General features: G+C 60.4%; 43 protein-coding genes and 1 pseudogene. 17 read left to right on the top strand and 27 right to left on the bottom strand.

Annotated elements, in window-relative coordinates:
* Positions 1 to 37 precede the first annotated feature (37 nt).
* A complete protein-coding gene (locus M0808_RS27630) occupies positions 38 to 934 on the bottom strand; it encodes a LysR family transcriptional regulator (protein WP_247843111.1) in 897 nt (298 codons plus the stop codon).
* A gap of 120 nt (positions 935 to 1,054) precedes the next feature.
* On the opposite strand from M0808_RS27630, the gene M0808_RS27625 reads away from it, so the two are divergent.
* Positions 1,055 to 1,810: an SDR family oxidoreductase gene (locus M0808_RS27625; RefSeq protein ID WP_103519776.1), complete on the top strand. Its 756-nt coding sequence runs from the start codon at positions 1,055 to 1,057 to the stop codon at positions 1,808 to 1,810.
* A gap of 170 nt (positions 1,811 to 1,980) precedes the next feature.
* Here M0808_RS27625 and M0808_RS27620 read toward each other — a convergent pair whose 3' ends face one another.
* Positions 1,981 to 2,418 carry a multidrug/biocide efflux PACE transporter gene (locus M0808_RS27620; RefSeq protein WP_027612600.1) on the bottom strand — a complete coding sequence of 146 codons (438 nt, stop codon included), beginning with the start codon at positions 2,416 to 2,418 and terminating at the stop codon, positions 1,981 to 1,983.
* Positions 2,419 to 2,507: 89 nt separating this feature from the next.
* Between M0808_RS27620 and M0808_RS27615 the strand changes: the two genes are divergently transcribed.
* Positions 2,508 to 3,362, top strand: a complete 855-nt coding sequence (locus M0808_RS27615; RefSeq protein ID WP_247843110.1) for a LysR family transcriptional regulator — start codon at positions 2,508 to 2,510, stop codon at positions 3,360 to 3,362.
* Between the two features lie 106 nt (positions 3,363 to 3,468).
* Here the strand turns inward: M0808_RS27615 and M0808_RS27610 are convergent, their stop codons facing one another.
* The 3 genes from M0808_RS27610 to M0808_RS27600 are packed head-to-tail and all read right to left on the bottom strand — an operon-like array spanning position 3,469 to position 5,501.
* Positions 3,469 to 4,698, bottom strand: a complete 1,230-nt coding sequence (locus M0808_RS27610) for an RNA polymerase sigma factor (RefSeq protein WP_097085875.1) — start codon at positions 4,696 to 4,698, stop codon at positions 3,469 to 3,471.
* Positions 4,691 to 5,035, bottom strand: a complete 345-nt coding sequence (locus M0808_RS27605) for a YciI family protein (RefSeq protein ID WP_134787154.1) — start codon at positions 5,033 to 5,035, stop codon at positions 4,691 to 4,693. The genes M0808_RS27610 and M0808_RS27605 overlap by 8 nt, the downstream gene beginning before the upstream one ends.
* 40 nt (positions 5,036 to 5,075) lie before the next feature.
* On the bottom strand, positions 5,076 to 5,501 hold the full coding sequence (locus M0808_RS27600; protein WP_247843109.1) for a nuclear transport factor 2 family protein: 426 nt from the start codon (positions 5,499 to 5,501) through the stop codon (positions 5,076 to 5,078).
* A 141-nt stretch (positions 5,502 to 5,642) separates the two neighbouring features.
* Between M0808_RS27600 and M0808_RS27595 the strand changes: the two genes are divergently transcribed.
* Together M0808_RS27595 and M0808_RS27590 are read left to right on the top strand one after the other, a co-directional pair.
* Complete coding sequence (locus M0808_RS27595) at positions 5,643 to 6,128, top strand: GNAT family N-acetyltransferase (protein ID WP_098965211.1); 486 nt, start codon at positions 5,643 to 5,645, stop codon at positions 6,126 to 6,128.
* A gap of 18 nt (positions 6,129 to 6,146) precedes the next feature.
* The gene (locus M0808_RS27590; RefSeq protein ID WP_115989062.1) at positions 6,147 to 6,752 is read left to right on the top strand and encodes a pyridoxamine 5'-phosphate oxidase family protein; all 606 of its coding nucleotides are present in this window, start codon (positions 6,147 to 6,149) and stop codon (positions 6,750 to 6,752) included.
* 137 nt (positions 6,753 to 6,889) lie between these two features.
* On the opposite strand, the gene M0808_RS27585 is transcribed toward M0808_RS27590, so the two are convergent.
* From M0808_RS27585 to M0808_RS27575, 3 genes are all read right to left on the bottom strand, one after another.
* Positions 6,890 to 7,378: an N-acetyltransferase gene (locus M0808_RS27585; RefSeq protein WP_098965213.1), complete on the bottom strand. Its 489-nt coding sequence runs from the start codon at positions 7,376 to 7,378 to the stop codon at positions 6,890 to 6,892.
* A 324-nt stretch (positions 7,379 to 7,702) separates the two neighbouring features.
* Complete coding sequence (locus M0808_RS27580) at positions 7,703 to 8,197, bottom strand: GyrI-like domain-containing protein (RefSeq protein WP_247843108.1); 495 nt, start codon at positions 8,195 to 8,197, stop codon at positions 7,703 to 7,705.
* A gap of 68 nt (positions 8,198 to 8,265) precedes the next feature.
* Positions 8,266 to 8,928 (bottom strand): LysE family transporter, encoded by a 663-nt coding sequence (locus M0808_RS27575; protein WP_007969355.1) that lies wholly within the window; start codon positions 8,926 to 8,928, stop codon positions 8,266 to 8,268.
* 137 nt (positions 8,929 to 9,065) lie between these two features.
* Here M0808_RS27575 and alaC point away from each other — a divergent pair, with 137 nt between their 5' ends.
* Positions 9,066 to 10,283, top strand: a complete 1,218-nt coding sequence (gene alaC / locus M0808_RS27570; protein WP_247843107.1) for an alanine transaminase — start codon at positions 9,066 to 9,068, stop codon at positions 10,281 to 10,283.
* A gap of 183 nt (positions 10,284 to 10,466) precedes the next feature.
* On the opposite strand, the gene M0808_RS27560 is transcribed toward alaC, so the two are convergent.
* Entirely contained in the window at positions 10,467 to 11,822 is a 1,356-nt protein-coding gene (locus tag M0808_RS27560) for a GntP family permease (protein WP_097085886.1), read from the bottom strand.
* Positions 11,823 to 11,904: 82 nt separating this feature from the next.
* Positions 11,905 to 12,438: a gluconokinase gene (locus M0808_RS27555; RefSeq protein ID WP_027612589.1), complete on the bottom strand. Its 534-nt coding sequence runs from the start codon at positions 12,436 to 12,438 to the stop codon at positions 11,905 to 11,907.
* Between the two features lie 216 nt (positions 12,439 to 12,654).
* On the opposite strand from M0808_RS27555, the gene M0808_RS27550 reads away from it, so the two are divergent.
* On the top strand, positions 12,655 to 13,686 hold the full coding sequence (locus M0808_RS27550; RefSeq protein ID WP_210558845.1) for a LacI family DNA-binding transcriptional regulator: 1,032 nt from the start codon (positions 12,655 to 12,657) through the stop codon (positions 13,684 to 13,686).
* 143 nt (positions 13,687 to 13,829) lie between these two features.
* On the opposite strand, the gene M0808_RS27545 is transcribed toward M0808_RS27550, so the two are convergent.
* On the bottom strand, positions 13,830 to 14,702 hold the full coding sequence (locus tag M0808_RS27545; RefSeq protein WP_247843106.1) for a LysR family transcriptional regulator: 873 nt from the start codon (positions 14,700 to 14,702) through the stop codon (positions 13,830 to 13,832).
* A gap of 122 nt (positions 14,703 to 14,824) precedes the next feature.
* Here M0808_RS27545 and M0808_RS27540 point away from each other — a divergent pair, with 122 nt between their 5' ends.
* From M0808_RS27540 to M0808_RS27530, 3 genes are all read left to right on the top strand, one after another.
* Positions 14,825 to 15,265, top strand: a complete 441-nt coding sequence (locus M0808_RS27540) for a PACE efflux transporter (RefSeq protein WP_096795052.1) — start codon at positions 14,825 to 14,827, stop codon at positions 15,263 to 15,265.
* Between the two features lie 125 nt (positions 15,266 to 15,390).
* Positions 15,391 to 16,815 (top strand): MFS transporter, encoded by a 1,425-nt coding sequence (locus M0808_RS27535; RefSeq protein WP_247843105.1) that lies wholly within the window; start codon positions 15,391 to 15,393, stop codon positions 16,813 to 16,815.
* A 156-nt stretch (positions 16,816 to 16,971) separates the two neighbouring features.
* Entirely contained in the window at positions 16,972 to 17,532 is a 561-nt protein-coding gene (locus M0808_RS27530; RefSeq protein ID WP_097086278.1) for a hypothetical protein, read from the top strand.
* A 126-nt stretch (positions 17,533 to 17,658) separates the two neighbouring features.
* On the opposite strand, the gene M0808_RS27525 is transcribed toward M0808_RS27530, so the two are convergent.
* Entirely contained in the window at positions 17,659 to 18,978 is a 1,320-nt protein-coding gene (locus M0808_RS27525; RefSeq protein WP_098968445.1) for a PAS domain-containing methyl-accepting chemotaxis protein, read from the bottom strand.
* A 406-nt stretch (positions 18,979 to 19,384) separates the two neighbouring features.
* Positions 19,385 to 20,275 carry a LysR family transcriptional regulator gene (locus M0808_RS27520; protein ID WP_247843104.1) on the bottom strand — a complete coding sequence of 297 codons (891 nt, stop codon included), beginning with the start codon at positions 20,273 to 20,275 and terminating at the stop codon, positions 19,385 to 19,387.
* A 99-nt stretch (positions 20,276 to 20,374) separates the two neighbouring features.
* Here M0808_RS27520 and M0808_RS27515 point away from each other — a divergent pair.
* Positions 20,375 to 20,979 (top strand): annotated as a pseudogene (locus M0808_RS27515) (glutathione binding-like protein).
* A 125-nt stretch (positions 20,980 to 21,104) separates the two neighbouring features.
* On the opposite strand, the gene M0808_RS27510 reads toward M0808_RS27515, so the two are convergent.
* The 4 genes from M0808_RS27510 to M0808_RS27495 form a co-directional block, all read right to left on the bottom strand.
* A complete protein-coding gene (locus M0808_RS27510; protein WP_247843103.1) occupies positions 21,105 to 22,118 on the bottom strand; it encodes an ABC transporter substrate-binding protein in 1,014 nt (337 codons plus the stop codon).
* On the bottom strand, positions 22,115 to 22,642 hold the full coding sequence (locus tag M0808_RS27505) for a sigma-70 family RNA polymerase sigma factor (protein WP_247843102.1): 528 nt from the start codon (positions 22,640 to 22,642) through the stop codon (positions 22,115 to 22,117). Before M0808_RS27505 ends, M0808_RS27510 begins: the two co-directional genes overlap by 4 nt.
* A gap of 124 nt (positions 22,643 to 22,766) precedes the next feature.
* Complete coding sequence (locus tag M0808_RS27500) at positions 22,767 to 23,558, bottom strand: PhnD/SsuA/transferrin family substrate-binding protein (RefSeq protein ID WP_247843101.1); 792 nt, start codon at positions 23,556 to 23,558, stop codon at positions 22,767 to 22,769.
* A gap of 157 nt (positions 23,559 to 23,715) precedes the next feature.
* Positions 23,716 to 24,657, bottom strand: coding sequence for a fatty acid desaturase (locus M0808_RS27495; RefSeq protein WP_247843100.1), 942 nt, complete (start codon positions 24,655 to 24,657; stop codon positions 23,716 to 23,718).
* Between the two features lie 324 nt (positions 24,658 to 24,981).
* Here M0808_RS27495 and M0808_RS27490 point away from each other — a divergent pair, with 324 nt between their 5' ends.
* Entirely contained in the window at positions 24,982 to 25,392 is a 411-nt protein-coding gene (locus tag M0808_RS27490; RefSeq protein ID WP_134787165.1) for a GNAT family N-acetyltransferase, read from the top strand.
* Positions 25,393 to 25,513: 121 nt separating this feature from the next.
* Here the strand turns inward: M0808_RS27490 and def are convergent, their stop codons facing one another.
* From def to M0808_RS27475, 3 genes are all read right to left on the bottom strand, one after another.
* Complete coding sequence (gene def, locus M0808_RS27485) at positions 25,514 to 26,053, bottom strand: peptide deformylase (RefSeq protein ID WP_003227403.1); 540 nt, start codon at positions 26,051 to 26,053, stop codon at positions 25,514 to 25,516.
* A 2-nt stretch (positions 26,054 to 26,055) separates the two neighbouring features.
* Entirely contained in the window at positions 26,056 to 27,006 is a 951-nt protein-coding gene (locus M0808_RS27480; RefSeq protein WP_098965233.1) for a YihY/virulence factor BrkB family protein, read from the bottom strand.
* 163 nt (positions 27,007 to 27,169) lie between these two features.
* A complete protein-coding gene (locus tag M0808_RS27475; RefSeq protein ID WP_027612573.1) occupies positions 27,170 to 27,361 on the bottom strand; it encodes a CsbD family protein in 192 nt (63 codons plus the stop codon).
* A gap of 196 nt (positions 27,362 to 27,557) precedes the next feature.
* On the opposite strand from M0808_RS27475, the gene M0808_RS27470 reads away from it, so the two are divergent.
* Complete coding sequence (locus tag M0808_RS27470) at positions 27,558 to 27,935, top strand: hypothetical protein (RefSeq protein ID WP_007969330.1); 378 nt, start codon at positions 27,558 to 27,560, stop codon at positions 27,933 to 27,935.
* Positions 27,936 to 28,099: 164 nt separating this feature from the next.
* Here M0808_RS27470 and fadD1 read toward each other — a convergent pair whose 3' ends face one another.
* Both fadD1 and fadD2 read right to left on the bottom strand, forming a co-directional pair.
* The gene (gene fadD1, locus M0808_RS27465; protein ID WP_003227414.1) at positions 28,100 to 29,797 is read right to left on the bottom strand and encodes a long-chain-fatty-acid--CoA ligase FadD1; all 1,698 of its coding nucleotides are present in this window, start codon (positions 29,795 to 29,797) and stop codon (positions 28,100 to 28,102) included.
* A gap of 361 nt (positions 29,798 to 30,158) precedes the next feature.
* Positions 30,159 to 31,847, bottom strand: coding sequence for a long-chain-fatty-acid--CoA ligase FadD2 (gene fadD2, locus M0808_RS27460; RefSeq protein WP_247843099.1), 1,689 nt, complete (start codon positions 31,845 to 31,847; stop codon positions 30,159 to 30,161).
* Between the two features lie 243 nt (positions 31,848 to 32,090).
* Here fadD2 and M0808_RS27455 point away from each other — a divergent pair, with 243 nt between their 5' ends.
* Together M0808_RS27455 and M0808_RS27450 are read left to right on the top strand one after the other, a co-directional pair.
* Complete coding sequence (locus tag M0808_RS27455) at positions 32,091 to 33,035, top strand: alpha/beta hydrolase (RefSeq protein ID WP_247843098.1); 945 nt, start codon at positions 32,091 to 32,093, stop codon at positions 33,033 to 33,035.
* A gap of 43 nt (positions 33,036 to 33,078) precedes the next feature.
* Positions 33,079 to 33,549 (top strand): MaoC family dehydratase, encoded by a 471-nt coding sequence (locus M0808_RS27450; RefSeq protein ID WP_003227420.1) that lies wholly within the window; start codon positions 33,079 to 33,081, stop codon positions 33,547 to 33,549.
* 124 nt (positions 33,550 to 33,673) lie between these two features.
* Here the strand turns inward: M0808_RS27450 and M0808_RS27445 are convergent, their stop codons facing one another.
* Positions 33,674 to 34,141, bottom strand: a complete 468-nt coding sequence (locus tag M0808_RS27445; RefSeq protein ID WP_003227422.1) for a PA2169 family four-helix-bundle protein — start codon at positions 34,139 to 34,141, stop codon at positions 33,674 to 33,676.
* Positions 34,142 to 34,346: 205 nt separating this feature from the next.
* Between M0808_RS27445 and M0808_RS27440 the strand changes: the two genes are divergently transcribed.
* Positions 34,347 to 34,583: a DUF3820 family protein gene (locus tag M0808_RS27440; protein ID WP_003227425.1), complete on the top strand. Its 237-nt coding sequence runs from the start codon at positions 34,347 to 34,349 to the stop codon at positions 34,581 to 34,583.
* A gap of 27 nt (positions 34,584 to 34,610) precedes the next feature.
* A complete protein-coding gene (locus M0808_RS27435) occupies positions 34,611 to 35,792 on the top strand; it encodes an aminotransferase class V-fold PLP-dependent enzyme (protein WP_247843097.1) in 1,182 nt (393 codons plus the stop codon).
* 5 nt (positions 35,793 to 35,797) lie between these two features.
* Here the strand turns inward: M0808_RS27435 and M0808_RS27430 are convergent, their stop codons facing one another.
* The 4 genes from M0808_RS27430 to zwf all read right to left on the bottom strand — a co-directional run bounded on the left by M0808_RS27430 (position 35,798) and on the right by zwf (position 39,548).
* Entirely contained in the window at positions 35,798 to 36,523 is a 726-nt protein-coding gene (locus tag M0808_RS27430) for an intradiol ring-cleavage dioxygenase (protein WP_247843096.1), read from the bottom strand.
* A gap of 175 nt (positions 36,524 to 36,698) precedes the next feature.
* Positions 36,699 to 37,364 (bottom strand): bifunctional 4-hydroxy-2-oxoglutarate aldolase/2-dehydro-3-deoxy-phosphogluconate aldolase, encoded by a 666-nt coding sequence (locus M0808_RS27425; RefSeq protein ID WP_003227433.1) that lies wholly within the window; start codon positions 37,362 to 37,364, stop codon positions 36,699 to 36,701.
* A gap of 17 nt (positions 37,365 to 37,381) precedes the next feature.
* A complete protein-coding gene (gene pgl / locus M0808_RS27420; RefSeq protein ID WP_095137060.1) occupies positions 37,382 to 38,095 on the bottom strand; it encodes a 6-phosphogluconolactonase in 714 nt (237 codons plus the stop codon).
* A complete protein-coding gene (zwf, locus tag M0808_RS27415) occupies positions 38,082 to 39,548 on the bottom strand; it encodes a glucose-6-phosphate dehydrogenase (RefSeq protein WP_027612566.1) in 1,467 nt (488 codons plus the stop codon). Before zwf ends, pgl begins: the two co-directional genes overlap by 14 nt.
* Positions 39,549 to 39,774: 226 nt before the next feature.
* On the opposite strand from zwf, the gene M0808_RS27410 reads away from it, so the two are divergent.
* Positions 39,775 to 40,635, top strand: a complete 861-nt coding sequence (locus tag M0808_RS27410) for a MurR/RpiR family transcriptional regulator (RefSeq protein ID WP_169842436.1) — start codon at positions 39,775 to 39,777, stop codon at positions 40,633 to 40,635.
* The last annotated feature ends 156 nt before the right edge of the window (positions 40,636 to 40,791 follow it).

Below are 40,791 nucleotides of genomic sequence, written 5' to 3'. Positions count from 1 at the left end.
GGCAAGCCCACTCCCACAGTTTGATTTGTGTCAGGCATTAGAGAGTGGAACGGATGACATCGCCCAACCACTCCATGAACACCCGCACCCGCAGCGGCAAATGCCGTTGCCGTGCATACAGGATTGAAATCGCCATCGCCGGCGCGGTGAACTTCGGCAGCACAGTCAGCAGCTCACCGGTGTCCAGATGGGGCTGCATGCCGGTGCGCGGCACCTGGATCAGGCCGAAGCCGCCCAGGCACGCCGACTCGTAAGCATCGGTGCTGTTGACCGTGACGCTGCCAGCCATCGGCAGGCGTCGCACCTGTCCGTCCTGTTCAAACACAAACCCTTCCGAGCGCGAACCGAGCACACCGACGTAATGCACCAGCCGATGCTGCGCCAGATCCTCCAGCGTCTGCGGCACGCCGTAGCGTTCGAGGTACGCGGGGCTGGCGCAGTTGATCATCGGAAAGTCGCCCAGATGCCGCGCCACCACCGATTGATCCGGCTGCGCGCCGATGCGCACCACGCAATCGAAACCCTCGCTGAGCAGATCGACACGGCGGTCGGTGCTGCTGATTTCCAGTTCCAGACTCGGGTGCCGCGCCATGAACTCCGGCAGCAGCGGCATGATCAGGCGTCGCGCCAGAATGTTCGGCATGTCGACGCGAATCCGCCCGCTCAACGAGGCCGGATCCTGCCGAAACAGCCCCTCGATCTCGTCCATGTGCGACAGCAGATCCTTGCTGCGTTCATACAGCACCAGACCGTCCTGAGTCGCCTGCACCTTGCGCGTGGTGCGTTGCAGCAGGCGGGTGCCGAGCAGGGTTTCCAGGGCCTGCACATGTTCGGAAACCGTCGAGCGCGGCAACCCGAGACTCTCGCCGGCCAGGGTGAAACTCGACAGTTCGCTGACCCGGACGAAGGTGCGCAGCAGTTCCAGTTTGTTCATGAGGACACCCGTTGATTGTTCGGCTGAGTCGATCAGTGATTCCGGTTTCAGTCTGTTTATCACCCCATGGCGGATAAATAAACTTTGCTCATCACCACTCAACGCAATCGAGGATTTCACATGAGCCGCAAAATCGCATTGATCACCGGTGCCAGCCGTGGCCTGGGCAAGAACGCCGCCCTGCACCTCGCCGCCGAAGGCGTGGACATCATCGGCACCTACAACAGCCGAGCCGATGAAGCCCAGGCGCTGGTGGCTGAACTGGAACAACGCGGCGCCAAAGCCGTGATGCTGCAACTGGACGTCGGTCGCAGCGAAACCTTTGCCGATTTCGCCTCGCGGGTTGCGCAAGCGCTGCAGCAACTGGAGCGTCCGCGTTTCGACTTCCTGATCAACAACGCCGGGATCGGTGTTCACGCGGCGTTCGCCGAGACCACCCCGGAACAGTTCGACCTGCTGATGAATATCCAGCTCAAAGGGCCGTTCTTCCTGACTCAGCAACTGCTGCCGCTGATCAATGACGGCGGGCGCATCATCAACATCTCCAGCGGCCTGACCCGCTTCAGCCTGCCGGGTTATGCCGCCTATGCGGCAATGAAAGGCGCGATGGAAGTGCTGACCCGCTATCAGGCCAAGGAGCTGGGTGCGCGGCAGATCGGCGTGAACATACTGGCGCCGGGCGCCATCGAGACCGACTTTGGCGGCGGCGCGGTGCGCGACAACGCGGCGTTGAACGCGATGGTCGCGAGCAATACCGCACTGGGTCGCGCCGGGCAGCCGGATGATATTGGGGGTGCGCTGTCGATGCTGCTGGCGCCGGGTGCGCAGTGGATCAACGGGCAGCGGGTCGAGGCATCGGGAGGAATGTTCCTCTAAACCCCCCATTCACTAAAAACTTTCTTGGTGAGAGCCTCTGTGGCGAGGGGATTTATCCCCGATGGACTGCGCAGCAGGCCCTTCTTTTCTGGATAAAAAGAGGGGCCGCTACGCGCCCCATCGGGGATAAATCCCCTCGCCACAGGTTTTGCATTCGCCACAGGTTGTGCTTATCCCGCGCATACCCGGCGGGTCACGAGGCGCTCGCGCACCACGTCATAACCCCAGTGATACACATAGGTGTACGGCAGGAAGAACAGCAACACGCCGATGTCGAGCAAGAACGCCTGCCACAGGCTGACCGACAACCACCAGGCAATCAGCGGCACGCCCATCACGATCAATCCGCCCTCAAACAGCAACGCATGGACCACCCGCGTCCAGGCGTTGTGCGCGATGTTCAGGCGCTTGAGCATGCGGTCGAAAAAGCCGTTGAACAGCACGTTCCACGCCAGCGCCAGCAGAGCGATCAGCACGGTCACCGCGCCCATGTCCAGCAGCGGTTTGTCCATGATCCACGCCAGTAACGGGGTACAGATCAGGATCGCCAGACACTCGAAACCGATGGCCTGGAAGATACGTTCAGTGATGGATTTGTTGGCAGTCATGGCCTGACTCCTTGAGTGAAGAGGGTTGCCATGATCGGCCACCACGCCGATACTTCATAACCAATAACCATCGATCAAGGCGATAGTTCATGGCTTCGCAAGAAGTGCTATTGGCGTTCGTGCAAGCGGCCACTCAGGGTTCGTTTTCGGCAGCGGCGCGCAAACTGGGGCGCAGTCAGTCAACCATCAGTGCCGCAGTGGCCAGCCTGGAGATCGACCTGGATCTGATTCTGTTCGACCGCAGCAGCCGCAAACCGACCCTGACCCCGGCCGGGCACGTGATGCTGCAACGGGCCGAGGCGATTCTGGCGGCCACCAGTCATCTGCAAATGACCGCCCGGCAACTGGCCGAAGGCGTCGAACCGAAGCTGACCGTGGCGATTTCCGACACCTATCAATCGGCGCGTTTCGAAGCGGCGCTGGTCGGCTTCGAGCAGCGCTACCCGGACCTGGAACTGGAATGCCTGATCGCCGAGTGTGACGACCTGATCGAGTTGGTCCAGCGTGGCCGCGCACACTTGGCGTTTGCCGAAATGCAGGACACCTATCCACCGGATCTGGTGACCTCGACCGTCGCCGAGCGCACTGACCTGGCGCTGTTCGTCAAAGATGATCATGTGCTGACCCGTGTCGAACGGGTCGACCAGCAGGTGCTGGAGCAGCATCGCGAGTTGCGCCTGGCGACCATCGTCAATCCCTACGACAGCCGGGCGAAGGGCCGGGTGTGGTCGGCGCCGAGTTACCTGATGCTGATGGAAATGGCGGAGATGGGCTTTGGCTGGGCGGCGCTGCCGCGCTGGCTGGTGGCGCGTTTCGGGAATGGCTCGCTGGTGGAACTGACGGTGCGCGGCTGGCCGCGGCCGGTGTATGTCGATGCGTTGTGGTCGCGGCTGTATCCGCCGGGGCCGGCGGGGAGCTGGCTGTTGAGCAAGATGCTGGAATAGCGGCGCGCCCATTCGCGAGCAAGCTCGCTCCCACAGTTGGAATGCGATCGCCTGTGGGAGCGAGCTTGCTCGCGAAGGGGCCGGCACTGCCAATGAATTCCTCGGTTCAATCCAGTTCGCTCAGCCGCCCCTCGATAAATCGCCGCTCCGGCTCCTGCCGGGTCAGTTCCAGTGCTCGCCGATACGCCGCCCGCGCCTGCTCCACCCGGCCCAACTGCCGACAAAACTCCGCCCGCGCCGAATGCGCCAGGTGGTAATCCTGCAACTCGCCGCGATCCAGAATTCCCTCGATCAGCGTCAGCCCGGCCAGCGCCCCATCGCGCTTGGCCACTGCCACCGCGCGGTTCAACTCGATCACCGGCGACGGCACCGCCCGCAACAGCACGTCATACAGCCCGACGATCTGCTGCCAATCGGTTTCTGCCGCTGACGGCGCTTCGGCATGCACCGCGGCAATCGCCGCTTGCAGGCAATACGGCCCGAACCTTCGGGTGGTCAGCGCCCGCTCCACCAGCGCACAACCTTCAGCAATCAACCCGGCATCCCAGCGCGAGCGATCCTGATCGTCCAGCAGGATCAACTCTCCGCTGGGTGACGTGCGCGCCGGCCGCCGCGATTCATGCAACAACATCAACGCCAGCAGGCCCATGACCTCCGGTTCCGGCAGCAACTCCATCAGCAGCCGCCCCAGCCGAATCGCTTCGCGAGTCAGATCTTCGCGGGTCAGCTCGGCGCCCATCGACGCCGAATAACCTTCGTTGAACACCAGATAAATCACCCGCAACACGCTGTCGAGGCGCTCGGGCAGTTCGCTCAGGCTGGGAACTTGATAAGGGATTTTGGCGTCGCGAATCTTCGCCTTGGCACGGACGATGCGCTGGGCAATCGCCGCCGGCGCCGAGAGAAACGCGCGGGCGATTTCCTCGGTGGTCAAGTCGCAGACTTCCCGCAGGGTCAGCGGCACTTGCGCATCCGCCGCCAGCGCCGGGTGACAGCAGGTGAAGATCAGCCGCAGGCGGTCGTCTTCCACGTCTTCGCCACTCCAGTCGGCCTGTTCCAACTCTTCGAGCTGCGCCAGCAACAGCGGCTGCGAGGCCTTGAAGCGGGCGCGGCGGCGCAATACATCGATGGCCTTGAAGCGCCCGGTGGACACCAGCCAGGTACGCGGATTGTCCGGCACACCGTCGCGCTGCCAGCGCTCGACCGCCACGAAGAACGCCTCGTGCAAGGCTTCTTCGGCGAGGTCGAAATCCCCGAGCAGACGAATCAGGGTCGCCAGAATCCGCCGCGAGTCTTCGCGATAGACCTGCTCGACCCGCGCCCGGACTTCAGACATTCAACTGCCGCACCGGACGCACTTCAACGCTGCCGACCCGGGCCGCCGGAATGTTACCGGCGACCTGAATCGCTTCGTTGAGATCCTTGGCATCGATCAGGTAGAAACCGGCCAGTTGCTCCTTGGTTTCAGCGAACGGGCCATCGGTGATCGACAGCTTGCCGTTGCGCATGCGCACGGTGGTCGCGGTCTGCACCGACTCCAGCGCTTCGGCCGCGACCATCCGCCCGCTGCCCTGAATCGACTCGGCGTAGGCCCAGCACTCGGCGTCTTCCGGGCTGTCGGGCGAGTTGTGCAGCAGGCGCTCATCGCTGTAGACCAGGCATAAATACTTCATGGTTTTCTCCTGATTCGAACGGATCAACTATGGCTGAAGATCAGGGTTGCACATCGAACAGCGTGCTGCCGCTCATCGGATCGAACGGTGCCGACCAGTGCTCGTGAGCGATCTTCCACGTCCCGCCGACCTGCCGATAGCACGCGGTGGCGCGCATCCAGCAGCTCTGGGTTTCGCCCTTGTCGTTGGTGCCGCCGCAATGCGTTACCCAATGGGCGAAGGCGAGGTTGTCGCCGGTCTCGATGGCGATCTCGTGAAACTCGAAAACGTGCGGGCCGGAACACATTTCCATGCAGGCTTCCCAATGTGCACGGTAGGCCGCTTTGCCCTTGAATTGCAGGGCCTTGATCGCATCGAAGGAGACGATGTCGTCGGTGTACAACGTCATGACCTTGTCGACGTTCTTGGTCATTACCGCGTCGCGGTAGGTATTGATCAGGGTCTGGATTTCAGTCTGTGCGCTCATGGTGTTCTCCGTGGTTTTTGTGCTGAAGACACCCTTAGTCGTTCGGCCATCGTGCGGATCGACAGACGAAACAAAAAATTTCCGCCGAACACAAAATCGCTAGAATCCGAGGCTCATCTTTGTAGGAAAAAGGAAATTCCCGTGTCAGCCCAACTCGTGCCGTACGACAGCCTGAACGCGTTGCAGCGTCAGCAGGTCGAGGCGATTGAAATCCATCCCGAGCAGATCAAATTTTCCGGCGACATTCACGGCGCGTTGCACACGCTGCTGTCCAGACCCGGCCCCGGCGTCAAAGGTTTCGCGCTGCTGGCCGATCAGGTACCGGTGGCTTTTCTGCTGCTCAAGCGCCCACCGGTGTTGCCGGACTGGGCCGATGAACACAGCGCCACCCTGCACGCCTTGCAGGTCGATCACCGGGCACAGGGCAAAGGTTACGGCAAGGCTTGCCTGCAGGCGCTGCCCGAGGTGGCGCGTGAAGCATGGCCGGAGATCAAGGGGCTGGAACTGTCGGTGGATGCCGATAACGATGCCGCCATCGCGCTGTACGCCAAACACGGTTTCGTCGACAGCGGCGAAGCGTACAAGGGCCGGGTCGGTTACGAACGGCGTATGGGACTGTTTTTCTAAATCATCGAGGGATGCACGATGATCGATTCAATCGAAGCACTGGAAGCTATTTACGGCCTGCCCCACGACCGCGCGGTGCGCAAGCAGATCGGTTTTCTCAACGAGGATTATCAGGCGATGGTGCGCCTGTCGCCGCTGGTGATCATCAGCTCGGTGGGCGCCGACGGTCTCGACAATTCGCCACGGGGTGATGCGCCGGGGTTCGTGCGGATCATCGACCGCAACACCCTGGCCCTGCCGGATCGCCCGGGCAACAACCGCATCGATACCCTGCGCAATGTGCTGCACGATCCTCGGGTGTCGCTGCTGTTCATCATTCCGGGCATTGGCGAGACGTTGCGGGTCAATGGCACCGCGACCATCAGCGCCGATCCTGAGCTGCTGGAAAGCTTTGCGGTGAACGGCAAACCGGCGAAAACCGTGTTGCTGGTGACGGTAGAGGCGGCGTTTTTCCACTGCTCGAAAGCCTTTGTGCGCTCTGACGCCTGGAACCCCGAAACCCACCTGCCGCGCTCGGCCCTGCCCTCTGCCGGCGCCTTCCACAAGCGCCTGAATGACGGGCAGTTTGACGCCGAGACCTACGACCGCGAAGCACCGAAAAGAGTAAGCGACACTCTCTACTGACACCTATCAACGAGTCACCACTGCTCCCCTGTGGGAGCGGGCTTGCCCGCGAAGGCGTCGTTTCAGATAAATCATTGGCAACTGACACACCGCCTTCGCGAGCAAGCCCGCTCCCACATTTGGGCTTGCAGCGATTTTCAGAGGGTCAGAATCATCTCGTGCCACGCCATCCCGCCATGGTCGGACTCCGACGGCTTGATGTAGGCAAAGCCGAACCCGGCATACAGCGCAATGTGCTTCTCCTTGCACATCAGATGAATCGTCGCCTTGTCCATCCCGCGCATGCGCTCGATGAACTCGGCCATCAGTCGCTTGGCCAAACCCTGGCCCTGATAGTCCGGGTGCACCACCACCGACATGATCACCACGTTCGGCCCTTGCGGGTCGTGACCGATCAGCTCCTTGAACGCCTCGTCGGACATCTGCACATCAAACGCCGCGCCCGAGTTGATGAACCCGGCGACTACGCCGTCTACTTCGGCGACGATGAAACCCTCAGGCCAGGTGGCAATGCGCGTGGCGATCTTCTCGCGAGTGGCGGCTTCATCGCCTTCGTAGGCAACGGTTTCGATGGCGTAGCAGCGGTCCAGGTCGGCGGCGGTGACGTTGCGGATGACGGTGTTCATGGCAGCTCGAAAATCAGCGGAGAAAAGTGCGCAAAGCATAAAGGAATAAGGTGTTCATATCGATCCGCGCGGGGGGCGTAAAGCCTGCGTATAAGCGCTTTTCTTCGTGCCGCTGACGGGCTATTCCTGCGCTGTGTCTCTGATCACCCTTGGGGGTAACCGCTTATGAGCAGCGTTGAAATCGGCTTGTTGATGGTGTTGGGCATCAGTACGTTCGGCTTTATCACCTTGGGTATCGACCTGTTGCGGGCGCGACGGCTGGGCAAGGGCAAGCGCGGTTGAACAACATGAGGCGGATCAGTGATCCGCCTCATCGTCATGGACTCAGGCTTTGCTGTCGACCGGTACGCAGATTTCCAGTTTGCCGGTGTGCTGTCGCGGATTGAAATCGGCGCTGTAGCGCTCCAGCTCCGGTGCATTCAGGTCCACGTAGTGAGAGGTCGGCAGCCAGGTCTTGTAGATGTATTGCAGGGTTTGCGGCAACTGGTCGAGCGGGCCCTTGTGCTCGAACACCGCGTACTGCCGGGGCAGCACTTCGACCCACTGGTAGACCTTCTGGTCGAGGTCATCGAGCTTGCTGATTTCCACCCCGGCGATGTAATCGAAGCCACCCTGACCGTCGAAATTGCTGCAGACACCGTAGGTCACTTCGTTTTTTTGTCCCTGTATCTTTCCCAGGTGCGGCAAGAACTTTTCCCACAGCGCGGGGATGTCCTTGGCAGTGTCCTGGGTAAATCGTCCACGAAATCCCGCGATCAGCAGGAAGTGTCCATGTTCGAAGCGAGGTTCCGCCACTTCGACGCGTTTTTGCTCATCCATGACTCGACTCCTGGAACAAAATTAGGGGTTCGGCTGCTGAGTATAGAAGCCAAACCCGATTCGCAATGTCACAAGGCGTGCAACTGGTCGGCAGCGCCGGAGCCAACGAACTCGTTATAACCGGATACGATCACGTAAACCGCGAAATAGCAGAAGATCGCCGCCGATGCCATGTAGGAGTAGCGCAACAGCTTGTCGCCGAGCAACTTGCCGCCGTGGCTGGCGGCAAAGCACAGACCGGCCGACCACAGCAGCCCGGCGCAGAGAAAACCGCCGAGAAACAGCGCCGAGCTGAGCGGGCCGCCGCCACCGGAACGGGCGATCAGGGTGCCGCCAACCGCGGCGAACCAGAGGATCGCGCTGGGCGAGGACATGGCGAGGAAGATCCCTCGGAAGAATTCCTTGCGATGGGAGTTCTGCCCCACCTCCGCCGTCGCCGCCAACTGCGCCTCATGGTGAATCGCCGAATAGATCATCTTCGCCGCAAAGTAGATCAGCAGCGCCGAGCCGCCGATCCACAGCACCCAGCGCACGCTTTCGTACTGCAGCAACACGGTCATCCCGGCCAGCGCCAGCACTGCGTAGATCAGGTCGCCGACGCAAGTGCCGAGGCCCAGCGCGAAGCCCTGAAAATAACCGCGCTGCATCGCCAGGGTGATCATCGCGATGTTGGCTACGCCGATGTCCAGGCACAGCGAAAGGCTCAGCAAGAAGCCGCTGGTGAATTCCATTAAGCATTTCCTTGGAAAAAATTATTGTCGTGCACGCTGGACAGTCTGCCACCGCTGCCCTTATCTTCCGCCACAGGTCACCGCAGTGACCAGCGTCGCTCGGACGGTTCCGGGCGCTTACGTTATCCGAGGCAACAATGGCTGAACAAGGTTCGCCGCGCCGCTTTGCGCGCATAGATCGACTCCCCCCTTACGTTTTCAACATCACCGCCGAGCTGAAGATGGCCGCGCGGCGTCGTGGTGAAGACATCATCGACTTGAGCATGGGCAACCCCGACGGCGCCACACCGTCGCACATCGTCGAAAAACTCGTACAAGTTGCCCAACGTGAAGACACCCACGGGTACTCCACGTCCAAGGGCATTCCGCGCCTGCGCCGGGCGATTTCCAACTGGTACAAGCAACGCTACGCGGTCGATATCGACCCGGAAAGCGAAGCCATCGTCACCATCGGTTCCAAAGAAGGCCTGGCGCACTTGATGCTGGCGACCCTGGATCAGGGCGACACGGTACTGGTGCCGAACCCGAGCTACCCGATTCACATCTATGGTGCGGTGATTGCCGGCGCTCAGGTGCGTTCGGTGCCGCTGGTGCCCGGCGTGGACTTCTTCGATGAGCTGGAGCGGGCAATTCGCGGTTCGATCCCCAAGCCGAAGATGATGATCCTCGGCTTCCCGTCCAACCCCACCGCACAGTGCGTGGAGCTGGATTTCTTCGAACGGGTGATCGCCCTCGCCAAACAGTACGACGTGCTGGTGATTCATGACCTGGCGTACGCCGATATCGTCTACGACGGCTGGAAAGCCCCGTCGATCATGCAGGTACCCGGCGCCAAGGACATCGCAGTGGAGTTTTTCACCCTGTCCAAGAGCTACAACATGGCGGGCTGGCGCATCGGTTTCATGGTCGGCAACCCGGAGCTGGTCAACGCCCTGGCCCGGATCAAGAGCTACCACGACTACGGCACCTTCACTCCGCTGCAAGTGGCGGCGATTGCCGCGCTGGAAGGCGATCAGCAATGCGTGCGCGACATCGCCGAGCAGTATCGCCAGCGCCGCAACGTGCTGGTCAAAGGCCTGCATGAACTGGGTTGGATGGTCGAGAATCCGAAGGCTTCGATGTACGTCTGGGCGAAGATTCCCGAGGCTTATGCGCATCTGGGTTCGCTGGAATTCGCCAAGAAGCTGCTGGCCGAGGCCAAGGTCTGCGTCTCGCCGGGGGTTGGCTTTGGTGAGTATGGCGATGATCACGTGCGCTTTGCGCTGATTGAAAACCAGGACCGGATTCGTCAGGCGGTGCGCGGGATTCGCGGGATGTTCCGGGCGGATGGCCTGGCCCCGAAAACCACTGCCTGACACCTACCCCCCCTGTGGGAGCGGGCTTGCTCGCGAAGACGTCGTGTCAGTCAACATTTTCAGCGACTGATACACCGCTTTCGCGAGCAAGCCCGCTCCCACAGGGGTAATGCATTCATCCTGATATCGTCGTGCACAAAAAAACCGCATCGCTGCGGTTTTTTTGTGTCTGCAAGAAGCTGCTTAGACGAACAGCGACAACAGCAGGATAAAGCCCAGGCCCACCACCGACAGGATGGTTTCCATCGCGGTCCAGGTCTTGAAGGTTTCGGCCACGGTCATGTTGAAGTACTGCTTCACCAGCCAGAAACCGGCGTCGTTCACGTGGGACAGAATCAAAGAACCAGCACCGGTGGCCAGCACCAGCAGCTCACGGTTGACGCCCGGAATCATCCCCACCACCGGCACCACGATGCCGGCGCCCGTGATGGTCGCCACGGTGGCCGAACCGGTGGCGATACGAATCACCGCCGCCACCAGCCATGCCAGCAGGATCGGCGAGATCTGCGCGCTGACTGCCATGTGGCCGATCACGTCGCCCACACCACTGGTCACCAGCATCTGCTTGAAGCCACCACCGGCACCGATGATCAGAATGATCGCGGCGGTCGGCGCCAGGCTCGCGTCCAGCCACTTGAGCATCTGCTGCGAACCGATGCCCTGCTTGTGACCGAAGGTGTACAGCGACAGCAGCAAGGCCAGCAGCAGGGCCGAGATCGGGTGACCGATCATGTCCATCCAGGTGCGGAAGAAGTGACCGTCCGGCAGCGCCACGTCAGCGAAGGTTTTCAGCAGCATCAGGAACACCGGCAGCAGCACGGTGATCAGGGTGATGCTGAAGCTCGGCAACTTGGTTGAGTCGTCGCTTTCACGGGCCAGTTGATCGACCAGCTCCTGATTCGGCGTGCCGGGAATGTGCTTGGCGATGAAGGTACCGAAGATCGGACCGGCAATGATGGCGGTCGGCAGCGCAACGATCAGACCGTAGAGGATGGTCTTGCCGATGTCGGCGCCGAACACGCCGATCGCCAGCAGCGGACCCGGGTGCGGTGGCACCAGACCGTGTACCGCGGACAGACCGGCGAGCAGCGGGATACCGATCTTGATGATCGACACACCGGTGCGGCGGGCAACGATGAACACCAGCGGAATCAGCAGCACGAAGCCGATTTCGAAGAACAGCGGGATACCGACCAGGAACGCGGCGAACATCATCGCCCACTGCACTTTGTCCTTGCCGAACGCGCGGATCAGGGTCTGGGCGATCTGATCCGCCCCGCCCGACTCGGCCATCATTTTGCCGAGCATGGTGCCCAGCGCGAGGATGATGCCGACGAAACCGAGCACGCCACCGAAGCCGTCCTGGAACGCCTTGATGATGGTGCCGATCGGCATGCCGGACGTCAGGCCGAGGAACGCGGCCGCGATGGTCAGCGAGATAAAGGGGTGAATCTTGAATTTGGTGATCAGGATAATCAGGCCGATTACCGTGACCACTGCATCGAGCAGCAGGTAGGCGTCGTGGGACATGCCAAACATTGGGGGTGTCTCCTGGCTTGTTGTTGTTATTAAAGCGGGTTAAACAGAATTCGTGAGGACAGCGCTAGCTCTTTCAACACACTCATACCGCCTGTTTCAAACCGTGGGCCTGCCACCAGACGTGCGCCTGGGCAGCCAATTCTTCAACGCTGTGGATCGAAGCATTCAGCGCCAGGGTCAACGGCTCGCCGACTGGTGATTCGAGGGTGGCGAACTGGCTTTCGATCAGCGTCGCCGGCATGAAGTGGCCCGGGCGATGCGATACGCGGTCGGCGGCCACTTCAGGGGTCAGCTCAAGAAACACGAAGCCCAGGCCCGGCAAGGCACTGCGCAGCACTTCGCGATAACTGTGTTTAAGGGCCGAGCAGGTCAGCACCGGGCGTTTACCCGATGCATCGACGCGACGCAGTTCATCGCACAGGCTGTCGAGCCAGCCGGCACGGTCGTCGTCGTTCAGGGGGATCCCCGCGCTCATCTTTTCGATGTTGGCGGCCGGATGAAAAGTATCGCCTTCAATGGCAGTGGCGCCGCTCAATTGGCACAGGGCCTCGCTGACGCACGTCTTGCCGCAACCGGCAACGCCCATGATGACCAGGGCGGTGATGGGATGACTCATATAACACCTCAGCGCGCAGACAGCGCTACCTTTGCTAGCTATGACTCTAGTGCACAGGCAGAAGTTGCCGACGCCTTCTTGTCGTTTTTTTGGGTTGCAGCAGGTTTGTTCCCAACGCCAAAAAGCGAAGATCAGGCAGGACCTCGCTTACGCATTTGCAGCTGCATCAGGACAGCGCTACCTTAGTGCCTTGATTTTTGTTTGGCAAGCCGCCCGATGACCACCCCTAAAAACGATAAAAACACTCGCACCACCGGCCGTCCCACCCTTAATGAAGTTGCCCGCCTCGCCGGCGTGAGCCCGATTACCGCCTCCCGCGCCTTGCGCGGGGTCAGCACGGTGGCCACGGAGCTGGTGGAAAAAGTGCAGAAAGCAGCCAGTGAACTCAACTACGTGGTCAACCCTGCCGCCCGCGCCCTGGCCTCGGCGCAAAGCCATTCGGTGGTGGTGCTGGTGCCATCGCTGTCCAACCTGCTGTTCATCGATACGCTGGAAGCCATTCATCGGGTGCTGACACCCAAGGGCTTCGAAGTGCTGATCGGCAACTTCCACTATTCGCGCGATGAAGAAGAGAACCTGCTGCGCAACTACATGGCTTATCAGCCGCGTGGTTTGCTGCTGACCGGGTTTGATCGCACGGAAAGTTCGCGGCGGATGATCGAGGCCAGCAATATTCCCTGCGTGTACATGATGGAACTCGACAGCGCCGCCGGCGTGAATTGCGTGGGTTTCTCGCAGCTCAGCGCCGGCGAAACCGCGGCCGAACATTTGCTCTCGCGCGGTCGCAAGCGTCTGGCCTACATCGGTGCGCAACTCGATCAGCGCACCTTGTTGCGCGGTGAAGGTTTCCGCAAAGCCCTGCAGAAGGCCGGGCGCTACGACCCGGATCTGGAAGTGCTGACGCCGCGCTCCTCGTCCGTGGGCCTGGGCGGTGAACTGTTTCTGCAATTGCTGGCGGCGCATCCGGATGTCGATGCGATCTTCTTCGGCAACGACGACCTGGCGCAGGGTGCGCTGCTGGAGGCGCTGCGCAACGGGATCAAGATCCCCGAGCAGGTGGCGATTCTCGGCTTCAACGACTTGCCGATGTCCGAACACATGGTGCCGCGCCTGAGCAGCATCAACACCCCACGCGAGGCGATCGGCCGGCGTGCGGCGGAGCAAATGTTGACGTTGATGGCGGGCAACAGCGTGACGCGACCGGTTGAGGATATGGGTTTTGAATTGAAGATTCGCGAGAGTACCTGAAACCTCCTACAAGGATCGCCTGCACACTGCAAAATCCTGTGGGAGCGGGCTTGCTCGCGAAAGCGGTGGATCAGTCAGCACATACTTTTCTGACACACCGCCTTCGCGAGCAAGCCCGCTCCCACAGGAGATCTGTGTCGGGTTCAGTGGCTGAGCAGTTCGACGAGGGCCAACGCGCCCTTCTGCAACGGCTGGCTCTTGAGCCACACCGCGTGCACCGGCAGCACCAGGCCATTCTCGATATTGCGGAAATTCAGCCGCTTCAAGCGCCCGCTGTCCAGCCACGGCTGCACCACCGACAACGGGAAATTGCCCCAGCCCAGCCCTGCCTCGACCATCTCCAGCGCCGCCTCCAGGGTGTCGGTGCGCCAGTGCGATTCGGCCACCAGCGGCCGGGTTTCGCTGATCGGCAAGTCGCGACTGGCGACGAAGATCTGCCGCACATGCACCAGGTCTTCGAGAAACAGATCCTGCCCCTGCAACAACGGACTGTCCGCCGCCAGCGTGGCGATCATCCGTTCGCTGCCGACAAACTGAAAACGCTCCAGCACGTTCATGCTCAACCCGGCGAACGCCAGGCACACGCTGACGCGGCCACTGTGCAGCATCGCCAGCACATCGTCCTGCGGCGCGGTCAGTACCTCAATGTCGAGCAGCGGATGACGCTCGGCAATCACCTTGATCGCGGCGAGCAAACGCCGACGGTCGATGTCCGCGACCACGCCAATCGACAGCTTGCTCTCCAGCCCCAGGGACAACTCCACCGCGTGCACTTGCAGTTGCTTGAGCTGCTCGGCGATCAGCCGTGCATGGGGCACCAGTGACAGCGCCATGGCCGTCGGCTGCGGTTCGCGGTGGCTGCGATCGAACAAGGCATAGCCAAGCTCCGCCTCCAGATTGCCGATAGCCATGCTCACCGCCGACGGCACCCGCCCCAAAGCGCGGGCAGCAGCGGAAAACGAGCCACGCTCGATCACTGCGAGGAACAGTTCGATGCTGTCGCTGTTGAAATTCACTTCATCTACCTATCACCAAAACTGAAAGCTACTGACTTTTTCTGTCACGCCTATTGAAGCTATCTTTTGCCGTCTCCGCCAGTCTCGCTGGCCAACACGTTGCAAGAAAGAGGCAAATCTCCATGCAAGGCGTCAAACGCAAACTGGTCTACGTGTCGCTCTACGAAGTGATCGGCATGACCTTCTCCGCCCTCGGCCTGGCGCTGTTGTCCGGCACGTCGCCCGGCAGCACCGGCCCACTGGCGGTGATCATTACTACCATCGCGGTGACCTGGAACTTCATCTACACCTCGCTGTTCGAGCACTGGGAAAGCCGCCAGCAGTCACGCACCCGCACGGTCAAGCGGCGCATCGCTCATGCAGTGGGTTTTCAACTGACGCTGATCGTGTTCCTGATTCCGCTGATCGCCTGGTGGATGAACATCAGTCTGGTGCAGGCGTTCCTGTTGGATCTGGCGCTGATCATCTTCATCCCGTGCTACACGTTTGCCTTCAACTGGCTGTTCGATCGCGTCTTCGGCTTGCCGGCCTCGGCGCTGCCCGATTCGACCGCTGCGGCATAAATCGTTAATTGGTAAGCAGTTATTGCAAGAAATCGGCGGTTCTCCGGGGCTAACCGCCGAAATTCACAATCCGCGAACTCCGATAGCAGGCTAAGCTTTTCCATCAATAAAAAATGGATCCGCAGATGACTGCTCATGCCCCCGCCGCCGCGCAACGCGACGGCATCGACCCGATACGCGCCGCCGAGATTTCCGCCCGCATCGACCGCCTGCCCTCCGTCGCCACCATCTGGCGACTGGTGGCGCTGTTGTCGATTGGTGGTTTCTTCGAACTCTACGATTTGTTCCAGACCGCCTACATCAGTCCGGGGCTGATCCGTGACGGGATATTCGCCACCGGCAATCAGGGCGTGTTCGGCTTCTCCGATCAGGCAGCGTTCGCGTCGGCGACCTTCCTCGGCCTGTTCCTCGGCGCGAGCCTGCTCAGCCCGTTGGCCGATCGATTCGGCCGTCGCGCGATCTTCACCTTTGCGCTGGTCTGGTACACCGTGGCCACGGTGCTGATGGGCATTCAAAGCTCGGCGTTGGGCATCATCTGCATGCGCTTTCTGGTGGGCATCGGCCTCGGTATCGAGCTGGTGACCATCGACGCCTACCTCTCGGAACTGGTGCCCAAACGCATGCGCAGTTCGGCGTTTGCCTTCGCGTTTTTCGTACAGTTTCTCTCGGTGCCGGCAGTGGCACTCATGTCCTGGTGGCTGGTGCCGCAGGCGCCGTTCGGTGTGTCCGGCTGGCGTTGGGTGGTGTTGGCGAGCGCGGTGTTTGCACTGTTCATCTGGTGGCTGCGCAAGCGTCTTCCCGAGTCGCCACGCTGGCTGGCGCAACATGGGCGTTTCGATGAAGCGAACAGGATTCTCGACGACATCGAAGCCCGCTGCGAGAAGGATCACCGCCAACCGCTGGACGCTCCAGAAACGGTGCCCGTCGATGTCGAGGGCAAGGGTCGCTTCGCCGACATCTGGCAGCCGCCATATCGGCGTCGCGCATTGATGCTGATCGTGTTTCACGTGTTCCAGGCGATCGGTTTCTTCGGTTTTGGTAACTGGCTGCCGGCGTTGCTTTCCGGCCAGGGTGTGAGCGTCACCCACAGCCTGATGTACGCGTTTATCATTACCCTCGCCTACCCGCTCGGGCCGTTGCTGTTCGTGAAGTTTGCCAACCGTTTCGAGAACAAATGGCAGATCGTCGGCTCAGCCCTCGGCGCGATGACCTTCGGCACTCTGTTCGCGTTGCAGACCAGCGCCTTCGGCCTGATCGTCTGCGGAGTGATGATCACCTTTTGCAATGCGTGGCTGAGCTTCAGTTATCACTCGTACCAGAGCGAACTGTTCCCGACCAACATCCGCGCCCGGGCGGTGGGTTTCTGCTATTCGTTCAGCCGTTTGTCGACGGTGTTCAGCAGCCTGTTGATCGGGCTGTTCCTCGACCACTTCGGCACGCCCGGGGTGCTCGCGTTCATCGTCAGCAGCATGCTGATCGTGATGCTGACCATCGGCTGGTTCGGCCCGCGCACGCGCAATCTGGCGCTGGAAAACATTGCCCACCGCTGAAGGCCACACGGTCATCCTCTGCCGCCTGACGGCAAGGGATGACCGCTTTGCTGCGCATGCCACAACAGCAACGCGTTGCAATTGCGGGATTTGCCGCAAAGGCACGCTAATTGCTGCGACAGGCCTGTCAGCAATAACTCAAAGGTCTCCATCATGATGTTGGTCAGTGCCAAACAGCAGCAGCTCATCCACCTGCCCAAGCGGCTGGCGGATGACGCGACCACAACCGCCGCTGCCGGTCTGCAGAGCGGCCTGCACGGCGCCATGCTGCAATCGCTGCAGAACCAGGCCCAGTCGCAGGCGACCGACGCGACCTCCAAGGTTGAGGATTCGGCCACGCAGATCGCCACCCAGCAAGTGGCCGCCGCCACGCGCATCAGCGATAACGTCGACGAAGCCTTCGCCAAGACCCGTGTCGGCCTGCAAACCACCGACGCCACGGCGGCCGGCACCACCACCGGGACCTCGGCCACTGACGCGTTCAAGGACTACATGAGCAAGTCGCCGGAACAGCGCCTGCGCGACAGTATCCTTCAGAGCATGGGCATCACCGAAGACGACATCAAAGCCATGCCGCCGGAGAAACAACTGGCCATCGGCAAAGAGATCGCCGAGCGTCTGCAGGACAAGATGAAGCTGGCGCAAGCGGAAAAAGACAACGTCAATGACGTCAAGGACAGCGACAAACTGGCGGACAAGTTTCTCGCGGCGCTGTGATCTGAAAGTTGCTTAGAAACCAATGTAGGAGTGAGCCTGCTCGCGAATGCGGTGTGTCAGTCACTGGATCAGTAACTGATGTACCGCAATCGCGAGCAGGCTCACTCCTACCGTTGTTGATGGGTGTCAGTTTAGTTGCAACGTCGCATTGAACTGCCCGATCGCATCCACCACATGCCGTGATCCCTGCTGAATCTCCAGAATCACCTCCCCCGCCTCGTTCGCCAGTTCCACACCCAGCCCGGTGCGGCTTAGGCTCGACTGCATGCTCGACACCGCGCTCAGTGACAGGTCATGGTTTTTGCGTACCACTTCGACAATCTCCAGGGTCGCCTGACTGGTGCGCGCCGCGAGGCTGCGCACCTCATCCGCGACCACGGCAAATCCGCGTCCGTGTTCACCGGCTCGCGCCGCTTCGATGGCCGCGTTGAGCGCCAGCAGGTTGGTCTGGTCGGCGATGCCGCGGATGGTCTGGACGATGGTGCCGATGATGTCCGACTGCTTGCTGACCGCATCGATGCTCAGCGCCGCTTCGTTGAGGTCGCGGGAAATGTCCTGAATGATCTGCACCGTCTGCTGCACCACCTGTGAGCCCTTTTGCGCGCAGGCGTCGTTTTGTACCGAGGTGCTGTGGGCCGATTCCGCGGCGTTCTGCAAGGTAGTCATCTGCTGGGTGATGTCGCTGGCGAACTTCACCACTTTGTACAAACGGCCCTTGGTGTCGAACAGCGGGTTGTACGAGGCTTCGAGATAAACCATCTGTCCGGACTTGTTCTTGCGCTCGAAACGGTGCGAGTGATATTCGCCGCGATTGAGCGATGCCCAGAATGCCTTGTATTGCGCCGACTCGGATTCGGAACGGTGACAGAACATGCTGTGGTGATGGCCAACGATTTCGTTGAGCGAGTACTGCATGGTTTTCAGAAAGTTGTCGTTGGCGGTAATCACGTTGCCGTCCGGGGTGAACTCGATCACCGCCATCGAACGGCTGATCGCCGCCAGCATGCTTTCTTCTTCGTGCTCTTTGTTGACCCGGGCGGTGATATCCGACGCGACCTTGATGACACTTTTGACTTGTTTGTCCGGGCCGTACACCGGCATGTAACTGGCTTCGAGCCAGATCTCCTTGCCGGACTTGTTCAAGCGCAGAAACGTGCCACTGATCGGCTCACCCCGGGCCAGGTCGCGCCACAATCTGGCGTACTCCTCGCTGCGGTAAAACGCTTCTTCGCAAAACACCCGGTGATGTTTTCCCCGCACTTCCTCAGCGCTGTAACCCATGGTCTTGCAGAAGTTTTCGTTGGCATCCAGAACAATGCCTTCGGGGGTAAATTCGATCATCGCCATCGAACGGCTGATCGCTTCGAGCTTGGCGTTGGCTTCGGTCAAGGCGCAGCTGAAACGCTCGATTTCCTGCAGGTCAGCCTTGTGATGTAGGTTGAACATGGTTGTATCACCTTCCGCGCGGTCTTTTGATTTGATGAAAGTCAGGTCTTTCAGCATCCACCACTACGTTCCACAGAACAGGCACACGCATTCCTCCACGGGAGGAAGTTGTCAGGTGATAAATGATGTTTTAATCCGAGGGTCCATGCAGCAACGCTCTAATCAAGACATCCTTCTCTTGATAGCCCAGCAGCGGGCCAGCCCTAACGTGCAGAAAACTTCCATGTACAACTTGCTCCTTGTTGGTTCAGTGTCCGGTGCCTTGGGTTGCGCACTCTGGCAGCGTTGAAATCACGGCTAACAGATGACGGTCGACATAGTTAGTTACAGCTAGCATAGCCAGCGCCATGCCGTGCGCAAGGCCACTAGTCGGCCAGTATCTGGCACTTTTTGCACAAGAAACGGTTCAGCGAGCTGTCGCGACTGCCGTCTCCGCCACCAGATCCAGCAACGCCTGCACCGTCGCTGACGGCGTCTGCCCCGAAGGCAGCACCAGCGAAAACACCCGTTCGATACGTGGCTGCAAGGCAATCACGCGCAAGCCCTGACGCTCGGCCGGCAAGGTCATTTCCGGCACCAGGGTCACGCCGAGATTTTCCCGCACCAACGTGAAGGCGCTGCTCCATTCGCGCACCTCGACCCGCACGTCCTGCAACTGCAACCCGGCTTCAGCGGCGAGGCTGCGGGCGTTGGTCGAGCAACCGCCGGTGGCCAGCACAAAGGGCAGCGCCGTCAGTTCTTGCAGGCTGACGCCCTGCTCGATCCCCCGCAGCGCCAAAGGGTGCCCTGCCGGCACGACCGCCACCCATTCATCACGGCCCAACGGCCCGGCATTGCGCTCGGGCGCCGGGTTGAGCACCACACCAACATCCACCAGACCGGCCGCCAGCAAGGTTTCCACCTCGTCGTCGCTGACCTCCAGCGCCACCACTTCGATCCCCGGATACAGCCGATTGAACTGGCGCAACAGCGGCGGCAGAAAACTCGCCAACACCATGGGGAAACTCGCCAGACGAATTGTCCCGCGCAGCATCGGGCGCACGCTGTCGACGGTCTGGCGAATGGCCTCCAGTGCGCCGAGCATCAGCCGCGCCTGCTCGATCACCGGCAGGCCGATGGCGGTGGGCAAGGTCTGTCGGCTTTCGCGGCTGAACAGTTGCACGCCGAGGGTTTCTTCCATCAGCGCCAAGGCTTGGCTCGCGCCGGACTGGGTCATGCCGACCCGCTCGGCCGCGCGGGTGATGTTGCCGTGATCGGCGACGGCGACCACCAGCCGCCAATGCATCAGGTTCATCATGGCAGTAGCTGTCCTTATGGCTGCTTTCTGAAAGATTAATTTTACCGAGGGTGCGGCGCACTATGACACTGGCGCCAATTCCTCACCAGAGAGCTGCCGATGAAGCTGTATTACGCCCCGCAAGCCTGTTCACTGGCGCCGCACATTGTGTTGCGCGAACTGAAGCTGCCCTTCGTGCTGATCCGCGTCGACAACCGCAGCAAGCGCACCGCCAGCGCACCGCCAGCGGCGAAGACTTTCTCGCGATCAACCCCAAGGGCTACGTCGCGGCCCTGCAACTGGACGACGGCGCGGTACTGACCGAAGGCCCGGTGATCCTGCAATATCTGGCGGATCTTCAACCACAGTCAGGGCTGGCGCCGGCGCCCGGCAGTTTCGAACGGCTGCGTTTGCAGGAGTGGCTGAATTTCATTTCGAGCGAGATCCACGGCAGCCTCGGCGCGCTGTTCGATGAGCGGTTGCCGGCCGAGGTGATCAAGGAGAAGTTGTTCAAGCGTTTTGCGGTGTTGGTCAGGGTGCTGGAGCAGCAGGAGTATCTGTTGCCGAGCGGCTTCAGCGTGGCGGATGTGTTGCTGTTTGTGGTGTTGCGTTGGGCCGGGTTGTTCGGGATCGAACTGGCGCAGTGGCCGGCACTGGCGCGGTTTCAGGCGCGCGTCGAGCAGCGGCCGACCGTGATCGCGGCGTTGGCGGCGGAAGCGGCGTAAGTCTTTAGATCATTCGCGAGCAAGCCCGCTCCCACACTGGATTTGTGGCGTGCACGATCCCCCTGTGGGAGCGGGCTTGCTCGCGAAGGCGTCCGTTCAAACAACGCAGATCAACCGGGAGAAACTCAAAGCCCCGCCGTCACCTTGCTCGCCACCTCCCCCGGTACCCACGCCTGCCACACCTGCGGCTGATCGCGTAAAAACGCTTCGGCTACCTGCCGTGGCGGCTGGCGTTTTTCGCTCATCCCGGCCAGCGTCTGGTTCAGCAGATCAATCGGCAAATCGACTTTCTCGAAGAACGACACCAGCTCCGGGTATTGCGCCTTGAACGGCGCCGACACGCCAATCGCCAGGCTGGCCGGCATCGAGCGGGTGCCCTTGGGATTCGGGTTGTTGGCATCGGCCAGGGTTTTCCAGGCTTCAGCATCGAACGGCGGCTCTTCGAGCTTCACCAGTTTGAAGCGCCCGAGCAGCGGCGTCGGCGACCAGTAATAGAACAGCACCGGTTTGCCGCGTTTGATCGACGACGCCACCTCGGCATCCAGCGCCGCGCCGGAGCCGGTGCGGAAGTTGACGTAGCTGTCGGTCAGCGCATAGGCCTTGAGCTTCTGGCTGTTGACGATCTCCGAAGTCCAGCCGGTCGGGCTGTTGAGGAAGCGTCCACGGCGCGGGTCTTCCGGGTCGCGGAACACGTCCTTGTAGCGCGGCAGGTCGGCCACCGATTTCAGCTCCGGGGCCAGCGGTTTGATCCCGCGTTCGGGGTCGCCCTTGATCACGTATTCCGGCACCCACCAGCCCTCGGTCGCGCCCTTGACCGTATCGCCAAGGCCGAACACCTTGCCTTCATTGGCCGCCTTGACCCACGCCGGACTGCGCCCGGCCCATTCCTCGCCGATCACCTGAATATCGTTTTTCGCCAGCGCCGCTTCCAGGCTGACGGTGCTGCCCGGCAGCGTGTCGGTCGGGTACCCGTAACCTTTTTCGACGATCAGGCGCAGCACTTCGGTGATGAAACTGCCGCTTTCCCAGGTGATGTCACCGAAGTGGATCGGTGCGGTTTTTTCCGCCGCCGAAACAGCGCCGAGGCTCAGGCTCAGCGCCAGCAACGAACGGCCAAGCAGGGTTTTGATCGATCTCATGCGGACCTCTTGTCTGTCAGGATTTGGTTGGCGCTGTGGCGATCGCACAGGGCTTGGGAGCGGCTCATGTAAACGCTGACCGAACGCTGGGAGATGCCCAGTTCGGCGGCGATTTGCGGATAGGTCAGGCCATCGATCCGTGCCAGCAGGAAGGTCGAACGGACCTTGCCCGGCAGGCGTTGCAGGCTGTGATCGAGGCGTTTGAGGGTCTGGCTCAGTTGCGCGAGGTCTTCAGGCGAGATAGCGACCTCGACGTCGATCTGCTGCGCATGCCGGCGCTCCAGATCCGCCCGGCGCCAGCGCTGATAAAGCAAGCGCTGAGCAATCGTGGTGAGCATCGCGCGGGGTTCGCGAATCGCCGTGATACTGGGCGCCTGAAGCAATTGCGCGAAGGTTTCGGCGGCTATGTCTTCCGCGCCTGCGGACTCGTGCAGATGTCGGCTCAGGTAAGTGCACAGCCAGCGGTAGTGGGCGCGGAACAGAGCGTCGAGATGATTGCGGTGAGCGGTGTCGGCGCCGGACATGAGGGCTCCTGGGTAAGGGTCGCTGAATGTCCGGTGATCCGGTGGCGCGATCGTAGCAAGGCGCCTTATGCATTAATAATATTTATATTTCATTTTTATATTCTTTTTTGAGATATAACGCTGTTCAGCGCAAGCGGCCGTAGCCCAACTCTTCAGCCTCACGTTGATAGTCGAGCAAGATCTGATAATCGCTTTCGCTGGCGGGCAACACTTCAGGCAAGCCGAGGATCTGCGCCACATCAGGCAATTCACGCAACGCCTGATTCATTACCCGGCGCAACTGTTCGATCTGCTCATTCGTGGCAGTCGCGGCGGTGATAAACGGCAACGTCGGGCTAAACGCACTACGCGCCACAACCCGCAATCCGTTGACCTCCTCAGGTGCGTATTGAGCAAGGCAGGCATAGGTCACGCTGTCGATCGCCGCCAGATCGGCGCGCGCTTCACGCAGCCAGCGCAGACTTTCGCGGTGCGCCCCACTGATGCCGACCGTGGCGAAGAACTGCCCGTCGCGGTGTAAGGGCGCCAGACGCTGGCGCAACAGGTTCATGCCGCTGTTGGAATCTTCACTGTTGATCACCCCGCGACTGCCGCGAAAATCCGCCAGGTTTTTGCGCGCATCATCGGCACGGCTGAGAATCAGGCTGCAGTGCTTGCCGGCAGTGGCATCGGGCAGTTCGTAGCGCGGGCGACCGACGATGCGTACCTGATCGCGCAGCAAGGTCATCAAGGGATAGCCGCAGGTCTGGGTCAGCAGCAGATCCGGGGATAACCAAAGCTCGGGGAGCGACATGCTTGCGGCGTTCAGGCGGGAGTGGCCGAGATGTTCGAGAATGCGAGAGATCCAGCGTTCGTTGGCCAAGCGGATGGGCTCGGGGGCGGTGTACATCAGCAGTTCGAGATGGTGTTGGGTCATACACGTTATTTCCCTGCAAATACTTCCCCCTGTGGGAGCGGCGGTGCGACGATTCGACTTGCTCGCGAAAGCGGTGTGTCAGACACCAGACATGTCACTGTTCTACCGCATTCGCGAGCAAGCTCGCTCCCACAGGGGTTTTGTGGTGTTTTTGAAGTCAGTGGAAAGGATGTTGCGGACTGTCGATCGGCCTGAATCCATGCTGCCGCCACAACTGCCCATAACCCTGCACCAGAAACCCGCCACTGCGCGCTACCCATTGTTCGCGGCGCATCCGGTAGGCCGCCGGCAAGTCGTACCACGCCAGCCCCGGCAGGTCGTGATGCACCAGATGAAAATTCAGATTCAGAAACAGCCAGCGCCACGGCCAACCGGCCTCGTTGAGCACGGTGCGCTGCTCCGATTGAGCGTGCGGGCGGTGTTCATAGTAGGAGCGGATCATCGCGATCGACAGTGCCGGCACACTGATCAGCAGCAGGTAATGCCAGACCGGCAACACGCTGAAGCGCGCGATAAACCACAGCATCAACACGCTGAACGCACCATGGGTCAGCCACATCAGCCAGGCCTGACGCTCGCGGTTTTTCAGGCGTTGCAGTTCTTCGGCAGCCAGCGCGATCAATCCCAGCGGCGCACCAATGATGAAGCGGCCGATTACGGTTTTATTCAGCCAGTGCAGGCTGCGTTCGAACAAGGAACTGCCCTGCCAACGCACGGCCGTCAGATAACGGCTTTCCGGATCGATGCCGGGCACAGTCAGGTGTTCATCGCGGTGATGCAGCAGATGGCTGTCGCGATACAAGGTATACGGGTACCACACCGCAAAAGGTGCGTAGCCGAGGATTTTATTGAAAAGCACCGAGCGGGTCGGGTGCCCATGCAGCAATTCATGCTGCACTGACAACCACAGCACCAGCAGCGGAATCAGCAGCAATGTGCTCAAGCCGCGACCGAGCCACTGACTGTTAATGATGATCGAGAACCAGCCGCCATACACGCCGATCAGCAGCAGCCAGGTCGGCCACTCGGTGCGGGCAGTGAAGCGCTGGCGCAGGGTTTCGATCTGCTGGCGATGGTCGGCGTCGAAGTAATTCGGCATGGCGTGGCTCGGAACGGGAATCTTCCCCTTCTGTGCAACGAAGCCGAGCAATCTTGCAGATTATTTTTGCGCTGAAACGGGAGCCCGGGGGACGGGCTCCCGAAGGACGTGATCAATGACCGAAAATATCGACCTTCTTGGCTTTCTTCTCTGCACGCTTTTCAATCGCCGTCTTCACCGGTTTCTTCTTCGCGGCTTTCTTTGAATCCATACCTTTGGACATGATGCGTACTCCACTCACAGGGATGTAGGCTCAGGTATACACCTATCGCGCGGCGCGCGTTCTTTTATAATCGGCGCTTTGCCCGCCGCCAGTCCGATCCCATGCCCGATACCCGATACGTCCTGCTCGACGAGCCTTTGTGGCCGTTGATGAACAAGTTTTACCGCAGCCACCAATCGTCGATGAAGGCGGTGCGCGATGCGCAGTTATGGGTGGCCCGTCGAGAGGACATCGTTGCCGCATTGTGCTTGCGGCCGGTGGCGGGCGGGTACTGGTTGACCGGATTGTTTGTTGATCCGGGTTGCCGTGAGCAAGGGATCGCCGGAGAGTTGATCACGGCGGCGGTGAAGGATTTGCAGGAGCCGGTGTGGCTGTTCTGTCATCCGGACTTGCGCGGGTTTTACGAGCGGCGCGGTTTCAGTTTCGATCCCGCCCTGCCCTACGCACTGGCCGAGCGGTTGAGCCGGTATGCGCGGAGCAAGCCGATGATTGCGATGGAACTGGAACCATAAAAATCAATTGTGGGAGCGGGCTTGCTCGCGAAGACGTCGTGTCAGTCGCTGCATCAATTGACTGATACGACGCCTTCGCGAGCAAGCCCGCTCCCACATTGGGATAGAGGTGTTCTCAGGATCAATCGTCAGCCGTTGGATCGAGATCCGGGAACATCACTTCGGTAAAGCCGAACTTGCTGAAATCGGTAATCCGCGACGGATACAAGCGGCCGATCAGGTGATCGCATTCGTGCTGCACTACCCGCGCATGGAAGCCTGACGCCACGCGTACGATCGGCTCGCCCTTGGGATCAAAGCCTTCGTAGCGAATCTGCTGATAACGATCCACCGCACCGCGCAGGCCGGGCACCGACAGACAGCCCTCAAAGCCCTCCTCGGTCAGCGGACTCAGCGGCGTGATCAGCGGATTTATCAGGATCGTCTGCGGTACCGCCTCAGCGTCCGGGTAGCGTTCGCTGTGCTCGAAACCGAAGATCACCAATTGCAGGTCGACGCCGATCTGTGGCGCGGCGAGGCCGACGCCACCGACACTTTCCATGGTCTGGAACATGTCATCGATCAGTTGCCACAGCTCGGGGCTGTCGAACATTTCCGGCGGCACCGGTGGAGCAATGCGCAGCAGGCGTTCGTCGCCCATTTTGAGGATTTCACGGATCATGGTCAGGCTTCGTCAGTGTCCGGCTTGAGCGAGTGGTCACGCCCCAGGCCAGAAACATGTTGTTTGGGATGCTCATCGAGTTCGCCGGGGACTTTCTCGCCCTCGTCCTTGCCCTCGCTGGACATGTGTTCGATCACCGCATTCATCTCGGCGCCGAGCAGCAGCACCGCCGAGGAAATGTAGAAATACAGCAACAGCACGATGATCGCCCCGATGCTGCCATACATCGCGTTGTAGTTGGCGAAGGTTTTGACGTAGAACGCAAAGCCCAGTGAGGCGATGATCCACACCACCACGGCGAGTACCGAGCCGGGGGTGATGAAACGGAATTCCTGTTTGACGTCGGGCATCACGTAATAGATCAGCGCCACGGCGACCATCATCAGGATCACGATCACCGGCCAGCGCGCAATCGTCCACACAGTGACGATGAAATCTTCCAACCCTACCTGCGCGGCAATCCAGCCCATCACTTGCGGCCCGAGCACCATCAGCGCGGCTGCCACCAGCAACATGCCGGCAATGCCGACGGTGTAGAACACCGACAGCGGAAAACGCTTCCAGATTGGCCGGCCCTCGACCACGTCGTAAGCGGCGTTCATCGCACTCATCATCAGGCGCACACCGGCAGACGCGGTGTACAGGGCGATGACGATACCGACCGAAAGCAAGCCGCCCTTGGACTGCTGCAACTGATCGATCACCGGGTTGACCTGTTCCAGCGCCTGCGGTGGCAACACCAGTTCCGACTGCAGGCGCAACCAGGTGAAGAAGTCCGGCAGGTGCAGGAAACCGATCAGGGCAATCAGGAACAGAATGAACGGGAACAGCGAGAACAGCATCTGGTAGGCCAGTGCCGAGGCGTAGGTCGACATCTCGTCGTCGACGAATTCAGTGACCGTGCGCACCATCACCCGGTGCAGTGGCAGACCTTTCATGTCTGGAAAAATCATTCGCGTCTCCTTTCGCCGCATTACAGGTTGAAGTCGTGGCGACTCAGGGGCCGTTTTCTACATCACGGTAGCCTACTTGGCGACCTTCGTGGATGGCTGTCGGGTTTTGACACAAAAACGGCCATCCTTGGATGGCCGCTCGTGTGTTTCGTTCAAGGCGGAATTACGCCTTGTCGACACCTTTCTTGATGGCGTCTTTGGCTTTGCCGACAGCTTGCTGGGCTTCACCTTTTTTCTCTTGCAGTTTGCCTTCGGCTTGCAGCTTGGTGTTGTCGGTGGCTTTGCCGACGCCTTGCTTGACGTTGCCGACTGCTTCGTTAGCCATGCCTTTTACTTTATCGCCAGTGCTACTCATGGTGTTTCTCCTTGGTGCATTGAAGGGGAAAAGTCAGTACGTAATGATTGACTGGCCGGGTTTGCCACGAGTTTCATTTATTTTTGCCCTTCATTTCGTCGTGCCATGCAGGTTGGGCTTTATGTTTGCCCCGCAAGCCCCGAGAATGCGCACCTATGGGCGCCGTGCGCCAACGATCAGATCCCGCAGGAATGTTATGAAACTCGATAAAAAGCAGGCCATTGCCCGTCGCAACCAGGAACTGGGCGGCGCTGTGCTCGGCACCAACAACTGCCACTTCGCCGAATTGAACCGCAACCGCAACATCTGGTGGTTCGACCTGCCGGTGACGCGCCTCGCCGTCGGTCAGTACGAGTGGATTCACCTGCTGATGCACACCCCGGCCACCGACGAACTGCTGCACCTGAAAGTGCCGACCGTGTTCCTGCGCGAAAAGCTCGAAGGTCTGGTGATTCGCAACGAAGGCAAGCGCAAGGCGGCGTTGAGCCTGGAATTGAGTGCAGACAAGGATTCGTATCTGCAGGACATGCGTCCGGCGGGAACCAATGTGAATTTCGCGCCGTTCCGGCAGTAACCGAAAAGCTTCGCGAGCAAGCCCGCTCCCACATTTGACTGTATTCCAACTGGAGGAACGCGGTTGAATGTGGGAGCGGGCTTGCTCGCGAAGGCGGCATCACAGTCACTACAGATTCACCACCTACTCCAACAAAAAGCCCCGCATCTGCGGGGCTTTTTGCTTCAGGCGGCGGACTTGGCCTTGATCTTCTTCAGCTCTTCGTCACGCAACTCGCGGCGCAGAATCTTGCCGACGTTGGTGGTCGGCAACGCATCGCGGAACTCCACCGAACGCGGCACCTTGTAACCGGTGACGTTGGCGCGCATGTGCTCCATCACGGTTTCCTTGGTCAGGGTCACCCCCGGCTTGGCCACGATGAAAATCTTGATCGCCTCGCCCGACTTCTCGTCCGGCACGCCGATGGCCGCGCACTGCAACACACCCGGCAGGGTCGCCAGCACGTCTTCCAGTTCGTTGGGGTAAACGTTGAAACCGGAGACCAGAATCATGTCTTTCTTGCGATCAACGATGCGCATGTAGCCATCGGGCTGGATCAGCGCGATGTCACCGGTCTTCAGCCAGCCTTCGCTGTCGAGGATTTCGTCGGTGGCTTCCTGACGCTGCCAGTAGCCCTTCATCACTTGCGGGCCCTTGACGCACAGCTCGCCGATTTCGCCCATAGGCTGCTCGACACCGGCATCGTCGATGACTTTGCACAGGGTCGACGGCACCGGAATGCCGATGGTGCCGATCTGAATGTTCTGGATCGGGTTGACCGTGGCCACCGGACTGGTTTCGGTCATGCCGTAACCTTCGCAGATCGAGCAACCGGTCACCGCTTTCCAGCGCTCGGCCGCGGCCAGTTGCAGGGCCATGCCGCCGGACAGGGTGACTTTCAGATTGGAGAAATCCAGCTTGCGGAAACCTTCGTTGTTGCACAGCGCGACGAACAGCGTGTTGAGGCCGACGAAACCGCTGAACTTCCATTTCGACAGTTCCTTGACCATCGCCGGCAGGTCGCGCGGGTTGCTGATCAGGATGTTGTGGTTGCCGATCAGCATCATCGCCATGCAATGAAAGGTGAACGCATAGATGTGGTACAGCGGCAGAGGGGTGATCAGGATCTCGCAACCTTCATTGAGGTTGGAGCCCATCAGCGCCTTGCACTGCAGCATGTTGGCGACGAGGTTGCGATGGGTCAGCATCGCGCCTTTGGCCACGCCGGTGGTGCCGCCGGTGTACTGCAACACCGCGACATCGCTGCTGTGCGGATTGGCTTCGGCCACAGGCTGGCCCTGGCCCTTGCTCAGCACGTCGTTGAACTTGACGGCTTTGGGCAGGTGATAAGCCGGGACCATCTTCTTCACGTACTTGATCACGCTGTTGATCAGCAGGCGCTTGACCGGCGGCAGCAGGTCGGCGACTTCGGTGACGATGACGTGCTTGACCCCGGTTTTTGGCACCACGGCTTCCGCCAGGTGCGCCATGTTGGCCAGGCAGACCAGGGCTTTGGCGCCGGAGTCATTGAATTGGTGTTCCATTTCCCGCGCGGTGTACAGCGGGTTGGTGTTGACCACGATCAGCCCGGCGCGGATCGCACCGAAGACGGCCACCGGGTACTGCAGAACGTTGGGCAGTTGCACGGCGATTCGATCACCGGGCTGCAAGTCGGTATGCTGTTGCAGATACGCGGCAAACGCACCGGACAATTCGTACAGTTCACCGTAGGTGATTGTCTTGCCCAGGTTGCTGAAAGCCGGCTTGTTGGCGAAGCGTTGGCAGGATTGCTTCAACACTGCCTGAATATTCGGGTACTCGTCTGGATTGATGTCGGCAGCAATTCCAGCCGGGTATTTATCCTTCCAAAAGTCTTCGATCATGGAAGCCCACTCCTCAGCAACGCGAATTCTTCACCGCATTTGATGCGATTATTATTGGTGTGTGTTTTGTATTGGTGAATCTGGCTTTTCTACAGGCCGAGAAGTCACAAAGCGCGCCGAGAGTAGCAGCTTTGCCGAGGGCCGACTAGAGCCAAAAGCGGCCTCCATGGTCACTTTAGTGACTCAAGACTTTCCAGCAGTCATTTTAGAGCAAAAATCCTATACACCCCTGAAAGCCCCGGTTTTCCGGGCCTTCCCCCCCAAAAAGCATCGCGGGCAAGCCCGCTCTCACAAGGTTGATGGAGATCCCTGTGGGAGCGTGGCTTGCCCGCGATCCGCGCAACGCGCGGCCATTCACCGATCAGGCGATATCGCGCAACTCCCGCCGCAGAATCTTCCCGACCGGCGTCATCGGCAATGACTCACGCAGCACGATGTGTTTCGGCACCTTGTAAGCGGTGAAATTCTCTTTGCAGTACGCCTTGAGTTCTTCGAGGCTGACCCCGGTTTCCCGCGCCACCACAAACAGTTTCACCGCTTCGCCCGAACGCTCGTCCGGCACGCCGATCACCGCGCAGTTGGCGACTTTCGGGTGGGCCATCACCACGTCTTCGATCTCGTTGGGGTACACGTTGAAACCGGAGACGATGATCATGTCCTTCTTGCGGTCGACGATGCGTACGAAGCCGTCCGGGTCGATCACCGCGATATCACCGGACTTGAACCAGCCCTCGGCATCCAGCACTTCGGCAGTGGCTTCGGGTTTGTGCCAGTAGCCTTTCATGATCTGCGGGCCCTTGATGCACAACTCGCCGCGCTCGCCCATCGGCTGCTCGACACCCTCGTCATCGATGACCTTCAGCAGCGTACCCGGCACCGGCAGACCGACGGTGCCCAGACGCGACTTTTCGCCATAGGGGTTGGTGCAGGCCACCGGCGACGTTTCCGTGAGGCCGTAACCCTCGGTGATGCGGCAACCGGTGATCTGCTCCCAGCGCTCGGCGGTGGCCTTGACCAGCGCGGTACCGCCGGAGTTGGTCAGCTTGAGGCTGGAGAAATCCAGGGTCTTGAAGTCCGGGTGCTCCATCAGCGCGACGAACAATGTATTCAGTCCGAGCAACGCCGAGAAACGCCAGTTCTTCAGCTCTTTGATGAAGCCTGTGATGTCGCGCGGATTGGTGATCAGCACGTTGTGGTTGCCCGATACCATCATGCACATGCAATTCGCGGTGAAGGCATAGATGTGGTACAGCGGCAGTGGCGCCACCATCACCTCCTGCCCTTCGCGCAGCAGCGGCTGACCGTCAGGCCCCAATTGCGCAAGACACGCGCGCACTTGCTGCATGTTCGCCACGAGGTTGCCGTGGGTCAGCATCGCGCCCTTGGCCAGGCCGGTGGTGCCGCCGGTGTATTGCAACACGGCGATGTCGTCGAGACCGACTTTCAACGGCTTGATCCCCAGACCACGGCCCAGGCGCAGCGCACTCTTGAACGAAATCGCCTGCGGCAGCGAATAGTCCGGGACCATTTTCTTCACTTTGCTGACCACGGTGTTGATCAGCCAGCCCTTGGCGGTGGGCATCATGTCGCCCATCTTCGCTTCGATCAGGTATTGGATGTCAGTGTCCGGCAGCACTTCCTGAACCTTCTGCCCGAACATGTTCAGGTACACCAGCGCGCGGGCACCGGAGTCCTTGAACTGGTGGCGCATCTCGCGCGCGGTGTACAGCGGGTTGGTGTTGACCACGATCAGCCCGGCGCGCAAGGCACCGAACACGGCAATCGGATATTGCAGCACGTTGGGCATCTGCACCGCGATGCGATCCCCCGGCACCAGATCGGTGTGGGCTTGCAGGTAACCGGCGAACGCCGCGCTGTAGCGCTCGAGTTCAGCGTAGGTCAGGGTCACGCCCATATTGCTGAAGGCCGGACGGTCCGCGAATTTCTTGCAGGAACGCTCAAACACCTCGATCACCGACTTGAACTCGCCCATGTCGATGTCCAGTGGTACGCCGGCGGGGCGTTTGTCATTCCAGAAATCAGGTTGCATTGTTCTTGTCCTCTTTACCTGAATCGATCCGGGGGAGCCGCTTTTCTGTGGTTTCGCGCTGATCCCTGAGGGCACAAAGCAAAAAGCGGAGCTTCACGGACACTAGCAGCTATGGCCATTGAGGCAAATATGGGCGATGGCGACATTGATCGTATGAATCTTCCTGCCGTGGCGTGAGCTGATCGGACGCGCTATACAATGCAACGACTGCGGGCCGATACCGCTCGATAAAAAGGAATTGCCATGATCCACCGAGGCTTTTGGCTGGACGCGAGTGACCGCAGCCGCCTGTTCGTCAACCAGTGGTTGCCGGCTGCGCCCTTGAAAGCGCTGATCCTGCTGGCCCACGGCATGGCCGAACACAGCGCGCGCTACGAGCGGCTGGCGAATGCGTTCTGTGAACAAGGCTACGGTGTGTACGCCCCGGATCTGCGCGGCCATGGCAAAACCGCCGAACACGGGACACTCGGGCATTTCGCCGATGACGACGGCTGGTGCAAGGTGATCGGCGATCTGGCCAGCCTCAATCAGCACATCGGCCAGCAGCATCCCGCCGTGCCAATCATCCTGCTCGGGCACAGCATGGGCAGCTACCTCGCTCAGGGTTACCTGCTGCATCACAGCGCCAGCCTGCATGGGGCGATTCTCAGCGGTTCGAACTTCCAGCCGGTGGCGCTTTACGGCGCGGCGCGACAAATCGCCCGTTTCGAAAAACTGCGTCAGGGTGGCAAGGGCCGCAGTGCGCTGATCGAGTGGTTGTCGTTCGGCTCGTTCAACAACAAGTTCAAACCGGTGCGCACGCCGTTCGACTGGCTGAGCCGCGACCCGGTCGAGGTCGATCTGTATGCCAACGACCCGTTGTGCGGCTTCCGCTGCACCAATCAATTGTGGATCGACTTGCTCGGCGGCTTGCAGCAGATCAGCAAAGCGTCCAATCTCGCCCAGATCGACCCGGGCCTGCCGCTGCTGGTGATCGGCGGTGAATGTGATCCGGTGAGCGAAGGCAAGCGTCTGACAGATCTGGCCGAAGCATTGCGCTCGGCCGGCAGCCAGAATCTGCAACTGAAGATCTACCCGCAGGCGCGGCACGAATTGTTCAACGAAACCAATCGCGACGAAGTGATTGCCGATGTGCTGACCTGGATCGACCAGGCGCTGAGCCATCGCCGTCCGCATCGCAGCGAATAATTTTTTATGGATTCACTTTAATCCGTCACAGGAATCAAGACCGATGACCCAGGTTACCAACATCCCTTACGAAGCCCTCGAAGTCGGCCAGACCGCCAGCTACAGCAAGACTGTCGAAGAGCGCGACATTCAGCTGTTCGCCGCGATGTCGGGCGACCACAACCCGGTGCACCTGGATGCCGAGTTCGCCGCCGCCAGCATGTTCAAGGAACGCATCGCCCACGGCATGTTCAGCGGTGCACTGATCAGCGCGGCCGTAGCGTGCGAGCTGCCTGGGCCGGGCACCATCTACATCGGTCAGCAGATGAGTTTTCAGAAGCCGGTGAAGATCGGCGATACCCTGACCGTGCGCCTGGAAATCCTCGAGAAGCTGCCGAAGTTTCGCGTGCGCATCGCCACTCGCGTGTTCAACCAGCGCGATGAGCTGGTGGTGGATGGCGAGGCCGAGATTCTGGCACCGCGCAAGCAGCAGACCGTGACCTTGCCGACGTTGCCGGCGATCAGCATCGGCTGATCATCAGGTACACAAAACGAAAGTGGGAGCGGGCTTGCTCGCGAAGGGGTCGTGTCAGCAACAGCATCGTTGCATGACACACCGCTTCGCGAGCAAGCCCGCTCCCACAGTTTTTTAGCGTGGCTTACGAACGAGCGCGAGCCTGGTTACGCAGGGCTTTCACCTGGTCGTGATTGCGTTGTACGCCGTGGTACTGACGCTCAACCAGGTCACGAATACCGACCAGGCCGTGCTTGTTGATTTTCTCGATGGCTTCACGATAAGCCTTCAGGGCGTGGTCTTCACCGCGCTCGGCCTCGTTCAGCACAGCCTCTTCGTCCTTGCCGGTGAACATGGCTTTGACGTCGACCCAGCGACGGTGCAGGTCACCGCTGACGCTGGTAGAGGTTTCCGGATCACCGCCCAGTTTACGCACTTCAGCCTGCAGTTCAGCGGCGGCAGTCGCGCAATCGGCAGAACGGGTCACGAACAGGGTTTTGAGTTCTGGATGCTTGATGTCTTCAGCGCAAGTCTTGAACCCTTCCTGGCCGTCCTTGCAGGTTTCGATCAGGTCGTTGAGTACAGAGATCGCTTCTTTATTCATGTCAGTCATTTTTCAATTCCTTGCGGTTGGTTGAAGATGCAAGGGATATTGCAGTGTGCGTGCCAGCTTTTCATTCAAAAATAAATCGTTATTTTTCAATAAGTTAAAGATATTTGAACTATCTGTATCACGGTTATTTGCATGATCTGTCATTTGGCCTGCATGCAGAATGCCTGTATTTTCCTGACTGATTGAATCCAGATGATTGCCACTGATGAATCCTGAAAAGCTTGAGCTGTTGATCACCCGTGAAATGCCCTTCGGCAAGTACAAGGGCCGGATCATTGCCGACCTGCCGGGGCCTTACCTCAACTGGTTCGCCCGCGAGGGTTTTCCTCACGGCGAACTCGGCGGACTGCTGGCGCTGATGCAGGAAATCGACCATAACGGCCTGTCGGATCTGCTCGAACCACTACGCGCCAAACATGGCAAACCTGCCCCGCGCCACTGAAGCGCCCTCCTCCCTAGAGCCTCGACCATGCCTGATAACACCCGCCGTGCCCGTGACGAAGCGTTCTGGCAAACCTTCGCCGATCGTTACGAAGCGCAAACCGGCCCGCTGAACCTGGAGAACGGTTACTTCGGGCGCATGTCGCGCACAGTGATCGAGGACTATCAGCGCAATATCGAGATGATCAACACCAGCAACTCGGTGTATGTACGCCAGCGTTTCGAACAGCACGACAGCCTGGAGATCCGTGCGCAACTGGCCGAGACCATCGGTGTGCGCGCGCAGAGCGTGGCTTTCACGCGCAACGCCAGTGATGCGCTGCAATCGCTGATCCGCAATTACAATCGCCTGCTTCCGGGCGATCAGGTGCTGATCAGCGACCTGGAATACGACACGGTCAAAGGTGCCATGCGCTGGCTGTCACGCCATCGCGACGTCGACGTGATCGAGATCAACCACACTCACCCGGCCAGTTTCGACAGCCTGCTGGACAGTTACCGCGAAGCCTTCATCCGCTATCCGAAACTCAAACTGATGGCCCTGACCCATGTTACCCACCGCACCGGTCTGGTGATGCCGGTGCAGGCCATCGCCGAACTGGCGAAACAGCATGGCGTGGACATCATCCTCGACGGCGCTCACGCCCTTGGCCAGATCGAGTTCAATCTGGAAGCGATGGGCATCGCCTTCGCCGGTTTTAACCTGCACAAGTGGATTGGCGCGCCATTGACCCTGGGCTTTCTGTACATCGCCCCGCAGCGCCTGGCCGACATCGATCCGGACATGGGCGAAATGCACTTTCCGGCCACCGACATCCGCGCCCGCACGCCGTACAGCACGCCGAACATTCCGGCGCTGATGTCGCTGCCGCTGGCGCTCGAGGAGCACCGCTCGCTCGGCGGCGCTGCGGCCAAAAGCGCCCGGCTCAATTACCTGCGCAATCTGTGGGTCAGCGCGGTGCGGCACCTGCCGGGGATCGAGGTGATGACCCCGGACGATCCGCGCCTGTATTGCGGGATCACCTCGATGCGTTTCACTCGCCACGCCGATCAACAGGCAATGGTCGAGCGCCTACTCAACGAGTACAACCTGTTCACCGTGGTACGCAACGGCGCAGCGAGCGGGCCGAGCATTCGCATCACGCCGGGGCTGACCACCACTGCGGCTGACATGCAGTTGCTGACCCGTGCACTCAACGAGCTGCGTTGATCGGTTCACACGGTGTACTTGTCGAAGTCCTCGGGTTTGATCTGCGACGAGGCGGCAAAGGTGTCGATGCCGATGGTCAAATGGCCGAAAAAGCCGTCCTCGTGAGAGTCGCGGCCGATCGGCCACACGGTCAGGGTCGAATCTTCGCCGCGCATGTTGCTGTAGTAGCTGTCATCGGCATTGTTCAAGGGTGTCGAGGCTCGCCCGCGATAGTCACGGGCATTGAGCACCGCGCGTGACACCACTTCGGGGAAATACAGCTGACCGACCCAGGCCACGTTGCGCTCCTCCAGATATTCACTGCCGCTGACCATGCGCACCGCCACATGAATGTGCAGCGCCCGACCGGCATAGAACCCCGGATAGATGGTGGTGAAGCGCACCCGCCCCTGCTGATCGCAGAACTGGCTGCCACGCAGATAGGTGTCATCGTCGGTGCGCGGCACCGAGCCGATGGCATCGGAGTCGACCTCCAGATCCGGATTGATCCGGCTCCACCCCGAATAGGCGCCTCGTGCATTACAGTGCCAGATGTCCACCAATGCTCCGCTTACCGGCTGGCCGGTCATCGCGTCGACGATGCTCAGGCGCAGCAGCAAGGGTAGCCCTTCGGCGCCTTCGCTGATGTTGCGCCGCAGCAATTTGGGATTGCGAAAGTACGGCCCGGCGATCTGCTCGGGGGCCAACTGGTAGATTGATGATGACGGTGCGGTTGAAGTGTCTCGTTCCATGACGCGTTCTCTTTTCCATAAGATGAACGCAGATTAACGGCGCACGAGCCCCGCGGTGCGGTAACTATGTGTCGCGCCGTTTCCATGAGTATTTTTGCCGGGCAAAAAAAAACGGTGCACCGACCAAGCGCACCGTAAAGCCGTAGAACACACAACGAAGTGTCAGGTAAAACGTTTAGTCCAGTAGCGCCAGGGCCTCGGCGGTGCATTCCTGAATGCGCGCCCAGTCGCCGTTCTTGATCCATTCGGGATCGAGCATCCAGCTACCGCCCACGCACATGACGTTTTTCAGCGCCATGTAGCTCTTGATGTTGGCCGGGCCAACACCGCCGGTCGGGCAGAATTTCACTTCGCCGAACGGGCCGCCGAGGGCCTTGATCGCTGCCACGCCACCGCTGACTTCCGCCGGGAACAGCTTGAAGCGGCGATAGCCCAGGCCATAGCCTTCCATGATGCCGGAGGCGTTGCTGATGCCCGGCAGCAGCGGAATCGGGCTGTCGACGCTGGCTTCGAGCAGGTCACGGGTGATGCCCGGGGTGACGATGAATTGCGAACCCGCCGCTTCCGCCGCCGCGAGCATGTTGCGATCGAGCACGGTGCCGGCACCGGTCACCAGTTCCGGACGCTGCTCACGCAGGATCTGGATCGCCTTGAGACCGAACTGCGAACGCAGGGTCACTTCCAGCGCGGTCAGGCCACCGGCGGCCAGAGCGTCGGCCAGTGGCAGCACGTCCTGTTCACGGGCGATGGTGATCACTGGCAGGATCCGCGCCTTGGCGCAGAGGCTGTCGATCAGGGCAACTTTGTCCGCCATGGAAACGGTCGGGGATGGATTTTTCATAGCGGCTGATCCTTGGCTCATGGGCACCAGTAAATCTCTAACGTAGGTTGCAGAAACGCGCGCACCGGCATGGCCGCGACGTCGTCGGATGCCAGTGCGGCATTCAGAGTGGTCAGTTTCGACTGACCGGAAATCGACAGAATCTTGTGCTTCGCCGAAGCCAGCAGCGCACGGCTCATGGTCAGGCGTTGACGCGGCACACTCGGCGCCAGCATCGGCCAGCAGCGACGGCTGCCGTCAGCCTGCAAGGCTTCAGTCAGGTTCGGGCTGTCGGGGAACAGCGACGCGGTGTGACCGTCATCGCCCATGCCCAGCACCAGCACGTCGATCGGCGGCAATTCCGCGAGCAGACGGTCGGCCTGTTCCGCAGCCTGCTCGACGTTGGCCGCCGCGCTGTAGAGGCTGAGGAACTGCGCCTTGGCGGCCGGGCCTTTGAGCAGATACTGCTTGAGCAGGCCGGCGTTGCTGTCGGCGTGTTCGACCGGTACCCAGCGTTCGTCGGCGAGGGTCACGACGACCTTCGACCAATCCAGCTCCTGCTTGGCCAGGTGCTGAAAAAACGCCACCGGGCTGCGACCGCCTGAGACCACCAGCACCGCGTTGCCGCGTGCAGCGATGGCATCGCTCAACTGCTTGGCGACGTTCAGCGCCAGACCTTCGGCCAACAGCACCGGGCTCTTGAATTCGTGGGCATTCACGCCCGCCGGCAGTTTCACATCAGATATCGCCATACCACGACCTCCCGTCCCGCGTGATCAGTGCAATCGAGCTCATCGGCCCCCACGACCCGGCCGCATACGGCTTGGGCGCGTCACCGGATTTTTTCCAGCCGGCGATCAACTGGTCACACCACTTCCACGCGGCTTCGATTTCATCTTTACGGACAAACAGGTTCTGATTGCCGTTCATCACTTCCAGCAACAACCGCTCGTAGGCATCGGGGATCCGTGCGCTGCGCCAGGTGTCGGAGAAATTCAGTTGCAGCGGGCCGCTGCGCAGCTGCATGCCCTTGTCCAGGCCCTGCTCCTTGGTCATCACCCGCAAGGAAATGCCTTCGTCCGGTTGCAGACGGATGATCAGTTTGTTGCTGATCTGCAGGCGTTGTTCCGGCGCGAAAATGTAGTGCGACGGTTCCTTGAAGTGGATGACGATCTGCGACAGTTTCTGCGGCATGCGCTTGCCGGTACGCAGGTAGAACGGCACGCCGGCCCAGCGCCAGTTGCGGATGTCGGCACGCAGGGCGACGAAGGTTTCGGTGTCGCTCTGGGTGTTGGAATTCGGCTCTTCGAGGTAGCCCGGCACGGACTTGCCTTCGCTATGCCCGGCGATGTACTGACCACGCACCACCTGAGTGGTCAGGCCTTCCGGGCTGATCGGTGCCAGCGCCTTGAGCACTTTTACCTTTTCGTCACGGATGCTGTCGGCAGACAGGTCGGCCGGCGGGTCCATGGCGATCAGGCACAGCAGCTGCAGCAGGTGGTTCTGGATCATGTCGCGCAGCTGGCCGGCCTTGTCGAAGTAGCCCCAACGGCCTTCGATACCGACCTTCTCGGCCACGGTGATTTCCACGTGGGAGATGTAATTCTGGTTCCACTGGGTTTCGAACAGGCTGTTGGCGAAACGCAGGGCGATCAGGTTCTGGACGGTCTCTTTGCCCAGGTAGTGGTCGATGCGGTAGGTGCGGTTCTCCGGGAAGAACTGCGCCACGGCGTCGTTCACCTTGCGCGAGGATTCCAGATCGGAGCCGATCGGCTTTTCCAGGACCACGCGGGTGTTTTCTGCCAGACCGACTTTCGCCAGGTTCTCGCAGATCGCGCCGTACACCGCTGCCGGTGTGGCGAAGTAGGCAATCATGCGTTGCGCGCTGCCGGCCGCTTCGGCCAGCGCCACATAGTCTTCAGCCTTGAGGAAGTCGACGTGCAGGTAGCTCAGGCGCGCCAGAAAGCGCTCGGCCACGGCCTCGTCCAGCTCTTTGCCGACGTAACGGCGCAATTCGGCGGCGATGAACGCCAGGTGCTGCTGCTCGGAGCCGGGTTCACGGGCCAGCGCGATGATGCGCGTGTCCTCGTGCAACAGGTCGGCGCCATCGAGGTGATAAAGGGCAGGAAACAGCTTGCGCAGGGCCAGATCGCCCAGAGCGCCGAACAAGGCAAAGGTGCACGGTTCAACCGTAATCGAAGGCATGATGTTTGTTCTTTTATCAAGTTAAGCTACAAATACCTTTTTTCAAGGCATCACTCAAGGGAAAATGTAGTAATAACCACAACATTTTCGCAAAATACAGATTCCGAGTGGTGGTCGGTCGGAGCCACCAGTAGGATAGGCCACCGTTACGGGCCACATCAAAGGCCCAATTTGCATAGCCCGGCGCACCTTTGCGCAGGTGAATTAGGAATTCCATATGGACCGCGTGCGAAATTTACTGGAACAGATCCAGAGTCGCCTTGAAGAGCTGAACAAGGCCGAACGCAAAGTCGCCGAGGTGATCCTGCTCAACCCGCAGCAGGCCACCCGCTTCAGCATCGCCGCCCTCGCCCAGGCCGCATCGGTGAGCGAGCCGACGGTCAACCGCTTCTGCCGTTCGTTCGGTGTCAGCGGCTACCCTGAACTCAAGCTGCAACTGGCGCAAAGCCTGGCCAGTGGCGCGGCGTATGTCAGCCGCGCGGTGGAGGCCGATGACAATCCCGAGGCCTACACGCAGAAGATTTTCGGCAGCGCCATCGCTTCGCTGGACAGTGCTTGTCAGGCGCTCGACCCGAACCTGATCAGCCGCGCCGTCGACCTGTTGATTCAGGCCCGGCAGATCCACTTCTTCGGCCTCGGTGCCTCAGCGCCTGTGGCTTTGGATGCGCAGCACAAATTCTTCCGTTTCAACCTCGCCGTCACCGCCCATGCCGATGTGCTGATGCAGCGAATGATTGCTTCGGTGGCGCATACCGGTGAGCTGTTCGTGATCATTTCCTACACCGGCCGCACCCGCGAACTGGTGGAAGTGGCGCGCATCGCCCGGGAGAACGGCGCTTCGGTGCTGGGCCTGACCGCCGAGAATTCACCGCTGGCCAAGGCCAGTACCCTGAGCCTGAACATTCCGCTGCCGGAAGACACCGACATCTATATGCCGATGACCTCGCGGATCATTCAGTTGACGGTGCTGGATGTGCTGGCGACCGGCATGACGCTGCGTCGCGGGGTGGATTTCCAGCCGCATCTGCGCAAGATCAAAGAGAGCTTGAATGCCAGCCGGTATCCGGTGGGTGATGAGTTCAACTGAGTCATTGAAAGCTTCCCTCACCCCAGCCCTCTCCCCGAGGTAGAGGGAGCTGACCGAGGTGTCTTGCGCTATACATCGACCTGAAATATCCAGTCGATTATGGATTCAGCACCGCTCTTTCATTTCGGCGTAATTCTTCAGCATCCCCCGATCGGT

The organism is Pseudomonas sp. MWU12-3103b (genome assembly GCF_023100615.1).
In the GTDB taxonomy this organism is placed as follows: domain Bacteria; phylum Pseudomonadota; class Gammaproteobacteria; order Pseudomonadales; family Pseudomonadaceae; genus Aquipseudomonas; species Aquipseudomonas putida_A.
The sequence above is the reverse complement of the archived record's forward strand: the minus strand, read 5'-3'. Positions and strand labels throughout refer to the sequence as shown.

Bases quoted from the DNA above. Each gene is read 5' to 3' on its own strand.
- M0808_RS27630 (WP_247843111.1), bottom strand. From the start codon at position 934: ATGAACAAACTGGAACTGCTGCGCACCTTCGTCCGGGTCAGCGAACTG.
- M0808_RS27625 (WP_103519776.1), top strand. From the start codon at position 1,055: ATGAGCCGCAAAATCGCATTGATCACCGGTGCCAGCCGTGGCCTGGGC.
- M0808_RS27620 (WP_027612600.1), bottom strand. From the start codon at position 2,418: ATGACTGCCAACAAATCCATCACTGAACGTATCTTCCAGGCCATCGGT.
- M0808_RS27615 (WP_247843110.1), top strand. From the start codon at position 2,508: ATGGCTTCGCAAGAAGTGCTATTGGCGTTCGTGCAAGCGGCCACTCAG.
- M0808_RS27610 (WP_097085875.1), bottom strand. From the start codon at position 4,698: ATGTCTGAAGTCCGGGCGCGGGTCGAGCAGGTCTATCGCGAAGACTCG.
- M0808_RS27605 (WP_134787154.1), bottom strand. From the start codon at position 5,035: ATGAAGTATTTATGCCTGGTCTACAGCGATGAGCGCCTGCTGCACAAC.
- M0808_RS27600 (WP_247843109.1), bottom strand. From the start codon at position 5,501: ATGAGCGCACAGACTGAAATCCAGACCCTGATCAATACCTACCGCGAC.
- M0808_RS27590 (WP_115989062.1), top strand. From the start codon at position 6,147: ATGATCGATTCAATCGAAGCACTGGAAGCTATTTACGGCCTGCCCCAC.
- M0808_RS27585 (WP_098965213.1), bottom strand. From the start codon at position 7,378: ATGAACACCGTCATCCGCAACGTCACCGCCGCCGACCTGGACCGCTGC.
- M0808_RS27580 (WP_247843108.1), bottom strand. From the start codon at position 8,197: ATGGATGAGCAAAAACGCGTCGAAGTGGCGGAACCTCGCTTCGAACAT.
- M0808_RS27575 (WP_007969355.1), bottom strand. From the start codon at position 8,928: ATGGAATTCACCAGCGGCTTCTTGCTGAGCCTTTCGCTGTGCCTGGAC.
- alaC (WP_247843107.1), top strand. From the start codon at position 9,066: ATGGCTGAACAAGGTTCGCCGCGCCGCTTTGCGCGCATAGATCGACTC.
- M0808_RS27560 (WP_097085886.1), bottom strand. From the start codon at position 11,822: ATGTTTGGCATGTCCCACGACGCCTACCTGCTGCTCGATGCAGTGGTC.
- M0808_RS27555 (WP_027612589.1), bottom strand. From the start codon at position 12,438: ATGAGTCATCCCATCACCGCCCTGGTCATCATGGGCGTTGCCGGTTGC.
- M0808_RS27550 (WP_210558845.1), top strand. From the start codon at position 12,655: ATGACCACCCCTAAAAACGATAAAAACACTCGCACCACCGGCCGTCCC.
- M0808_RS27540 (WP_096795052.1), top strand. From the start codon at position 14,825: ATGCAAGGCGTCAAACGCAAACTGGTCTACGTGTCGCTCTACGAAGTG.
- M0808_RS27535 (WP_247843105.1), top strand. From the start codon at position 15,391: ATGACTGCTCATGCCCCCGCCGCCGCGCAACGCGACGGCATCGACCCG.
- M0808_RS27530 (WP_097086278.1), top strand. From the start codon at position 16,972: ATGTTGGTCAGTGCCAAACAGCAGCAGCTCATCCACCTGCCCAAGCGG.
- M0808_RS27525 (WP_098968445.1), bottom strand. From the start codon at position 18,978: ATGTTCAACCTACATCACAAGGCTGACCTGCAGGAAATCGAGCGTTTC.
- M0808_RS27520 (WP_247843104.1), bottom strand. From the start codon at position 20,275: ATGATGAACCTGATGCATTGGCGGCTGGTGGTCGCCGTCGCCGATCAC.
- M0808_RS27510 (WP_247843103.1), bottom strand. From the start codon at position 22,118: ATGAGATCGATCAAAACCCTGCTTGGCCGTTCGTTGCTGGCGCTGAGC.
- M0808_RS27505 (WP_247843102.1), bottom strand. From the start codon at position 22,642: ATGTCCGGCGCCGACACCGCTCACCGCAATCATCTCGACGCTCTGTTC.
- M0808_RS27500 (WP_247843101.1), bottom strand. From the start codon at position 23,558: ATGACCCAACACCATCTCGAACTGCTGATGTACACCGCCCCCGAGCCC.
- M0808_RS27495 (WP_247843100.1), bottom strand. From the start codon at position 24,657: ATGCCGAATTACTTCGACGCCGACCATCGCCAGCAGATCGAAACCCTG.
- M0808_RS27490 (WP_134787165.1), top strand. From the start codon at position 24,982: ATGCCCGATACCCGATACGTCCTGCTCGACGAGCCTTTGTGGCCGTTG.
- def (WP_003227403.1), bottom strand. From the start codon at position 26,053: ATGATCCGTGAAATCCTCAAAATGGGCGACGAACGCCTGCTGCGCATT.
- M0808_RS27480 (WP_098965233.1), bottom strand. From the start codon at position 27,006: ATGATTTTTCCAGACATGAAAGGTCTGCCACTGCACCGGGTGATGGTG.
- M0808_RS27475 (WP_027612573.1), bottom strand. From the start codon at position 27,361: ATGAGTAGCACTGGCGATAAAGTAAAAGGCATGGCTAACGAAGCAGTC.
- M0808_RS27470 (WP_007969330.1), top strand. From the start codon at position 27,558: ATGAAACTCGATAAAAAGCAGGCCATTGCCCGTCGCAACCAGGAACTG.
- fadD1 (WP_003227414.1), bottom strand. From the start codon at position 29,797: ATGATCGAAGACTTTTGGAAGGATAAATACCCGGCTGGAATTGCTGCC.
- fadD2 (WP_247843099.1), bottom strand. From the start codon at position 31,847: ATGCAACCTGATTTCTGGAATGACAAACGCCCCGCCGGCGTACCACTG.
- M0808_RS27455 (WP_247843098.1), top strand. From the start codon at position 32,091: ATGATCCACCGAGGCTTTTGGCTGGACGCGAGTGACCGCAGCCGCCTG.
- M0808_RS27450 (WP_003227420.1), top strand. From the start codon at position 33,079: ATGACCCAGGTTACCAACATCCCTTACGAAGCCCTCGAAGTCGGCCAG.
- M0808_RS27445 (WP_003227422.1), bottom strand. From the start codon at position 34,141: ATGACTGACATGAATAAAGAAGCGATCTCTGTACTCAACGACCTGATC.
- M0808_RS27440 (WP_003227425.1), top strand. From the start codon at position 34,347: ATGAATCCTGAAAAGCTTGAGCTGTTGATCACCCGTGAAATGCCCTTC.
- M0808_RS27435 (WP_247843097.1), top strand. From the start codon at position 34,611: ATGCCTGATAACACCCGCCGTGCCCGTGACGAAGCGTTCTGGCAAACC.
- M0808_RS27430 (WP_247843096.1), bottom strand. From the start codon at position 36,523: ATGGAACGAGACACTTCAACCGCACCGTCATCATCAATCTACCAGTTG.
- M0808_RS27425 (WP_003227433.1), bottom strand. From the start codon at position 37,364: ATGAAAAATCCATCCCCGACCGTTTCCATGGCGGACAAAGTTGCCCTG.
- pgl (WP_095137060.1), bottom strand. From the start codon at position 38,095: ATGGCGATATCTGATGTGAAACTGCCGGCGGGCGTGAATGCCCACGAA.
- zwf (WP_027612566.1), bottom strand. From the start codon at position 39,548: ATGCCTTCGATTACGGTTGAACCGTGCACCTTTGCCTTGTTCGGCGCT.